This window comes from Bacillus sp. TE9106W (assembly GCF_054062215.1).
Genome location: NZ_JBSSFA010000012.1, coordinates 56856 through 112941 on the forward strand (window position 1 = coordinate 56856; position 56086 = coordinate 112941).

Annotated in this window: 65 protein-coding genes, 3 pseudogenes and 1 riboswitch; of the genes and pseudogenes, 28 read left to right on the plus strand and 40 right to left on the minus strand. The window is 34.7% G+C overall.

Annotation, left to right across the window (positions count from 1 at the left end; all coding sequences use genetic code 11):
• Positions 1-77 precede the first annotated feature (77 nt).
• Positions 78-557, minus strand: coding sequence for an antimutator 8-oxo-(dGTP/GTP)ase (mutTA, locus tag ACVWY7_RS19960; protein WP_000276388.1), 480 nt, complete (start codon positions 555-557; stop codon positions 78-80).
• Positions 558-641: 84 nt separating this feature from the next.
• Entirely contained in the window at positions 642-959 is a 318-nt protein-coding gene (locus ACVWY7_RS19965) for a hypothetical protein (protein ID WP_000435791.1), read from the minus strand.
• An 84-nt stretch (positions 960-1043) separates the two neighbouring features.
• Between ACVWY7_RS19965 and ytzI the strand changes: the two genes are divergently transcribed.
• The 5 genes and pseudogenes from ytzI to ACVWY7_RS19990 all read left to right on the plus strand — a co-directional run bounded on the left by ytzI (position 1044) and on the right by ACVWY7_RS19990 (position 3798).
• Positions 1044-1193, plus strand: coding sequence for a YtzI protein (ytzI, locus tag ACVWY7_RS19970; RefSeq protein ID WP_000472797.1), 150 nt, complete (start codon positions 1044-1046; stop codon positions 1191-1193).
• 1 nt (position 1194) lies between these two features.
• The gene (locus ACVWY7_RS19975; RefSeq protein WP_000944448.1) at positions 1195-1425 is read left to right on the plus strand and encodes a DUF3953 domain-containing protein; all 231 of its coding nucleotides are present in this window, start codon (positions 1195-1197) and stop codon (positions 1423-1425) included.
• Between the two features lie 14 nt (positions 1426-1439).
• Positions 1440-1670, plus strand: coding sequence for a YczI family protein (locus tag ACVWY7_RS19980; protein ID WP_000911977.1), 231 nt, complete (start codon positions 1440-1442; stop codon positions 1668-1670).
• Positions 1671-1988: 318 nt separating this feature from the next.
• A pseudogene (locus ACVWY7_RS19985) lies at positions 1989-2219 on the plus strand (hypothetical protein).
• A gap of 224 nt (positions 2220-2443) precedes the next feature.
• A protein-coding gene (locus ACVWY7_RS19990; protein ID WP_456523941.1) for an IS3 family transposase occupies positions 2444-3798 on the plus strand; the annotation gives its coding sequence in 2 pieces (ribosomal slippage) (positions 2444-2897 and positions 2897-3798; 1356 coding nt in all).
• A 49-nt stretch (positions 3799-3847) separates the two neighbouring features.
• On the opposite strand, the gene ACVWY7_RS19995 is transcribed toward ACVWY7_RS19990, so the two are convergent.
• The 4 genes from ACVWY7_RS19995 to luxS form a co-directional block, all read right to left on the minus strand.
• Positions 3848-4162, minus strand: a complete 315-nt coding sequence (locus ACVWY7_RS19995; protein ID WP_000312451.1) for a DMT family transporter — start codon at positions 4160-4162, stop codon at positions 3848-3850.
• Between the two features lies 1 nt (position 4163).
• Complete coding sequence (locus ACVWY7_RS20000; RefSeq protein WP_000126253.1) at positions 4164-4859, minus strand: DMT family transporter; 696 nt, start codon at positions 4857-4859, stop codon at positions 4164-4166.
• Entirely contained in the window at positions 4856-5620 is a 765-nt protein-coding gene (locus ACVWY7_RS20005) for a MerR family transcriptional regulator (protein ID WP_000443118.1), read from the minus strand. Before ACVWY7_RS20005 ends, ACVWY7_RS20000 begins: the two co-directional genes overlap by 4 nt.
• 123 nt (positions 5621-5743) lie before the next feature.
• Positions 5744-6217 carry an S-ribosylhomocysteine lyase LuxS gene (luxS, locus tag ACVWY7_RS20010; RefSeq protein ID WP_001141369.1) on the minus strand — a complete coding sequence of 158 codons (474 nt, stop codon included), beginning with the start codon at positions 6215-6217 and terminating at the stop codon, positions 5744-5746.
• Between the two features lie 128 nt (positions 6218-6345).
• Between luxS and yidD the strand changes: the two genes are divergently transcribed.
• On the plus strand, positions 6346-6582 hold the full coding sequence (yidD, locus tag ACVWY7_RS20015; protein ID WP_000809330.1) for a membrane protein insertion efficiency factor YidD: 237 nt from the start codon (positions 6346-6348) through the stop codon (positions 6580-6582).
• Here the strand turns inward: yidD and ACVWY7_RS20020 are convergent.
• Positions 6579-7142: a beta-class carbonic anhydrase gene (locus ACVWY7_RS20020; protein ID WP_000838162.1), complete on the minus strand. Its 564-nt coding sequence runs from the start codon at positions 7140-7142 to the stop codon at positions 6579-6581. The two genes, yidD and ACVWY7_RS20020, sit on opposite strands and share 4 nt — an antisense overlap.
• A gap of 224 nt (positions 7143-7366) precedes the next feature.
• Here ACVWY7_RS20020 and cydA point away from each other — a divergent pair, with 224 nt between their 5' ends.
• Both cydA and cydB read left to right on the plus strand, forming a co-directional pair.
• Positions 7367-8716 (plus strand): cytochrome ubiquinol oxidase subunit I, encoded by a 1350-nt coding sequence (gene cydA, locus ACVWY7_RS20025; protein WP_001286160.1) that lies wholly within the window; start codon positions 7367-7369, stop codon positions 8714-8716.
• Positions 8706-9734: a cytochrome d ubiquinol oxidase subunit II gene (gene cydB / locus ACVWY7_RS20030; protein WP_000017662.1), complete on the plus strand. Its 1029-nt coding sequence runs from the start codon at positions 8706-8708 to the stop codon at positions 9732-9734. The genes cydA and cydB overlap by 11 nt, the downstream gene beginning before the upstream one ends.
• Positions 9735-9900: 166 nt before the next feature.
• Here the strand turns inward: cydB and ACVWY7_RS20035 are convergent, their stop codons facing one another.
• Together ACVWY7_RS20035 and ACVWY7_RS20040 are read right to left on the minus strand one after the other, a co-directional pair.
• Positions 9901-10134, minus strand: coding sequence for a spore germination protein (locus ACVWY7_RS20035; protein ID WP_033682702.1), 234 nt, complete (start codon positions 10132-10134; stop codon positions 9901-9903).
• Positions 10135-10218: 84 nt separating this feature from the next.
• A complete protein-coding gene (locus ACVWY7_RS20040) occupies positions 10219-11025 on the minus strand; it encodes an S-layer homology domain-containing protein (RefSeq protein ID WP_000523322.1) in 807 nt (268 codons plus the stop codon).
• Between the two features lie 708 nt (positions 11026-11733).
• On the opposite strand from ACVWY7_RS20040, the gene ACVWY7_RS20045 reads away from it, so the two are divergent.
• Positions 11734-12771 carry a YdcF family protein gene (locus ACVWY7_RS20045; protein ID WP_073522270.1) on the plus strand — a complete coding sequence of 346 codons (1038 nt, stop codon included), beginning with the start codon at positions 11734-11736 and terminating at the stop codon, positions 12769-12771.
• Between the two features lie 186 nt (positions 12772-12957).
• The gene (locus ACVWY7_RS20050; protein WP_000411239.1) at positions 12958-13830 is read left to right on the plus strand and encodes a YitT family protein; all 873 of its coding nucleotides are present in this window, start codon (positions 12958-12960) and stop codon (positions 13828-13830) included.
• A gap of 3 nt (positions 13831-13833) precedes the next feature.
• Here ACVWY7_RS20050 and ACVWY7_RS20055 read toward each other — a convergent pair whose 3' ends face one another.
• The 6 genes from ACVWY7_RS20055 to ACVWY7_RS20080 all read right to left on the minus strand — a co-directional run bounded on the left by ACVWY7_RS20055 (position 13834) and on the right by ACVWY7_RS20080 (position 16883).
• Positions 13834-14073 carry a hypothetical protein gene (locus tag ACVWY7_RS20055; RefSeq protein ID WP_429669314.1) on the minus strand — a complete coding sequence of 80 codons (240 nt, stop codon included), beginning with the start codon at positions 14071-14073 and terminating at the stop codon, positions 13834-13836.
• A complete protein-coding gene (locus ACVWY7_RS20060; RefSeq protein ID WP_000180098.1) occupies positions 14061-14279 on the minus strand; it encodes a hypothetical protein in 219 nt (72 codons plus the stop codon). Before ACVWY7_RS20060 ends, ACVWY7_RS20055 begins: the two co-directional genes overlap by 13 nt.
• A gap of 97 nt (positions 14280-14376) precedes the next feature.
• Positions 14377-15192: a DUF4247 domain-containing protein gene (locus ACVWY7_RS20065; protein WP_000071198.1), complete on the minus strand. Its 816-nt coding sequence runs from the start codon at positions 15190-15192 to the stop codon at positions 14377-14379.
• Positions 15193-15204: 12 nt separating this feature from the next.
• Positions 15205-15711, minus strand: coding sequence for a DUF4178 domain-containing protein (locus ACVWY7_RS20070; RefSeq protein ID WP_000051759.1), 507 nt, complete (start codon positions 15709-15711; stop codon positions 15205-15207).
• Between the two features lie 21 nt (positions 15712-15732).
• Positions 15733-16137 (minus strand): DUF350 domain-containing protein, encoded by a 405-nt coding sequence (locus ACVWY7_RS20075; RefSeq protein WP_000220324.1) that lies wholly within the window; start codon positions 16135-16137, stop codon positions 15733-15735.
• Between the two features lie 80 nt (positions 16138-16217).
• Complete coding sequence (locus ACVWY7_RS20080; RefSeq protein ID WP_000110287.1) at positions 16218-16883, minus strand: PspA/IM30 family protein; 666 nt, start codon at positions 16881-16883, stop codon at positions 16218-16220.
• 401 nt (positions 16884-17284) lie between these two features.
• On the opposite strand from ACVWY7_RS20080, the gene ACVWY7_RS20085 reads away from it, so the two are divergent.
• The 4 genes and pseudogenes from ACVWY7_RS20085 to ACVWY7_RS20100 form a co-directional block, all read left to right on the plus strand.
• Entirely contained in the window at positions 17285-17863 is a 579-nt protein-coding gene (locus tag ACVWY7_RS20085) for a lipoprotein BA_5634 family protein (RefSeq protein ID WP_000737486.1), read from the plus strand.
• Between the two features lie 109 nt (positions 17864-17972).
• Positions 17973-18110, plus strand: a complete 138-nt coding sequence (locus ACVWY7_RS20090; RefSeq protein ID WP_230459591.1) for an EndoU domain-containing protein — start codon at positions 17973-17975, stop codon at positions 18108-18110.
• Positions 18067-18468: a hypothetical protein gene (locus tag ACVWY7_RS20095; protein WP_000413492.1), complete on the plus strand. Its 402-nt coding sequence runs from the start codon at positions 18067-18069 to the stop codon at positions 18466-18468. The genes ACVWY7_RS20090 and ACVWY7_RS20095 overlap by 44 nt, the downstream gene beginning before the upstream one ends.
• 69 nt (positions 18469-18537) lie before the next feature.
• Positions 18538-18633, plus strand: a pseudogene (locus ACVWY7_RS20100) (YolD-like family protein); the annotation flags it as partial.
• A gap of 70 nt (positions 18634-18703) precedes the next feature.
• Here the strand turns inward: ACVWY7_RS20100 and ACVWY7_RS20105 are convergent.
• Genes ACVWY7_RS20105 through ACVWY7_RS20115 form a run of 3 tightly spaced genes read right to left on the minus strand, consistent with a single transcriptional unit; the run spans position 18704 to position 21100 of the window.
• Positions 18704-18874 carry a FeoB-associated Cys-rich membrane protein gene (locus ACVWY7_RS20105; protein ID WP_071736650.1) on the minus strand — a complete coding sequence of 57 codons (171 nt, stop codon included), beginning with the start codon at positions 18872-18874 and terminating at the stop codon, positions 18704-18706.
• A 13-nt stretch (positions 18875-18887) separates the two neighbouring features.
• Positions 18888-20876, minus strand: coding sequence for a ferrous iron transport protein B (feoB, locus tag ACVWY7_RS20110; RefSeq protein ID WP_071736651.1), 1989 nt, complete (start codon positions 20874-20876; stop codon positions 18888-18890).
• Positions 20873-21100 (minus strand): FeoA family protein, encoded by a 228-nt coding sequence (locus ACVWY7_RS20115; RefSeq protein ID WP_000060516.1) that lies wholly within the window; start codon positions 21098-21100, stop codon positions 20873-20875. The genes feoB and ACVWY7_RS20115 overlap by 4 nt, the downstream gene beginning before the upstream one ends.
• Positions 21101-21294: 194 nt before the next feature.
• A riboswitch (TPP riboswitch) is annotated at positions 21295-21396 on the plus strand.
• A gap of 86 nt (positions 21397-21482) precedes the next feature.
• On the opposite strand from ACVWY7_RS20115, the gene thiT reads away from it, so the two are divergent.
• The gene (thiT, locus tag ACVWY7_RS20120; RefSeq protein WP_001246605.1) at positions 21483-22151 is read left to right on the plus strand and encodes an energy-coupled thiamine transporter ThiT; all 669 of its coding nucleotides are present in this window, start codon (positions 21483-21485) and stop codon (positions 22149-22151) included.
• A gap of 207 nt (positions 22152-22358) precedes the next feature.
• Here thiT and ACVWY7_RS20125 read toward each other — a convergent pair whose 3' ends face one another.
• The 6 genes from ACVWY7_RS20125 to ACVWY7_RS20150 form a co-directional block, all read right to left on the minus strand.
• On the minus strand, positions 22359-24233 hold the full coding sequence (locus tag ACVWY7_RS20125; protein ID WP_073522274.1) for a sensor histidine kinase: 1875 nt from the start codon (positions 24231-24233) through the stop codon (positions 22359-22361).
• Complete coding sequence (locus tag ACVWY7_RS20130) at positions 24230-24919, minus strand: response regulator transcription factor (RefSeq protein ID WP_001097098.1); 690 nt, start codon at positions 24917-24919, stop codon at positions 24230-24232. Before ACVWY7_RS20130 ends, ACVWY7_RS20125 begins: the two co-directional genes overlap by 4 nt.
• 39 nt (positions 24920-24958) lie before the next feature.
• Positions 24959-25579 carry a class D sortase gene (locus tag ACVWY7_RS20135; protein WP_073522284.1) on the minus strand — a complete coding sequence of 207 codons (621 nt, stop codon included), beginning with the start codon at positions 25577-25579 and terminating at the stop codon, positions 24959-24961.
• An 89-nt stretch (positions 25580-25668) separates the two neighbouring features.
• Complete coding sequence (locus tag ACVWY7_RS20140; protein ID WP_073522285.1) at positions 25669-26106, minus strand: LPXTG cell wall anchor domain-containing protein; 438 nt, start codon at positions 26104-26106, stop codon at positions 25669-25671.
• A gap of 178 nt (positions 26107-26284) precedes the next feature.
• On the minus strand, positions 26285-26617 hold the full coding sequence (locus ACVWY7_RS20145) for a hypothetical protein (protein WP_456523942.1): 333 nt from the start codon (positions 26615-26617) through the stop codon (positions 26285-26287).
• 184 nt (positions 26618-26801) lie between these two features.
• Positions 26802-27017 (minus strand): hypothetical protein, encoded by a 216-nt coding sequence (locus ACVWY7_RS20150; RefSeq protein ID WP_002156638.1) that lies wholly within the window; start codon positions 27015-27017, stop codon positions 26802-26804.
• 160 nt (positions 27018-27177) lie between these two features.
• On the opposite strand from ACVWY7_RS20150, the gene hpt reads away from it, so the two are divergent.
• On the plus strand, positions 27178-27705 hold the full coding sequence (hpt, locus tag ACVWY7_RS20155) for a hypoxanthine phosphoribosyltransferase (RefSeq protein WP_073522289.1): 528 nt from the start codon (positions 27178-27180) through the stop codon (positions 27703-27705).
• A 258-nt stretch (positions 27706-27963) separates the two neighbouring features.
• Complete coding sequence (locus ACVWY7_RS20160; protein WP_000167908.1) at positions 27964-28866, plus strand: diacylglycerol/lipid kinase family protein; 903 nt, start codon at positions 27964-27966, stop codon at positions 28864-28866.
• Between the two features lie 39 nt (positions 28867-28905).
• Here the strand turns inward: ACVWY7_RS20160 and ACVWY7_RS20165 are convergent, their stop codons facing one another.
• Together ACVWY7_RS20165 and ACVWY7_RS20170 are read right to left on the minus strand one after the other, a co-directional pair.
• On the minus strand, positions 28906-29415 hold the full coding sequence (locus tag ACVWY7_RS20165) for a DUF2199 domain-containing protein (RefSeq protein ID WP_000830221.1): 510 nt from the start codon (positions 29413-29415) through the stop codon (positions 28906-28908).
• Positions 29416-29469: 54 nt separating this feature from the next.
• Positions 29470-29617 (minus strand): annotated as a pseudogene (locus ACVWY7_RS20170) (DUF7003 family protein); the annotation flags it as partial.
• 145 nt (positions 29618-29762) lie between these two features.
• On the opposite strand from ACVWY7_RS20170, the gene ACVWY7_RS20175 reads away from it, so the two are divergent.
• Positions 29763-30722 (plus strand): Rpn family recombination-promoting nuclease/putative transposase, encoded by a 960-nt coding sequence (locus ACVWY7_RS20175; protein ID WP_000483100.1) that lies wholly within the window; start codon positions 29763-29765, stop codon positions 30720-30722.
• Positions 30723-30870: 148 nt separating this feature from the next.
• Here the strand turns inward: ACVWY7_RS20175 and ACVWY7_RS20180 are convergent, their stop codons facing one another.
• The 6 genes from ACVWY7_RS20180 to ACVWY7_RS20205 form a co-directional block, all read right to left on the minus strand.
• Positions 30871-31050, minus strand: coding sequence for a hypothetical protein (locus ACVWY7_RS20180; RefSeq protein ID WP_000604845.1), 180 nt, complete (start codon positions 31048-31050; stop codon positions 30871-30873).
• A 75-nt stretch (positions 31051-31125) separates the two neighbouring features.
• Complete coding sequence (locus tag ACVWY7_RS20185; RefSeq protein WP_456523943.1) at positions 31126-31473, minus strand: YxeA family protein; 348 nt, start codon at positions 31471-31473, stop codon at positions 31126-31128.
• Between the two features lie 236 nt (positions 31474-31709).
• Positions 31710-32300 (minus strand): DedA family protein, encoded by a 591-nt coding sequence (locus ACVWY7_RS20190; RefSeq protein WP_000418907.1) that lies wholly within the window; start codon positions 32298-32300, stop codon positions 31710-31712.
• Entirely contained in the window at positions 32300-32878 is a 579-nt protein-coding gene (locus tag ACVWY7_RS20195; RefSeq protein ID WP_073522328.1) for a class I SAM-dependent methyltransferase, read from the minus strand. The genes ACVWY7_RS20190 and ACVWY7_RS20195 overlap by 1 nt, the downstream gene beginning before the upstream one ends.
• Before the next feature lie 142 nt (positions 32879-33020).
• Entirely contained in the window at positions 33021-34970 is a 1950-nt protein-coding gene (locus ACVWY7_RS20200; protein WP_144507828.1) for an ABC transporter permease, read from the minus strand.
• Positions 34957-35727 carry an ABC transporter ATP-binding protein gene (locus ACVWY7_RS20205; protein ID WP_000859653.1) on the minus strand — a complete coding sequence of 257 codons (771 nt, stop codon included), beginning with the start codon at positions 35725-35727 and terminating at the stop codon, positions 34957-34959. Before ACVWY7_RS20205 ends, ACVWY7_RS20200 begins: the two co-directional genes overlap by 14 nt.
• 306 nt (positions 35728-36033) lie before the next feature.
• Between ACVWY7_RS20205 and ACVWY7_RS20210 the strand changes: the two genes are divergently transcribed.
• The gene (locus ACVWY7_RS20210) at positions 36034-36906 is read left to right on the plus strand and encodes an AraC family transcriptional regulator (RefSeq protein WP_144507826.1); all 873 of its coding nucleotides are present in this window, start codon (positions 36034-36036) and stop codon (positions 36904-36906) included.
• Between the two features lie 40 nt (positions 36907-36946).
• On the opposite strand, the gene ACVWY7_RS20215 is transcribed toward ACVWY7_RS20210, so the two are convergent.
• The gene (locus ACVWY7_RS20215; RefSeq protein WP_000451347.1) at positions 36947-37657 is read right to left on the minus strand and encodes a MerR family DNA-binding transcriptional regulator; all 711 of its coding nucleotides are present in this window, start codon (positions 37655-37657) and stop codon (positions 36947-36949) included.
• A 150-nt stretch (positions 37658-37807) separates the two neighbouring features.
• Between ACVWY7_RS20215 and ACVWY7_RS20220 the strand changes: the two genes are divergently transcribed.
• The 7 genes from ACVWY7_RS20220 to ACVWY7_RS20250 all read left to right on the plus strand — a co-directional run bounded on the left by ACVWY7_RS20220 (position 37808) and on the right by ACVWY7_RS20250 (position 47513).
• A complete protein-coding gene (locus ACVWY7_RS20220; RefSeq protein WP_000411234.1) occupies positions 37808-38683 on the plus strand; it encodes an alpha/beta fold hydrolase in 876 nt (291 codons plus the stop codon).
• A 274-nt stretch (positions 38684-38957) separates the two neighbouring features.
• Positions 38958-39653 carry a response regulator transcription factor gene (locus ACVWY7_RS20225; RefSeq protein WP_000276737.1) on the plus strand — a complete coding sequence of 232 codons (696 nt, stop codon included), beginning with the start codon at positions 38958-38960 and terminating at the stop codon, positions 39651-39653.
• 2 nt (positions 39654-39655) lie between these two features.
• Positions 39656-40678 carry a sensor histidine kinase gene (locus tag ACVWY7_RS20230; RefSeq protein WP_000765347.1) on the plus strand — a complete coding sequence of 341 codons (1023 nt, stop codon included), beginning with the start codon at positions 39656-39658 and terminating at the stop codon, positions 40676-40678.
• A 94-nt stretch (positions 40679-40772) separates the two neighbouring features.
• The gene (locus ACVWY7_RS20235) at positions 40773-42746 is read left to right on the plus strand and encodes an FtsX-like permease family protein (protein ID WP_144507823.1); all 1974 of its coding nucleotides are present in this window, start codon (positions 40773-40775) and stop codon (positions 42744-42746) included.
• Between the two features lie 74 nt (positions 42747-42820).
• Entirely contained in the window at positions 42821-44776 is a 1956-nt protein-coding gene (locus ACVWY7_RS20240; RefSeq protein ID WP_144507822.1) for an ABC transporter permease, read from the plus strand.
• A 20-nt stretch (positions 44777-44796) separates the two neighbouring features.
• Entirely contained in the window at positions 44797-45549 is a 753-nt protein-coding gene (locus ACVWY7_RS20245) for an ABC transporter ATP-binding protein (RefSeq protein WP_000393254.1), read from the plus strand.
• Complete coding sequence (locus ACVWY7_RS20250; protein ID WP_073522344.1) at positions 45546-47513, plus strand: ABC transporter permease; 1968 nt, start codon at positions 45546-45548, stop codon at positions 47511-47513. Before ACVWY7_RS20245 ends, ACVWY7_RS20250 begins: the two co-directional genes overlap by 4 nt.
• Before the next feature lie 50 nt (positions 47514-47563).
• Here the strand turns inward: ACVWY7_RS20250 and ACVWY7_RS20255 are convergent, their stop codons facing one another.
• Positions 47564-47755 carry a YjcZ family sporulation protein gene (locus ACVWY7_RS20255; protein WP_001290399.1) on the minus strand — a complete coding sequence of 64 codons (192 nt, stop codon included), beginning with the start codon at positions 47753-47755 and terminating at the stop codon, positions 47564-47566.
• 269 nt (positions 47756-48024) lie between these two features.
• On the opposite strand from ACVWY7_RS20255, the gene ACVWY7_RS20260 reads away from it, so the two are divergent.
• Positions 48025-48618 carry a TetR/AcrR family transcriptional regulator gene (locus ACVWY7_RS20260; RefSeq protein WP_000132255.1) on the plus strand — a complete coding sequence of 198 codons (594 nt, stop codon included), beginning with the start codon at positions 48025-48027 and terminating at the stop codon, positions 48616-48618.
• Positions 48619-48667: 49 nt separating this feature from the next.
• A complete protein-coding gene (locus ACVWY7_RS20265) occupies positions 48668-49339 on the plus strand; it encodes a YqeB family protein (RefSeq protein WP_000753749.1) in 672 nt (223 codons plus the stop codon).
• Between the two features lie 84 nt (positions 49340-49423).
• On the opposite strand, the gene gntP is transcribed toward ACVWY7_RS20265, so the two are convergent.
• The 6 genes from gntP to ACVWY7_RS20295 are packed head-to-tail and all read right to left on the minus strand — an operon-like array spanning position 49424 to position 55469.
• The gene (gene gntP / locus ACVWY7_RS20270) at positions 49424-50749 is read right to left on the minus strand and encodes a gluconate permease GntP (protein WP_073522352.1); all 1326 of its coding nucleotides are present in this window, start codon (positions 50747-50749) and stop codon (positions 49424-49426) included.
• Between the two features lie 47 nt (positions 50750-50796).
• On the minus strand, positions 50797-51522 hold the full coding sequence (locus ACVWY7_RS20275; RefSeq protein ID WP_000539282.1) for a GntR family transcriptional regulator: 726 nt from the start codon (positions 51520-51522) through the stop codon (positions 50797-50799).
• Positions 51522-52538: a sugar kinase gene (locus ACVWY7_RS20280; protein ID WP_001227474.1), complete on the minus strand. Its 1017-nt coding sequence runs from the start codon at positions 52536-52538 to the stop codon at positions 51522-51524. Before ACVWY7_RS20280 ends, ACVWY7_RS20275 begins: the two co-directional genes overlap by 1 nt.
• Positions 52531-53286: a 2-dehydro-3-deoxy-phosphogluconate aldolase gene (gene dagF, locus ACVWY7_RS20285; protein WP_000181913.1), complete on the minus strand. Its 756-nt coding sequence runs from the start codon at positions 53284-53286 to the stop codon at positions 52531-52533. Before dagF ends, ACVWY7_RS20280 begins: the two co-directional genes overlap by 8 nt.
• Position 53287: 1 nt before the next feature.
• Complete coding sequence (locus ACVWY7_RS20290) at positions 53288-54391, minus strand: DgaE family pyridoxal phosphate-dependent ammonia lyase (protein WP_456523944.1); 1104 nt, start codon at positions 54389-54391, stop codon at positions 53288-53290.
• On the minus strand, positions 54369-55469 hold the full coding sequence (locus ACVWY7_RS20295) for an amidohydrolase/deacetylase family metallohydrolase (RefSeq protein ID WP_456523945.1): 1101 nt from the start codon (positions 55467-55469) through the stop codon (positions 54369-54371). The genes ACVWY7_RS20290 and ACVWY7_RS20295 overlap by 23 nt, the downstream gene beginning before the upstream one ends.
• Between the last annotated feature and the right edge of the window lie 617 nt (positions 55470-56086).

Consider the following 56086-nt stretch of genomic DNA (forward strand, 5'->3'; position numbering starts at 1 on the left):
AAAAATTGTATAATATATCCGAAATTACATAAAGATATATTTACATTTATTCTTATACAAAAAAGAAACCGGCCACTTTACTTCGTAAAACAGCCGATTTCTTCTATATGTTTCATCGTACGCGCCAATACATCGTCGCGCATTATAAAGCTAAATTTTCTATCTGTTTTAATGTTATCAGGAATGTTTTTTAATAAAACAGACCCTTTCGTTTCTTCGTAATGCGTATGTTGTTCTACCGCACTAATTGTTGCAAAATAAATGTTTTTAATGATTATTTTGTCTTTTCCAGATACTTTATATTGTCCTAAGTAAGTTAAATCAGAAACTATGCCGCCGGTTTCTTCATGAACCTCTCGAACTGCCGCTTCCTCCGGTGTTTCCCCTAGTTCTACTTTTCCACCTGGAAATTCAAGACCGCGACGTAAATGATGCGTTAATAACCATTGATCCCCGTACCGGCATACAACCCAAACATGCTTTGGCTCAGGAGAAAATGGATAACGTTCAAACGATAATTGTACAGTGTTGTGGTAATAATCTTTAAATTTGTACATGCCATTACTCCCCTATTGATGGTTACAAGTTTTTCCTACCACAAATTGTAGCATATTCTCGCTTTTCTGCATAATATTATCCAATTATAATCCATTGATTATTCCCATTTGCGCGACTAATTCTTTCGTCTCATGATTTCCTAAATCGTAAATCATTTTATATGCTTTTTGTAGTTGTTCATCATATCGGTCATTATTTGAATCGTGATGATATTCAACAAATGGAACGTGGGAGCGTACAAATGAACCTAAATCCTCTACATATGCTTGATCGAAGTACTCTCTTAATTCCGTAATTTCCTCATCATTTGCGGAAATCTCAAAATTATACGTATCCGCTGTCTTCACTTGTGAAATTTGACCGTTTCCTATTGATATATAATATATTTTTTTCTGCTCCATGTAACACCCTTCTTTCATCCTTTTAATTTCTATTGTTTTCATCAATTACAAAATTATGTAAAATAAAGAAAAGGAGGGAGTTTTATGTTTAAAATATTAATTATCGGTATTATCATCGTCCTAGTCATATTAGTACTCTCTGTCATGACGATTAATAAAGGCTACGCCTATAAACATTCTGTTGATAAACTAGAAGATAACCCTTACTCAAAAAATAATAAGGAGGACTCATAGTATGCTTCGTATACTTCGCATCGCAATCGCACTCACTGTGATAATTGCGTCGGTAATTGGGCTCTATACAGGTCAAAATAACTTTCTACCACTTTCACAATTTCTATTAGGAACTTTAATGTTTCTCATTGCAATTGAACAAATAAAGAAAAAAGATTCAGGGACAGGATTTATTTGTATTGCTGCTGGAACTTTCAGTTGGATTGTTCTCATCAGTAGCTATATACATTAAAAGGGGGGACATGCATGCTAAAAGGACTGCGGATTACTTTATCACTTATTGCTTTATCTATAGCAGCCTATAGTTTTATCAGTAACAACAAAGAACTTATGCCTTACCTATTCATTTTCTTAGGATTAATGGCTTTCACTATAGGACTAGGAGAAATAAAACAAGACAGAAAATCTAGTGGCATACTTGCTTTTCTCGCTGGATCTGGTGCTTTATTTCTTAGCTTCTCAGAACTATTCCGATAAATAGTCTATTTAAAAGGAGGTTATATAACGCTAACCGGATTACGGATTGTTTTAGGACTTCTCACGCTTCTCATAGTCTCGCTTTGCACTTATGCTCTTATTACCGATAATTTCACACTTCTCCCCTACACGCAATTCATCCTTAGTTGTAGCTTTATTCTTCTAGGAATTAACGAATTGCAATCCGGACGAAAATCAATGAGTATTCCGTTTTTTTTCGTTTCTAGTCTTATATTCTTCTTTTTAATATCGAGCTACTTTCGCTACATATAGAATGAAACTCCAATCAATTTAGCATTATTTTCTTTCTACTAAGGAGTGCTAAAGTGCATAACCATCGTTTTTATTACTTTAATTCTATGTTTATACAGCACCTTTACAATGAACTTTCAAATCTTTTCACCTATCATTTTGTTCCTCTTTAGTTTATATGGCATTTTAGTAGGAATTGAGACGATTCAAAAACAATAAAAACAAATTGGAGCCATTAGCATCGGTTTAAGTCTTTTTACGATTGTTTTTGTTATTCCATTTATAATGTTCTTTTAAAGGAGGATTATATGTTTAAAAACATTCGAATTATAATAGCTACTATCGCTCTTATTCTCACCCTATTTAGCTTCTTCGCAAATATCTCTATGCTTTTACCATACGTTTTTATCCTTTTTAGTATTATGTTTATCCTTTTTGGAATCGATGAAATAAAAGAGCGGCAAAATGAACTGCACCCCAATTGTTAGACACAGTCTAACAATTGGAGGTGCAGTTTTTCTATGGCTAAATTTACAGCTGATGAGAAAATACAAATCGTTTTACGTTATTTGCACGGAAATGAAAGTTATCGAGAAATCGGTAAAGCAATCGGTATAAGCAGCACAATCATTTTGAATTGGGTAAACCAATATAAACAGAATGGTGTGGAAGCTTTTCTAAAACGGTGTACAAATTACACACAACAATTTAAACTAGACGTACTAAACTTTATGATTGAAAACGGTATGTCCTTATTTGAGACGGCAGCTATCTTTAACATTCCTGCCCCTTCAACGATTTCTGTTTGGAGAAAACAACTCAAAACACAAGGAATTGATGCCCTTCAATCTAAGAAAAAGAGGCGTCCATCCATGAAAAAAGATTCAAATAAACAATTAAAACAAGCGTTAGCTGAAGGGTCAGTTGAGGCACTTGAAGCACGTATTAAACAGCTTGAAATGGAAAATGAGTACTTAAAAAAGTTGAATGCCTTAGTTCAAAACAAGGAAAAATTACGAAACAAGACAAAGCGCAAGTAGTCTATGAATTAAGGCATAAATATTCGGTGAAGGCACTCGTGAAGCTAGCTACTATTCCACGAAGCACGTATTATGATTTAGTAAAGAAAATGCATCGTCCAGATGTAGATGCCGATTTGAAAGCCGAGATTAAAGCGATTTATGAGGAAAATGAAGGTCGTTATGGTTACCGTCGCATTCGTGATGAATTAACGAATCGTGGTCAGAAAGTGAATCACAAGAAGGTTCAACGCATTATGAAAGAACTTGGATTAAAGTGTGTTGTGCATATGAAGAAATATAAATCCTATAAAGGAAAAGTTGGTAGAATTGCACCAAATATTTTAGAGCGTAATTTCTACACAGATGCCCCGAATCAAAAATGGGTAACGGACATCACAGAGTTTAAATTGTTTGGAGAGAAACTGTATGTATCACCTGTATTAGACTTGTATAATGGTGAAATTATTACCTATACAATTGGTTCTAGACCAACGTATTCACTTGTTTCAGAGATGTTAAAGAAAGCATTAGAACGTTTACCTGAAGCCCACCAGCTACTAATGCATTCGGATCAAGGATGGTATTATCAAATGGGACAGTACGTCCGTACACTTAAATCAAGGGGTATCGTACAGAGTATGTCTCGAAAAGGAAACTGTTACGACAATGCAGTAATAGAGAATTTCTTTTGGATTATGAAGTCGGAATTCCTCTACATGAAAGAATTTGAAAGTGTAGAACATTTTAAAATAGAATTAGAAAAATATATAGATTATTATAATACGAAACGGATTAAGGCAAAATTAAAAATGAGTCCGGTACAATACCGAACTCACTTTTATCAAGCTGCCTAATGAAATAACTGTGTCTAACTTTTAGGGATCACTTCAGTTTTGCTCTTCTTTAACTCACCATTTTCAATCCAATAATCGTCCCCATAATCCCAACGATACAAACAATCCGAAAAGCATTTTTCGGTTCTTGAAAAAATAAAATACCGACAACCGCTGCCCCGAGTGTCCCAATTCCAGTCCAAACTGCATATGCAATTGATAATTGAATTTCTTGAAGCGCCATCGTTAAAAATTGAAAACTAATAATAAATCCACCTATTAAAATAATATTATTCGTCCAATTATTATCTTTCGCTACTTTTTTTATACCAATTACACCGACAACTTCAAAGAGCCCGGCTATAATTAAATACATCCACGCCATTTTATTTCACCTCTCCCTTGTCGCCACTAAATTTCAATCCGATAATAAATAATGCTAATAAACAAACAAGGAAAATTTTAATAAACGAGAATGGCTCTTTAAAATATAAAATATCTACTACTATCGTTCCTACTGTACCAATTCCAGTAAATACTGCATATGCCGTTCCAATTGGAATTCTTTTAGTTGCTTCAATTAATAGATGAAAACTCACTAAAATTGCAATAAGTGTCAAAATACTCATCGAATTTGTTTTTAATCCTGTTGCCCAATATATTTCGATTAAGCCTCCAAATACTAAATATAGCCACGCTCTATTTGTACTAATCTCTTTTTTCTTGTTCACTTCTTCTTTTATCTCTTGTCGTGTTTCTTGTTTTGAAGAACTACGTTTCTTTTTCGGAAAAAGAATGTAAGACATCGCCCATATAAAATGAATCATAAGTATCGATGTCCAAACATTTACAATCGTATTAACAGTTTCATTTTGATAAAAGCCGATGTGTTTATTTAAAATCCATTCTTTCATATGAAGGATATAAGATCCACTTGGTAACTCTTGGGCTGGTACAAGCCCTATTACAAAAATAAATAGTAGCTGTGCAAGAATGAAAATGCCCGCATGTTTATAAAAGTATCGCCGCTCTAATCGTGCATGCTCCTTTCCATACAGCTTCTCTTTTTGCATAGCTGTCATTTATCTTCCTCCTTTTTCAAATAATACTCTACCATTTCATCTATATACTTCATTGTTACCGAATCAAGTCCATATACTTTTGCAATCTCTCCCTCTTCAGGTCTAATTAATTCCCAATACTTATTTATTAATTGTTCATCTTCTTGGAACACATGCATAGAAAAAGTCACTACTTTCCCCGCTAATTGTTGAACTTCTGGTGAATCTACTGGTTCATTTATACGCTCGCGAATTTCTCTTAATACTTGCAGCCACTCTTGCGTTCTTTTATCGTTTTCTTCAAATGTTGGTAACCCCTGAATAATCTGCTGCTCTTCCTCATTAAAATACCTTTTCCAAAATTTCTCCCTCTGATTAATTCCCTGTACGGATTTTATAAATAACATTAGATCTTCTGTTCTAAGCTCTCCTGTTAATTCAATGGAATGAAATGTTGTATATAGTAGCTTTTCTAAATCCTGTAACCTTTTTACTTCCCATTGTATCGTTTGAATTTCATTTTGAATCGCACTTTTCCATCTTTCTTCTTCTGAAATCCCCTTTTTTTCTTTTAATACTTCTTTTATTTCTGAAAGCTTAAAACCAAGCTTTTTAAAAGTTGTAATTTGCTGCAATGTAATTACATCATCTTTTGAATAGTAGCGATATCCTGAATCAGCAACATAAGACGGTTTTAACAATCCAATTTCCTCATAATATCTAAGTGTTCTCGTCGTTACATTCGTTTCTTTTGAAATTTCACCAATGCTATACCTCTCCATCATTTCCTCCCTTTACTTTATTTACCTCTACTATAAACTTTGACGTATACGGTAAAGTCAATACTCTTCATACATACATTTCTACAAATAAAAAAACTGCCCTTTCACAGGCAGTTTTTCTTCCTATCCAAACACTTTCTCAAGTTCATCTTTATCTTGGCTTAACCAGAAGTTCATTAAGCGTTTTGCTCCTTCTAAATCGTGAAGTTTCGCTTGACCACATTGTGTTTCATTTGCAGCTGGAATTTCTGTAATTTGAACCGCATCTTTTAATGTTAATTCTAATAAATCAATGATTTCTCGAACTGTCGGTGTTCCGCTTACTACAAGGTAGTATCCTGTTTGGCAGCCCATTGGTGAAATATCGATAATATCAAAATGCGGATAACGATCAATATATTTACGTAAATTAAATGCTAATAAATGTTCTAACGTATGAATAACATCTGGTTTCATTGCTTGTTTATTCGGTTGGCAAAAACGAATATCAAATTTATTTACAATACCGTCACTACCTACATTGTGAACTCCGCAATGCCTTACATAAGGTGCCTTTACAATCGTATGATCTAATTCAAAGCTTTCTACTGATGGCATACAACATCTCTCCCGCTTTTAATTTAATTCCGTTATATCCAATATGATATAACGGAAATGCACATTAGTAAAGTATTATGTACAGTCGTGCTATAATACTTTAAGAATATGCCGAAAAGGAGACCATTATGAAACAGATTTTTATTGGGATTATACGCTTTTATCAAAAGTTCATTTCTCCGATGACACCGCCAACCTGCCGTTTTTATCCGACTTGTTCTCATTACGGATTAGAGGCGTTTCAAAAGCATGGCGCATTCAAAGGCTTTTGGCTTACTTGTAAGCGTATATTAAAATGTCACCCTTTCCACCCAGGAGGATTTGATCCTGTCCCAGATAAAAAGGATGACAAAGTAAATTCTTAATTGTCGTAACCATTCACAACTAAATCTAATTTTCCTGTATCAGGATCGATAACAAGACCGTGAACAGGTACTTCTTCCGGAAGTAACGGGTGGTTGCGAAGTACTGATACGCTATGTTCTACACTTTCTTCCACACTAGAGAAACCGCGTAAGAATCGTTCTAAATCGATTCCAGAATAACGAAGCATATCTAATTTCTCTTCTGTTATACCGCGCTCTTTCATTTTCTCAATTGTACTGCTCGCTTGAATTTTTGCCATGCCACAATCGTGGTGACCAACTACACATACTTCATCAGCGCCGAGTTCATATACAGCGACTAAAATACTACGCATAATACTTCCAAACGGATGTGAAATAACAGCACCTGCTACTTTAATAATTTTCACATCGCCGTTACGCATATTCATCGCTTTCGGCAATAGTTCAACAAGTCTTGTATCCATACAAGAAATAATTACCATCTTTTTGTTTGGAAATTTCCCCGCTACAAACTCTTCATACTTTTTCTCTTCAACAAATTTCTCATTGTATTGCAAAATCTCTTCTAATGACTTCATAGTAAAAGGCCCTCTTTTCTCTCATTTACACTACATGAATAGTGTACCAAAATATGAAAAACTCAAAAAGGATATCGCTTTATAGTAAAAATAAGATATTTTCAGATAATCGACATAATTCTTTCAAAATATACACACAGCTTTGTAACAAGTCTCACATACTATAATCCTATTTTCACTATAAACTAATTGTAGATAATGTAAAAAAGGAGTGAATATTTATTATGTCCGACGTTCTGTTACTGAGTCGTTTTCAATTTGCAATTACTATTTTTTATCACTTTTTATTTGTACCTTTGACAATCGGACTTGTCATTTTAGTAGCATGTATGGAAACTCAATACGCCCGCACATTGAATCCAACATACCGCAAAATGGCAAATTTCTGGGGTAAATTATTTACAATTAACTTCGTAATGGGGATTATAACCGGGATTACGATGGAATTCCAATTTGGAACAAACTGGTCTGAGTACTCCAAATATATGGGAGATATTTTCGGATCCCCTCTCGCAATCGAAGCACTCGTTGCCTTCTTCTTAGAATCTACTTTCATGGGAATATGGTTATTCGGTAAAGACAAAATTTCACCAAAGTTCCGTGCCTTCTGTATGTGGATGGTTGCACTTGGAACAAATATTTCCGCCCTTTGGATTATTACAGCAAACGGCTTTATGCAAAACCCAGTTGGCTACGTCGTGCGTAACGGCCGCGCTGAATTAAATGATTTCTGGGCACTCGTTACGAATCCATACGCTTGGAATATGTTCTTCCATACTGTAATTGGTTGTTATATTGTTGGTGCTTTCTTCGTTATGGCAATTAGTGCCTATCACTTATTACGTAAAAATGAAGTTGAGTTCTTCAAAAAATCATTTAAGTTTGGTTTACTGTTAGGCTTATTCGCCGCAACAATTACACCGTTTATAGGACATCAATCTGGTGTATCAGCAGCTAAATATCAACCAGCTAAAGGTGCTGCGATGGAAGCTGTTTGGGAAACTGGAAAAGGACAAGGCTTCTCGATTGTTCAAATTCCTGATGTAAAAAACGAAAAGAATTTTGAATTCCTTACGATTCCGAAACTAGGAAGTTTCTTCTATACAAATTCATTTGATGGAGAAATTGTTGGTTTAAAAGATATTCCGAAAGAAGATCGCCCAAATGTTAACCTCGTGTACTATAGCTTCCGCTTAATGGTTGCACTTGGTATGTTCTTTATGGCATTAACTTGGTACGGTTTCTACTTAAACCGAAAAGGAAAACTGGAAAACTCAAAACGTTACTTAAAAATTACAATATGGTCTGTTTTACTACCATATATCGCAATTAACGCTGGTTGGATTGTTGCCGAAGTAGGTCGTCAACCATGGACAGTTTATAAACTAATGCGTACAGCAGAATCTGTATCACCTATATCTGTCCCGCAAATTTGGTTCTCTTTAATTAGTTTAATCTTGTTCTACACTTTACTTTTAATCGCAGACGTATATTTAATGCTGAAGTTCGCGAAAAAAGGACCAGCAGCATTAGAAGAACCTGCTACTAAGGGAGGCGTGGCTCATGTCTCATGATATGCTTGCAATCATCTGGTTTGGTCTATGGGGCGTGATTTGGACAGTTTACTTCATTCTTGATGGGTATGCACTTGGTAACGGAATGATTTTTCCTTTCGTTACGAAAGATCGACAAGAACGAAATCAATTACAAGAAGCAATTGGCCCGTTCTGGGGCGGTAATGAAGTGTGGTTAATTACAGCTGGTGGTGCAACATTTGCTGCCTTCCCAGTCACTTATGCAAATATGTTTAGTTATTTATATACACCGTTATTCTTAGTATTACTTGCACTATTTGCTCGGGCTGCTGGACTGGAATTCATGCATAAAGATGATTCACCAATTTGGCAAAAAACTTGTAAATGGGCATTTGCAATTGGTAGTTTCTTAATTGCTTTCCTATTCGGTGTTACATTTGCTAATCTTTATTACGGACTGCAAATCGGAAAAAATGGCTATGAAGGAAATTTACTTAGCTTACTAAATCATTACGGTATTTTAGGAGGATTGTTCTTCACTGCTATATTCGTCGTATCCGGTGCCCTTTGGGTTATGATTAAAACGACTGGTGAAGTATCCGACCGTGCTTATAAAATCGCAAGACCATTTTCAATGGCAGCTGCTATCATTTTAGCTATTTTCTATGTAGCAACTGCAAATCGTACAAATTTATTCCAAAACTTCACAGAGTACCCGGTACTATTCATTCTTCCAGTACTTGCAATGTTAATGAGTGTACTCGCGCTTATTATGGTGTACAAACATAAAATCGGTCTTGCATTCACATTCGTTTGCTTAACAATCGCAATGTTTATGACAACTGGCTTTGCGGGTATGTTCCCAAGAATGTTACCATCTCGTATTAATGATGCTTATAGTACAACGTTATACAACGCAGCTGGTAGTCAATTAAACTTAAAAATTATGTTCTTCGTTGCAATGGTTATGGTACCAATTGTTATTGGATATCAACTTTGGAGTTACAGTATCTTTAAAAATAAAATTCATAAAGACTCTGCTAAAGGGTACCACTAAAATGAAAAAAGACACTTCGTTTGAAGTGTCTTTTTTATACGTATGATTTTCGATAGGATGTTATATTTCTAATCTAACAACTATAATACAGAAGAATCATTAACAGCTCACAGCTAGATTGTAGCACAAGGTAAGTTCATCATTTTATGCAACTTTGCATATTTCTCTATAAAGTAAATTGTATTCCTTGATCATTGACATCGCTATCCCCTACATCTGATGTACTAATCCCACTAAATGTTTGTACTTTTTTTCCTGTATTCGATGATCCCGATCCATTATAAGCTTTCGTTTTTTCAATCGGCTGCACGTTATATTTATCTCCTAAATTAATCGTTCCGTTACAATTTTCAATAATAACACCTTCCACAACTGATGGCATTTTGTCACCCACTTTCATTTCCTTACTTTCATTTTATGAAAAGTGCCTAAAAAAATAGCATGTTTCCATAAGAAAAAAGCACTCAAACTGAGTGCTTTTTTCTTATTTACCTTTTTTCTTTTTCTCACAAGCAATTCCATCGCCATCACGGTCTAAATGCTTACCATAATAAGGACTATCTCTTGTAATATCATAATATCCCGCATCGTTTGCTTCTTTACAGTTAGCAAAACGTTTCGGATCTGGTTTTACTTCTGGTTTCGGTTGTGGCTGTGGTTGTTTTGCTCCTGGTCTTTCTTCAAATGGTAACGTTGCATTATATAAGAACTGAACGTATTGTTCACGACTTACATGCATTTTAGGTGCGAATGTACCATCACCAGTTCCAGCCGTAATATAATTTGATTTAATTGCAGTAATCGCAGGATTCGCCCATCCATTTCTATCTACATCCGGGAAATTATGATCCCCTCTAATTTGCAATTGGAATCCTCTTGTCAAAATTTGTGCCATTTCTTCACGAGTTAACGAATCTTTCGGTCTAAATTTTCCTGTGTTATCTCCAACGAATACACCCATCTCTGTTAAAGCAAGAATCTCTTTCTTAAACAGAGTTGAACGATCCGTAATATCTTTATATGGATTGTTATACTGTTCTTTTACTGTCGGTTTTAAATGACGGAACATAAGAGCGGCAACTTGCTCACGCGTTACATCATCACCAAATCCAAAAAGTCCATTTCCGTATCCAGCAACAACGTTTTTATTTGCTAAATCCATAATTGCTTTATAAGACCAATGATTGTTTGGAACATCTTTAAACTCTGCGCTTGCTTGCGCTGTTCCAATTGAAGTAACTGCTGTAGTTGCAACAATTGCACCTGTTACAATTAATTTTTTTAATCCCATACTTAAGTCTCCTTCTCTTTACCATAATAACCATTTAACAATATAACAAATTATTTAAATGTATATTGTCATATTTTGTCGAACACAAAAAAGAATCCAAAGGATTCTTTTTTGCTAAGCATGAATGGCAAGTCTGGAGACAGTTGACTTCTTCAAAAATTTATTAGGGGTAATATTTTGAAAAAGAAAGCCTTTCATATGTAGGTTAACACCGCTGGAATATATAGTAAATTGATAATATTTATACGGAAGATTGCTAATGTTTAGTATAGATAGTTTCCACTATGCAAACAGTAAAAACTGTCTATACTAAACAATAAAAAGGCGCCTTCAGAGAAGGTGCCTTTCATAAACAAACACTATAAAACAGAATTATTTATTTTTATACGATTGTTAGATACAAAAAGTAGAGGGAAATGTTTGTATTAAATTCTGCTTTATATAGTCTGCCTACCACTTATATTTTAATCCTCTTCACTTGAAAATAAATCTAATATGCATAATTACATACAAAAAAGAAAAGACACTCCATAGAGTGCCTCTTCAACCATTTTACTTTTAATATATCGCTTTGAATATATTGTAACATATGTATCCATATATTTTATTGAGAAAATTCAAAATCCTTTTTCTTTCATTTTCAATTATAAAATCATGTAATATAAAAGGTATGTCAAATTCTTATACAAGTCGAGGTGTACTATATTTATGCTGTATTTCGGAATTATCCCTCTTATACTGTTTATTATTTTTCTTATCTCCTATTTAAAAGATCCACGAAAAATAATAAACGGCTTTTTATTTAATACCTTTATCTGTTTTTTCCTTCTTTTTTGTGTAATTATATCTGTGAATTCAAGTAGTGATATCTTACGCTATAGTATCATTTTACCTATTTTAGCACTTATCATTATGATTCCTTTTGGCATTATTGCCTTAATGTTTGGGTTATTTCTTAATGCTAGAATTTTAATGAAGCGCGAAGGACGACGGTTCACTAACTGTTTAACACTCCTTGCTGCTTTAGGGATATTATTCTTTATGTTACTTCCTATTATAAATCCAGCAAGTTTGGTCTCATCACATTTAGAGCCTATTTTTGCAGGTATTTCCCTTATAACTGTATATTTCTTTATACACTTATCTAACTTTTTAAGCGCTTATTTTCTATATCAATTCAACAGACCAAGACGTAATCAAGATTTCATCATCGTTCTTGGAAGTGGCTTAATTAATGATAAAGTACCACCTTTACTTGCAAGTCGTATTCATAAAGCAATCGACTTTTACTGGAAACAAGCAGCTGTGAATACACCACCAACAATTATATTTTCTGGTGGCCAAGGTCCAGATGAAGGCCTTCCTGAAGCAGAAGCGATGCAAAAGTATGCTGTTGAAAAAGGAATTCCGCTTGAACATACAGTGCAAGAAAATCGCTCTGTAAACACATATCAAAATATGTTGTTCTCTAAAGAAATTATGGATTCTTTAAAACCTGAAGGTAAGTATAGAAGTATCTTTACAACAAACAACTTCCATCTTTTCCGCGCCGGTATATACGCAAAGCAGGCCGGTCTTAATAGCCAAGGAATCGGATCAAAAACTGCTTTTTATTATTGGCCTAACGCGATGATTCGTGAATATGTTGCGATTGTCGTAATGGGGCGTAAACGTCATATGAAGTTTTGCGGAGTTATTTTAGGATTCGCTTTATTTGTATCAGTACTTAGTTTTATATTTTCTTAATAGCATCCCATCCTTTGAAAGGATGGGATTTCTTATACTTATTTCAAAAATATTTTAAAGATAATATGGTGATAATATTCCCTGCATACATCCTTTAAAGAGAATTTTTTCAAATTAAATGTTAAAATGGTAATTAGGTGTGAATTACGTAACAAATAAGAAACTAGTTTGAAACGAGGAAATTACATGGAGAAAATTATCAAAAACAAGCCCAATAAGCTAAAAATTGCTTCAAAAGCTTTGATGATTATTATTGGGGCATTTATTACAGCGTACGGATTAGAAGCAGTATTAATTCCAAATAACGTATCAGACGGTGGTGTAACTGGTTTAAGTATCGTTAGTTCAAGATTATTTGGATTGCCATTAGGAGCTCTAATCGCAATTATTAACATTCCTTTCGTTTGGTTAGGATATAAGCAAATCGGTAAAAGCTTTGCAATTTATTCTATTATTGGGATTGCTTCATTAGCAATAGGTACCGTTGTCATGCACGGAATACCAGCTATTATTGAAGGGGATACATTATTAGTTACAGTTGTTGGTGGTATCATTATCGGTTTTGGTATGGGACTAGCATTACGTAACGGCGGGGCATTAGATGGAATCGATATGCTAGCTGTATTGCTTTCTCGTAAGTTACCATTTGGAACGAGTGACCTTATTTTATTCTTAAACATGTTCGTATTTATTTTCGTATCTACAGTATTCGGTCTTCAGGGAGCTATCCTTTCGGCAATTGCGTACTTTATCGCTTCGAAAGTGATTCATATCGTTGAAGTCGGTTTAAGTGGTTCGAAAGCATTTAAAATTATTACAAAAGAGCCTGAATTAATGGTAGAAACAATTCGCGATCGTTTAGGCCGAAGTGCAACATATAACGAAGTGTACGGTGGTTATTCAAGAGAGAAATTCAAAGAAATTTCTTGTGTAATTAACCGTTTAGAAGAAAGTAAAATGAAAGAACTTATTAATGAAATCGATCCACACGCTTTTATTACAGTTTATGATGTAGCGGAAGTAAAAGGTGGTAACTTTAAGAAACGTGATATTCATTAATCGTTATGAAAAACGAGGGTGTGCCAATATGTTGGCATACCCTCTTCTTTTACCATTGTCAGTTTTTGTCGGTAAGTCGATATATTCTAATAATCGCTGATATATTTTGAGTTGTGGTCGATATATTTCGATAATCGCTGATATATTTTGAGTTGTGATTGATATATTCCAATAATCGCTGATATATTTTGAGTTGTGGTCGATATATTCCAATAATCGTTGATATATTTTTACTCGCCCCATCTCCCCCCGCTTTTAATCCATGCTACGTATTTTTGAAAAGCCGGTACTTCTTGTTGAAAACGAAGCGGAACATATAGAAAAAGAGTACATGTACATAATATCCATAGAATACCTACTACAAAGTGGAATTTCATCGTTGTGCTAATAAACAAACTTAAGAATAAGACGAGGAACATAATTACACTAAATCTTTTATACATAGTCATACTAATCCCTCCTTATAACTTAATTGTACCAGTTACAAAGAATTAATTTCCACAATAAAAAGACCGAAAAGCGAATTCCACTTTTCGGCCTCTATACCTATCTTCTCTTCGTAATTTTCCCTGAACCACCGACCCTCGTTTTCGGAGGCGATGTATTCCTTGGCGGCGTTTTAATAGATGATTTCGGCTTCACATCTGATCCGCTTGAACCACCTGGATTTTTCGTAATTTTCCCTTTGCTTCCAGTAGAAGGCGGAGGCGTACTACTTCCTTTTTTCGTAATACTTCCTGTATCTCCTACAGAAGGTTTCGAATCTACATTATCGCCTCGCTTAATGATAGATCCTTTCCCTTCCTTCGTAATTGGAGGCGGGGTTTTCTTTTCTTCTTTCGTAGGTGGTCTTTCTGGAATAACTGGTTTATGATTTTGTCTGTCATTATATCCGCGATAATCACCGTATGATGATTTTCGTGAACCGAATATATCGTTTAAAATACTCCCCATAATATATCCTTGCAGGAAGGATGGTTGGTAATTTTGACGGACAAATTCTTCATTGCTTACTTCAATTAACGTATCAGATGGTTTCTCTTTATCCTTTTGCAAATTATACATTTTATCAGAATAAACGAGGAACATTTGATTTTCATCTTCTTTAGATGCTTGCTTCGGTTCTCTTTCATTAATGAGTTCCTTCGCTACTTCAGGAACTGACCGATTGGCGGCCCTATACACGTAAGATTCTTGTTTACCTTCTTTTGCGACAGATTCAAGCGGATAACGGTCTTGAATCGACTTTGTCTGTCCGCCTTGGCAACCTGATAAGGCATATCCAGCAACAACAAGTAATATAACGATAGCAAGTATAGGGATCACGAACGATTTAATCATGGTAAACAATCGGTTTGACATGATTACGCCCCCTTACGTTGCTCTTATAATTTGTACATCAGCAGGAATAATTGCTTCTCCCTCATACATCATTGTGCGACCATTTTGCCATTCAATACGCAATAATTTTCGATTATCTGATTGGAATTCCCATACATACTGTTCTTCTGAAGCAGAGAATGGTGTTTTCCCCATCACAACAACACGTCCGTTATATTGCTCTTCCATATGGTACTCTGTATCATCCATCTCAATTGTGGTCGGAATTTCATCAATCGAATCTAAACGACCATCAATTGGTGTATATAATTTATAATACGTATTTTCACGGTCTTCAATTTTTAAATAACGAATATCTTTCCCGTCTTGTAGTGTTAAAACAATTTCTTTACGAGAATGCATACTCGTTTTCCCAATTAATTCGTACATGACTAATGAAACTTCAACCATATCGCCAGGAGCTAACGTTAACAAACTTTTCTCTGGTTTCGGCGGTTCTGGGCTTTTCATTATATTTTTAATTCGTTTAAATAAACTCATGATCTACCCCTCCTTCTCTCTTTATAAACAAGCACCTAAAATAAGTGCACCAACAATATGTAATGATCCGGCCAACATCGCGTGTGCAACACTGCCTTCTTTCGTACCTTCTTCTAAATCTAAGCCAGCCATTTTCTTTAACACAAATTCGATAAACATTTCTACTACTAATAAAATAACGAAAGAAACTGCTGATGCAAGTAGCGCTTGCCATAAGTCATTTGCTTTCGTAATCGATTGAGATAAAATGTACCCTTGCGCCAATAATTTCATGACGAAACGAGTTGTTACAGCTGTATTCCCATTTTTAATTTCTTTTAAGTCATTGTATTTAGTAAAAATTGAATCAACCCACATAATTGCAAATAAAAGTACTGCACTCGCTCCAGTCCATACAAGCATGGCTAATACATTTGTCCATGTCATTGCAAAACCTCCTCTAAAAAATAATAGAAAACCGACATGAATTTATTTAGACATGTCGGTTCATTTGTCTCTATTTTATATTATTTCTCATACTGCTTCATAATACGAGCTAATTCATCATCAACAGCAGAATTTTTGTTTAAGCTTGCGAATTCATCATCTAATGACTTTTCTTTTTTGTACACTTCACCGCTTGCTTCTGCTTCAGCCTCTAATTGAAGAGCTTTCTCTTCCATACGGCTTAAACCAGCTTTCGCTGAGTTTGAATCAAATCCAGACATCGCCTGATTAATATTCTTTTGTGCTTTCGCCGCATTTACACGTGCTACAAGTGTCTCACGTTTATTTTTCAGCTCTGTTAATTGCTTACGCATTTCTTCTAGCTTCAGGCGAAGATTGTCAGCAGCGGCTTTGTTTTGTTCATAGCTTGCTTTATACTCATTCATCTTTTGCTCTGCATTTTGTTTTTCTTCTAGTGCACGGCGCGCAAGATCTAAGTTACTAGCTTGAACAGCCATATGAGCTTGCTCTTCACGTTTTTTCACAAGTGCTTCTTGCTCTTCAAATAAGATTTTGAATTTCTTCTCTAGTGCAATTTGAGCTGCTACACTTTTCTCAGCTTCTTGTACATCCGCTTGCATATCGCGTAAATATTGATCCGTCATCTTAACTGGATCTTCCGCTTTTTCAATTAATGAATACACATTTGACATTGTTAAATCTCGTAATCGTTTAAATACAGACATCTAAATTCCTCCTATAATATACCTCATATTTCAAATTCACTACTTGGAAAAATAAAAAATCTCCCTTAACAGTAAAGAATGGTCATTTTTACAGCTATGTGTTTATTATAACAAAACGAAGATGTACTTACATGTTATTTCCAAAATACATCCAATATAATATGACATTCTAGATACAATATTGTATTTCTAATATATTCTCATTATTTCTCTTTGAAATTAACTTACTTTTGTGCACTTTCACTAAATTACATTATTGTAATGTTACTGTAAGCTAACTCGATAGTTACGTTTCCTTATTTCTTATACACTAATACTAGAAGCAACAAACAAGCTTCTCATCATTTCAGAACGAATACAAAAATGTATTTACTATAAAACAGATAAAAGGAGAAATCACCATGAAAAAATTAGTAGGAATCGGGTTAGCAGCAGCAATTTCATTCGGAGCATTATCAGGTTGTTCTTTATTAGGAGAAAAAGCAAACGGATTTGTACTGTACGGAACAGAAGAACAAGTAACACAAATTGCAGATAAAAATAAAAAAGAAGTGAAAGAAAAAGACTTCTATAAAATGAAAATGACAACATTAGACGGTAAAAAAGTTCTTGTCATGGATAAGAAAACTGGTGAAGAACTTGTGAAGAAAGAGTTACTTAGCAAAGTGGATGCAAAAGACGACACGAAGCCACTTGATAAATTACCAGCTGTAACAACAGAACAAGGTGTATTATTCGCAAAAGAAAAAGTAGAAAATGCTACACTTGATGGGGCAAAATTAAAATACGAAGGCAATACAATTATCGGAAGTGGCCGTACATATACAGATATGTATGCCATTGTTGATGACGCAACTTACAGCAATGTAAAAGGTGATGAAAAATCTGTTGGGGTATTAAAATTTGATAAAGACCCAAGTAAAGAATTTCCTGGAAAGAATGATGTAGAATCATCACAACTTGTAAAAATTAAGAAGTAAAACAAAAAAGCTTCGCGAATGAAGTGCACCCCAATTGTTAGACACATAATTAACAATTGGAGGTGCATTTTTCCCTAAGGATTGGAATAGAGTCCAGGTAGTCGATTCTATTAAAGAAGCATATACCAATCGTGTTCAAATCGCTCCAAATAAATACGTAGGGCAAACTTCTTCTGGATTTAAGGTTGAGATGATTATTGAAAATGGAGAAATTACCACTGCTTATCCAAAATATACGAGAAGATAGTGAGGTTGTATTAATGAATTATTCACATGAATTTTGGCGTGACCCATTTGGTGGACTAAGAATTCGTTTACCAAAAGAAATTGCTATTGTATCTGACTTTATAGAAAATCTAGATGAAGATGAAGCGGATGAATACATAGAAGTTTTAGACCATGTCGTAGAGGGAAAGTACCCTAGTTATGAACTAGAATACAATGCTGCTGCTGTATTTATTGAACCTAAATATACAAGCGCGATTAATTATTACATTAGCCCACCAAATAATCAATGTAAATTAGAAACTTCAGAATTTAGGAGATTACTTTTGCTTTGGAGAAATAAAGTGATGACAGAAGGACGAGATATTGAAGTAGATTAAAAAGACTGCCTGTAATGAAGTGCACTCCAATTGTTAGACACATAATTAACAATTGGAGGTGCATTTTTTATGGTTAAATTTTCTTCAAAAGATAAAATACAAGCAGTAAAACGATATCTAGAAGGTACTAAAGGTGGAAAAACCATTGCTAATTCTATAGGAGTTCAATCCTTAGTAGTTGCTTAATATATTTTTCTAACTTTTTGGGTTCAATTCAAATTCGCAAAGCTTTTTTCTATTTATTATGAGCAATTTTCTCCGTATCCGGACTACAAGTTTGCGACTGACATGACTTATTCAAAGAACATGCGGCGCATTTTCCTTTTTTACTTCTCTTTACAAAATGAACTAACGTATATGCTGCATAACCAAAAATGATAGCTCCAATTATAATATTGACCATCATTATACATCTCCTTCTAGAATCCGAGTAAGGATCCAACTTGGTATATAATAAGCGTTAATACATAAGCAACTACGAGCGGATAAACGACTGAGAAAATCGTCCATTTCGCTGATCCAGTTTCACGTTTAATAACGGCTACTGTCGCTAAACACGGAACATATAATAAAATAAAGAACATAAATGCATAAGCTGATAACGCAGTATAATGTGCTCCCATTACATTGCCAAGCACATCTTCTTTCACCGCATAAATAATTGCCATTGTAGAAACGACAACTTCCTTCGCTAAAAATCCTGTTAAAAGGGACGCTGCAGCTTGCCACGTTCCAAATCCAAGCGGTGCAAATAATGGTGCGATAAATCCGCCAATCATGGCTAAATAACTGTCTCCCATATCAACACCAAATCCTGATGGACCTGCATAATTTAATAGCCAAATGACAACAGAACCACCGAAGATAAAGGTACCTGCTTTACGAACAAATCCTTTCCCTTTCTCCCACGTACTTAGCCATAACGTTTTCGCTTGTGGCACGCGGTAAGGTGGTAGTTCAATAACGAAGATAGATTTTTCCGCTTTTAAAATAGTAAGAGACATAATTTTTGTAACTAATAACGCAAGAACAATCCCTGCAACGTATAAAGAAAACACAACCGTTGCCTGACTATGAGGGAAGAATACGCCCGCAAATAACGCATATACAGGTAAACGTGCCGAACAAGACATAAATGGTGTTACAAGAACTGTAAGTAAACGTTCTTTGTCTTGTTCAATCGTTCTCGCTGCCATAATACCTGGAACGTTACATCCGAAACCGATAATCATGGGAATGAACGCTTTTCCGTTCAAACCAAAAAATTCCATAATTCTATCCATAACAACTGCAATTCGCGCCATATATCCTGAGTCTTCTAATAATGAAATGAAAAAGAATAGTGCAAAGATTTGTGGAACGAATACTAATACAGCACCAACACCGGCAATAATACCTTCTGTAACGAGTGCTTGAATAAAATTAGAAGCTCCGATACTTGTAAGTCCAGCTGTCACCCAATCCGTAAGCTGTCCAGCAAAAAATTCATCTAACATATCCGATAAAGGTGTCCCAATCCACGTAAACGTAACCTGAAAAATAAAAAACATAACTGCTAAAAAGATTGGAAGTCCTAAAATTTTATGTGTAATTAATCTATCCATTTTTTCTGAAAAAGGAATTTTCCCTTCTTTCTCATGCTTCATAACATTTGTTTTTAATTTTTCAATATACGCTTCACGAGTTTTGTATATATGCTCTTCCAACGTACAATCAAGTTTTTCTTCTAAGCGAGATCGAATGGCTTTGAGTTCCTTATAGATTGGTAATACCTTCATTTCTTTTTCTACTACTTCGTTATTACTTAAAAATTGAAGCGCTAACCATCTCGGATGCTCATAATTCGCTTTCTCTAAAAGAGAAATTACTTCTCCAATTCCTTCATCCATTTGTACACCATATGAAATAATGAATGGCTTTTTCTCTTTTTTGTCATTTTCTTTAAGAGTTGCAAGTAATTCTTCACAACCTTTTCCGCTTCTTGCAACGACAGGAACAACTGTTACACCTAATAGTTCTGATAATCGTTTGACATCAATTACAATACCTCTTTGCTTCGCCACATCAACCATATTTAACCCAATTGAAACTGGCTTACCAAATTCAAGTAATTGCAACGTTAAATGCATATTCCGTTCAAATTGCGAAGAATCCACAATATTTAACATATGCTGAAATTCTTCTGTTAATAGAAAATTTGTTACAACACCTTCATCACGTGAAACTGGATTCAAATCATACACACCTGGTAAATCAATTAATGTTCCTTGCTTATCTTTTAATTTACCAACCTTCTTTTCTACTGTTACACCGCTCCAGTTTCCTACGTATTCATAAGAGCCAGTAAGTGCATTAAATAATGAGGTTTTCCCTGTATTCGGATTCCCTAGCAAAGCTACCTTATTCACACTAATTCCACCTTTATCATTTTCGCGTCACAATGACGAATACTAATTAACTGTCCACGACACTCCAATGTACAAGGACCTTTGAACATCGCTTTCTGCTTCATACGAAGTTCGCTTCCTTCAGAAAGACCAAAAGCAGCTAGCCTTCTCTTTAATAAATAATCTAAAGACCGCATACTTTTTACTAACACTTTCTCACCGATTTTAATATCTACTAAGCTCATAACCTTCCCCCTCCGAAGAGAATGATAATTATTTTCAAAAGAATTATAGCACACTCTATTTCTTTGGCACTATCCCCTTTGACTTCATATTTATTAACATTTTTCTACAATTTTATTTCAATCATTGTCATAATGGATTCGTTTGCCATTCTCACCCATTTCGCTTACAATAAACAATAACAAATAAAGAATTTCGTTATCACAGGGGGAGCCATGCCGCTGAGAGGGAACACTTCGTTCCGACCCTTCGAACCTGTTAGTTAATGCTAACGCAGGGATTGTGCAAACGTCCGAAATACATACCTCTTTTTTATTTACGTATTTCGTATCCTCCTATGATATCTATTCTTTTTTGTACAACTTGGATTTAGGGGGAGACAACATGCGTAACACCAATTTACAAGCGATGATCGAATCTGCTATTCTTGCAGCCTTCGCCATGGTCATCGACATTTTACCATTATCAATCAGCCTTCCAACAGGCGGTTCCATTTCATTTGCTATGATTCCTATTTTTATTATCGCATACCGCTGGGGCTTCAAAATGGCTTTCTTAGGAGGCTTAATTTGGGGATTATTACAAATTGTCGTAGGCGATGCCATTATCGTCACGCCACTTCAAGTACTCATTGAATACTTCGTTGCTTTCGCATTCATTGGATTTGCTGGTTTATTCTATCGTCCAATTCAAAAGGCACTTTTAACATCCAATGAAAATAACTTAGAACAATCCAATTTAGGTAGTCGCAAAGACAAACCTTCTTCCAAACAAAACGAAGGAAAAAAAGTTCTTGGTTACATTATTGTTGCTACATTTATCGGTAGCTTTGCTCGCTACTTCTGTCACTTTATTGCCGGTATTATTTTCTGGGGACAATATGCACCGAAAGGTCAATCAGCTGTGCTTTATTCATTAATCGTAAACGGCAGTACAATGCTCGGTTCTTTTATTTTATGTACAGTTTTACTTATATTTTTATTCCTTACTTCACCACGCTTATTCAAGAGCATCAATGCTTATCAAATAAATGCAAACAAAAAGGGCGCTTAATAAGCGCTCTTTTTTCATATCGTAATATCAATTAAAAAAACAATAAATGCGCAAAAGAAAATAAATACCATTATACTTAGCCAATTGCTATGCACGGTTCATCGACTCCTTACATAACCTCATTTTCTAAACAAATTATACTGATTAAAAATAAAGATTAGGTAAAGATAATATGAAAATAAATTAAAAAAGCGTAGATAATATGATCTACGCTTTTTTCGGTAAATAGAAATAAAATAACACACCATCTTCTGTATTTTCTGCCCCATATTCAGCATCATGTAGTTCTAAAATATTCTTTGAAATGGCAAGCCCAAGACCTGTTCCTCCTTGCGAACGCTGGCGAGCTGCATCCACGCGATAAAAACGATCCCAAATTTTATCTAATTGTTCTTCTTCAATGTGAGTACCTTTATTTTCAATACATACTTTTATACGATTTTTTTCATCTATTGTAGAAATAATAATATCTTCTTTATTTGGTGTATAACGTATCGCATTCGTAATGAAGTTCACGATGACTTGTTCAATCCGGCCTTGATTTGCTACTACTTCAAATAGACCTATATGTTTATGAACACGAAGTTCTTTTTTCTCTATTTCTACAGAAAGGTGTTCACATATATCTTCAATTACTGTATCAATATAAAATGAATCCTTTTTCATTTTATATGTGCCTGACTCAAATTTAGCTAACTCCAGCATATCCAAAATTAACGTATCCATTTTGTCTACTTCCCGTTCCATCGCTTGAAAATAGTACTCTTTTTTATGCTCGGCTACTCCATCTTTTAAAATAGAAATACAGCTTTTCATAATACTCAGCGGTGTTTTTAGTTCATGTGAAACACCGGAAATAAATTCTTTCCGCGTCTTTTCTAACTTTCTTTCCTTTTCAATATCTTGTTCTAGTTGTCCAATATGGGAATTTAATTTGTTAGAGAGTGTATTAATATTTTTCGATAAATCACCAATTTCATCTTTTGAAGTAATCGGTATTTGTTCTGTGAAATCTAAATGCGCTATTTTCTTTGTCGTATCATTTATTTTTAATAACGGTTTTGCAATTTGTTTTGAATAATAAAATGCAGCGAGAAAAATAAGAACGACTACAAATGCAATGATGTAAATGTAGTAATCTTGCACCATTTGTACAGCTTCATCTACAGGCTGTAAAGAAGCCATCGCATATATATAAGTTACTGATCCATCTTTTTCTTTTATTGGCTTGATTAATAATTTATATTTAATATCATTTTTTTCATAGTCCATTGTTTGTGTTGCATATTGTATGTGCTTGCTCTCTTTCAATAATAAATCCGTTTGAAATTCTTTTATGTTATCTAAAAAGATGCTATTTTTATAAATTGGATTTATAGGACCTGTTACATCCGGAAGCTGAACTTTCGTAATCTTTCCAAACATATCGAAATCTGAATTTTGAACGACCCTCTTCTTTTCCAAATCACTCAAATTTCCAGCAATATTTTTTCTTTCCTGAACGATAATGTCTTGAGCGACTTTTGGCCCATCCTCGCTTATCTTACGTTCTTTTTCAAGTAATTTCTTACTTAACGGTTTATTAGCCCAACTTAAGTTCTGTTCTGGTAATTGTAAATATAATGTGATAAAACTGCCATTTCTTTGCAGTCCGCTAAGATACACTTCTTGCCCTACAAAACTAGATAGTGCTCCCTTTTCAATCTCATCTACATTCATGAGATAGTTCAAAGGAATATAGATCATTTTGGGTCCATATTTCTTCTCTGCCCTTTTTTCTAAAACAACCTCAAAATAGAAGTCGTTCGCATGTTTTAAATTCCCGTTCTGATCTAATGTCGTAATCCACGTATTATTTTCTCTTAAAAAGTCTTGCTCCAGTCGCTTAATTTCTTCCACATTTCCTGCATAGTTTAAATAATTCTTCTCAAAGGAATTTAAATTCACTTTAATATCTTCCACTTTTCGATTCGCGTAATATTGTTTAAAAAATATCGTTTGTCCAATAAAAATCGTCGCTAAAATTAACATACATAGCGCTGTTGTGAGGGTAAATAATTTTAGTACAATCCCTTTTCTCATACATTCCCCTCAAATTTATAACCTGTTCGTACTACAGTTGTAATGTACTTTGCTTTCTCTCCTAATTTATTTCTTAAATTACGAATATGACTATTAACCGTTCGATCATCGCCTGCAAATTCGTATCCCCAAATTCTTGAAATGAGTTGCTCTCGCGTTAAGACAATTCCTTGATTTTTCATAAAATACGCTAATATTTCAAATTCTGTATGTGTTAAATTAATGTCTGTTTTATTTACCGTAACAGTACGCGATGGAAAATGAACATGAATACCATGGATTGATAATATATCATCTTCATTCTCTAAAAGTTGCTTTGTCACTTTTCTACTCTCTAACAACCGTTTCGCTCTTGCTAATAAAATTGGTGGGCTATATGGCTTCGTCACATAGTCATCCGCCCCAAGTTCAAATCCAAGTAACGTATCATCTTCATCTACACGTGCCGTCAACATAATAATAGGAACTTCGGATGTTTTACGGATTCTTCGGCAAACAGACCATCCATCGAGTTCCGGCAACATAATATCAAGAATAACTAAATCAACCTCTTCTTCTTCAAATACAACTAAAGCCTCTTTCCCGTCCCTCGCTTCAAACACTACATATTGCTCACTTAAAAAATAGTCTTTTAATATTTCACGTAATATATCTTCATCTTCCACAATTAAAATGTTTTTTGCCATAACTTATGTATCCCCCTCCCGCTTTTCGAAACTACAATTTCATTTTGAATAACTACCAGTTAACTTCGCCTCGATAATATATCTATCTGGCGCATCCCCTATATAATCAAATGGGTAACAAGTCGTCAGTGTTAGTATCGGTTCTTCTTTTTTTATAATAACAGTACGATCATCCGCATGGGTAATCCATATTTTTTGAATTTCATATGTGTACGTTTTATTATCATACTCTAAAACAAGAGTGTCTTTTTCTTTCAACTGTCCTAATTCTGTAAAGACAGTATCCCTATGCCCACTTAGTACAGTATGTCCTCCTCCAGATGGCGTTGTCGTTACATCACTAACGAACATTCCAACTCCTTTTTTCAAAGTTGCATCATCCGCTCCCCAATATATAGAAAACTTCTTCTTTAATTTCGGTATATTTAACATCGCTACCTTTTCTCCTTCTTTATGTTCTGTTTGAGAAGAAGGCACTTGAGAAGTTACCAGTGTTTCATAAGGAAGTTGATTATGTTGTATATTTTTAAAGCTCTTTATTTCCTCATTCGTTAATTCTTGCGCAGAACTTTTTCCTTTATACCATTCCACAGCGTAATAGGATCCCATAAGTAGTCCTATAGCCATCAATATGATACCGATATAATTGAGTAACTTCATTCTTCATCCCTCCATGCCAAAAATGGTAGGAATAACCTACCATTTTTAATATATGAAATTATCCCATTCTTTATAGGGCAATATTGTAATTACGCCTTAACTTTATTGCGACGTTTCAAACCAAATAATGTACCGATTGCTACAAGACATGCACTTAATCCCATCATTGCTACATTATTAGATGCTGTATTTGGTAATTTTTCACCTTTTACTATTTCCTTTATCTGCATCTCACTATTTGCTCCAACTTTTACTATTGCATCTTTTTTAGCTTCATTATTCTTTTCTTGTACTTTTATAGCTTCCTCTTTTTTAGCCATATCACTTTTTTCTTGTGCTTGCACCGCTTGTTTTTTCTCTTCATCACTCTTTTGCTGTATCTTAATTGCTTCTTCTTTTTTAGCTTTATCTTGTTGCAGTTGCGTTGCTTCTTCCTTCGTTACTGTTCCAGTATCCGCACTTGCTACTGAAGAATATCCCACTGTTAAAAGTGCTATTGCACAGATCGGTAATAGTTTCTTTTTCATTTTATTTCTCTCCTTTTATACGTTTTACATCACTTCGCATCGGATGTATCACTAGAATAAACAAGAGATGTAAATATGAGATGCAGATGAAATATATTTTATTTGAAGATTTCATTGTAAAAAAATAAAAAAACATCGCAATATATACGATGTTTTTTCGGGTGTGTGTCTCAATTATTTACATGTTACTTTCGCGTGATTTAGAAGTAGAACGGGCCGGAGCGATAACTAATTGTTTCGGCTCAGTTTTCTTTAAGTGATTTTTGACGTTACACTTACGACGTTGAACAACCCACGCTTTAATAGGGTTTGTCAAAATAACCTTTTGCTCTTCGTTAGGGGTCTCTTCTTCAAACCTACAACTATCGCTCCACTTACTCCATTTCATTGTAAATTTAGAAGAAGAATGATCGTCTTCTCGATCAAACAAGTGCAAAAAATCCATTTCGCCAGCCAGCATTACGGTGTTGCTAGTTGCTAAAAAAGAAAAGGTCGTCCAACGTTTCTCCATGCCCTCCTACTCCTTTTTCACATATAGAGTGCCTAAAACTTAATTTACCTAAAATATGCTTGCCTTTTACCTTACACCCATAGTTTATCCAAAACACTACTATGCAACTATCGATTTCCCTTACAACTACCTTACATTTTTGTAAGAAACAAAAAAACCTTCACTATGCCTATGTGAAGGTCTCTTATTTCTTATCTATATGGTCTTTCATATCATCAAGTCCAGCTTCTTGCAGCTGTGACATCATACCATGGGAAATTGCGCCTAATACTAAAGTCATTCCAATTAGTGAAATACGAATCGCTGGTACATCAATTATATAAGCCAACAATCCAAGAACAATTGTTAATAGTAATGCTTTTATAAATGTTACAGTTGTGTACTGTTTCTTCTTCATTATAATCACCCTTTATGGAAGCGTTTTCTTAATATAATTAGTATATCATATCATCAGATGATTTTGTTCGTATTTTGTAAAAAATTACTATCTCCTTTGACTTTTTCCTTTCTATCCTTTACAGTCGAAATGTTCACAAGTTTTACACTGTAGGAGGACTCCAATGAATATTGAAATAAAAGACACTTTAATTTCTGAAAAACAATTACAAGAAAAAGTAAAAGAACTAGCACTTCAAATCGAACATGATTTTGAGGGAGAAGAAATCGTAGTAATCGCTGTATTAAAAGGATCTTTCGTATTCGCTGCTGATTTAATTCGTCACATTAAAAACGATGTAACAATCGACTTTATTTCTGCATCTAGCTACGGAAATCAAACAGAAACAACTGGAAAAGTAAAACTATTAAAAGATATCGATGTAAACATTACTGGCAAAAACGTAATTGTCGTAGAAGACATTATCGATTCTGGTTTAACACTTCACTTCTTAAAAGATCACTTCTTTATGCATAAACCAAAAGCGTTAAAATTCTGTACGCTACTTGATAAACCTGAGCGTCGTAAAGTGGACTTAAAAGCTGAATATGTTGGCTTCCAAATTCCAGACGAATTTATCGTTGGCTACGGTATCGACTGTGCAGAAAAATATCGTAACTTACCATTTATCGCTTCAGTTGTAACGGAATAATCGTATAACTTAAAAAATCGATAGTACATGAAATTTATATCGGCGATTTTCAAAATATATCGACCGTATCTTAAATTATATCGGCGATTTTTCAAATATATCGACTGTAACTCAAATTATATCGGCGATTTTTTGAATATATCGACTTACCGACAATAACCGACAATCTTAGCACCCTATTAATTAGGAAGAAGCTGTTCTGAAATACATCGGAACAGCTCCTTCTTTCCATTACAAAAAAACAGGGAGAGATGAAAAATGACAAAGACAAAATTTGAAAAAGTACTCCTCATCGTAAATCCAAAAGCTGGACAAGGCGACTTACATACAAATTTAACGAAAATCGTACCACCTCTTGCCGCAGCTTTTCCTGACTTACATATCCTTCATACGAAAAAGCAAGGTGATGCAACAAAATATTGCCAAGAGTTTGCTAGTAAAGTAGATTTAATTATCGTCTTTGGTGGTGACGGCACTGTATTTGAATGCACAAACGGCTTAGCACCTCTTGAAACTAGACCTACACTTGCAATCATTCCAGGCGGAACTTGCAATGACTTCTCTCGCACACTAGGCGTTCCGCAAAACATTGCAGAAGCAGCAAAACTTATCACAAAAGAACACGTAAAACCAGTTGACGTTGCAAAAGCAAACGGACAATATTTCTTAAACTTCTGGGGGATTGGTCTCGTATCTGAAGTATCAAACAATATCGATGCAGAAGAGAAAGCAAAGCTTGGTAAAATCGGTTACTACTTAAGCACCATTCGAACTGTCAAAAATGCTGAAACATTCCCAGTTAAAATCACTTATGACGGACAAGTATATGAAGACGAAGCTGTTCTTGTCATGGTTGGAAACGGTGAATATCTTGGCGGCATCCCGTCCTTTATTCCGAACGTAAAATGTGACGACGGAACACTTGATATTTTCGTAGTCAAATCAACAGGTATTCAAGCATTTAAAGATTATATCGGAAAGAAACTATTTGAAGACTCAAATGAAAATGACATCTTCCATGTAAAAGCGAAATCCATTCATATTGAAACAGAGGACGAAAAAGAAGTAGATACAGATGGAGAAAGTTCCCTTCACACACCTTGTCAAATCGAATTGTTGCAAGGGCACTTTACGATGATTTATAATCCTGCGGTTGTATAAGAAAAAACGAGCGATATCACTCGTTTTTTCTCTTCTAATCTAGTTGTGTCCTTGGATCATTTCCTCTATTTCTTTAACTCTCTCTAAAGTAATTCCATTTCTTTGTTCAATTGCTAAAGGATGCTCGGTTGGCTCTAATTCAACATACGGTGCCATTCCTATTTCTCTTATATGTATATTTGTTTTTAAATTTAATGTTTCTGGATAAACTGGTATTTCTACAGATAACCAGCCAAAATAAGGATCACTCTTTTCTCTGCCTCTCTCATCCCACTTTTCTAATACTTCATCATAACTTTCTTTACTAAGTGATACCCACACAGTCCATATGAAATTTTCATGGCAATTAATAATAGGAAGCTCTAAACAACCTCTAATAAAGTAATGTTCACCGTCCATTACACAAAGATCTGATGTTAAATGGAAGCGACCCTCTCTTTCATGAGGCGCTACCTCGTAATAATAATATGGTGCTTCACTTCCGTAGCATAAAGGTAGTGCAAAACGATTCATTTGTACTTTTTCTCCGGATTTTCTTCTTCTTTTCATTTATTATTCTTTCTCCTATCTTTTTCAGTCACAATCAAACTCCACCCAATTTTTCTAGTGCGTATTAGCATCCTTTTTTCACAATAATACTTGGATCTTTCTTCTCTATTGCAGCGGCTACTGATTGGAAGAATTCATTTTCACTTACTTTTTCATCTTCAACACGTTTCCATTCTTCGGTTTCATAAGCTATTTTCCAATTTCACTAGAGTATAACATAACCATGCTTGCCTGTGACATTCTAATAATACTTCTAAAAAATAGAAGAATAGCTTGTTTGCATACTCTAGTTATTTTTAGATAAAATGAAGAAAAGAAGCACCTTCATATAAGGGAGAGGACATACTTTGTTCAACCAACAATTAGTGAATTTACGCATTGATTTTGCATTTAAACAATTGTTTGGTACGAATGGTAGTGAAGATATTCTCATTGCCTTTTTAAACGCGATGTTACAAGAGTCTTTAGAGTCACCTATTGCTTCTCTACAATTAGAAGATCCACATTTACACCGAGAACACGCAAATGATAAATTATCAATTCTAGACATTTCAGCAACATTAGGCACAGGGACAAAAGTAAATGTAGAAATACAGCTTAATAATAATCACGATATGATGAAACGCAGTTTATATTATTGGGGAAAATTATATACATCTCAGTTACAAAAAGGGATGCCCTACAGTGCACTTCGTAAAACCATCACCATTAATTTATTGAACTTCATAATGTTTTTAGATCACAAAGAATTTCATACAAAGGGTACATTATGGAATACACAACAACAGAAACTCTTGAGTGACGACATAGAAATCCACATTATAGAAATTCCAAAATTAACAGAACAATGGCATGAAGAAAAAGTAAATCCGTGGAAAGACCCATTTGCTCGTTGGCTTTTATTGCTTTCAGCAAATGAGGATGAGCACTTAACTAAACTATTGGAGGATATTGCTATGAACCAAGACCCTATTTTACAAAAAGCAATAAACAAGTGGGAACGTATGAGTCAAGATTCCTCTTTCCGACAAGCCTATGAGGCAAGGGAGAAAGTTTTAATGGATGAAGCAGCAAAATTCGCCCATGCAGAGACAGAAGGTATGAAAAGAGGTATGAAAAGAGGCATGGAAAAGGGCTTAGAAAAAGGTATAGAACAAGGTATAGAAAAAGGGCGAAAAGAAGGAGTTCAACAGGGAAAAATCCAAATGATTAAAAGTATGTATGATCTTGGCATACCACTTGAAACGATTGCTAAGGCAAGTAAATTGAGTGTGCCTGAGGTTGAATATATTTTAGGACATAAATAGCAATAAAAAAGAGCTTGAATTGTTTCAAGCTCTTTTTCATCAACTTCTTGGCATACTCCGCATTTTTTTATAGCATTGAAATTCCCCAACATTTCCTTCAAAAGAAAAATCCAGCACCATGCAAAGTGATTCGGCGGACTTACTTGAACTAAAATATTACATTACATTTCGAACAAAAAGGAGCAGAATTCCCTTTTCTAATTTTCGCATCACATTTTGGACAATATACGTATCGTTCTTCTATCTTTTGTCGTTCTATCATATGTAAAGATACTACCCTCATACTGCACATAATCCCAATTAATATAAGACTAACAACGAGTATCATACCTCTCACTCCTCCCATTTAAATTTTACCATAAAATAACAAACCCGATTCTCTCATCGAGAATCGGGTTTATATTTACAATCCTAACTTTGCCTTTGCACCGTCAGGAATTTTATCTATCGTTACTTGCACTTTATCATGTAAAAAATTCCCCCTTGTAAGTACATGCCAGTAGGAACCCTTTTGTAATTTATCTACTCCATCAATTGTTACTTCTTTTTCTTTTCCATCCTTATCGTAAGCTTTCACCGTGTATTCACGGCCTTTATTTCCGCCTAATTCTTTTCCATCATTATCAATAATTGCGTAATGATTCTCTATATCAAGAAATGGGTTCATTCGATCAATTGCAGCGCTCCCATTTAATAAATATGCCGCTCCTGCCACAATAACAAGTACTGCTCCAAAAATAAACCTTTTCATCTATATTCCGCCTTTCATTATGTTTTTATTTATGACATTTCTAAGTATAGGAAACATTTCTTAATAAAAACTCGTACAGTTTCTTAACTTTTTCTTAATGTAGAGGACATGTGAGATCACATCCAGGTACATGAAATTATATCGACGTTTCGACAAGGAATATCGACTTACCGACAAAAACTAACAGTAGAAACAACAAAAAAGGCTGTCCAAAATGTATTTTGGAACAGCCTCCTCTATTTACTAACTACCGCATTTCTTTTTACATAAAACAAACTGCCAATTAAAACGACAATTACGCCAAAATATACGCCATACTCTATCGCAACTGCTACAATCCTTTCAATATGTTGTCCGAATAAAGAACCGAGCACGAAATAAACGAGTGTCCAAACAAACCCTGTCGTATAGGAATACAAAGCATATATCCGAAATGACATATTATTCATCCCAACTAAATACGGTACGATATGTCTTACAACTGGTATGAAGTAACTTGTGACTAATGCATAATGGCCATACTTCTCTACCATTTGTTGAGATTTCAAAAGATAATTCGCCTTTTTCTTTTTCATTAGCTTATCAAGTACTTTTGTACCAAATATTTTTCCTAATATATAGCCTAAAGAAAGTCCAGACACAACGCCTAAATACGTTAATAAAAACGCAGGAATAACATTTAATATACCTAATGAAGATACAAATCCTCCGCTCATAACAATCATTTCATCTGGAATTGGCATACCGATAATACCCAACCATAAACAGAAAAATAACGCCCAATAACCATACTGCTCAATATAGGATAATAATTCATGCAATTCCATTATGCATATACTCTCCTTAGCTCTTTTTTACAGCTAAAGACGTACGCTGGCGGAAAATTGAGCCACACTTTTTCTAATGTAATTTGAGGAAAGAAATACTGTATAAACCCTTTTTTCACAAGTGAATATTGAAATGTAATAAATTCCCCATTCTCATGTATCGCTTCCATTACATTGTTTAAAATGCGCTTTGAAACTTCTTCTGGCAAAGAAGTGAAAGGTAACCCTGATAAGACGTAATCAACGCATTCTATATTAAACTCTTCCATATACTTCTTTATATTTTCAGCTGAACCGTGCACAACAATGACGTTCTGCTCATCTTTAAACTTTCTCTTTAACTCTTTGCAAAACACTTCATTAATTTCAATAAGAAGAAATATTGTGTCCTTCTTCTTTCTCTTCATAATTTCTTTCGTAAAGACTCCTGTACCAGGCCCTAACTCTACAATGCATTTTGCTTTATTAAAATCAATTACATCTACCATTTTCTTTGCTAATATTTTTGAACTTGGCGCAACTGCACCAGTATGTTTCGGATGTTTCATAAATTCGTGTAAGAATGTTATGAGCTGCATGTAAACTTCTCCCCATTCGTTCAATAGTTTTTAACTTGTGTCTAAGTATAACTATCGTTTCTTAACAAAAATTGAGGAGAATTCTTAAGATTTTCTGAAGAATAAAAAACAGCTATCGCCTATAGCGATAGCTGCCCCTTTATTACTTCGCACTCACAATCTTATAATAAGAACGCACTGTTAAGAAGTAATATCCAATATAAATGACACCGTATACTCCAATACTAATTAGAAGTGGGATCATGATTTCATACGGTAATATGTTTCCTAAACCCTTTAATGCAAACAAGCTGTGTAAAATTCCTATTACTAACGGGATCGCAAAGATAAAGCTTACTTGTTTTGCGATAGCTTTCTTCATCTCTTGCTTCGTTACACCGACTTTATGAAGAACAACGTAACGATCACGGTCAGCGCTTGCCTCTGTAAGCTGCTTGAAGTAAATGATTGAACCTGTCGCTAATAGGAATACTAATCCTAAAAATAGTCCGATGAACATCATTAAACCTGTCGTTTCAAGTCCCATTTGGAATCCTGTATAGAAATCATGAAATGGTTTTAAAATTTCTGATTCACCAGCTGGCATAACACTTGCTAATTTCGCTGTTAACTCTTTACTATTTCGCTCACCTTTTACATCAATATTTTTTACAGTGCGCGTTTCGTTTACTTGTTTCGCCTGCTCATATGTTTGATCTGGAACGATTACAAATAGTTCATTTAAGTTTGTAACACTTCTACTATTTACACCTTTAATCTTTAACTCTTTCGATTCATTTCCAACAGGGAATACAGCTGTATTTCCTGTGTAAAGAGGACCAAAATCAAGTTTTTCAATATATAGGCTATCATATACAAAAGCTTCATTCGCACTTAAATTTACAGGGTCTATATCTAAATGTTTCGCGATTGTATTAAAGTTTGATTGAGAAATAAGCTGGTACTGCTTCGTAACATTATAGTGTGTGTTCAGAACTTGATCCGCTCTTTCACCTTTAAATGTTCCTTTCACAGGAATCATTTCAAGTTCTGATTCATATGTCACTGGATGATTCTTCTTTTCTCCAGCAAGTATTTCATTTACTTTTTTATCTAATGCTTCATCTTTTTTCTCATAAGAATAACTATACGGCGAAGCCACTTTTGATTGCGTAAATGTGTTGTAATACATCGTAACAGACGTACCAACCGCTGTTAATGTTACTGCACTTAAAATCGCAATTGTCGCAAGTGATTTCGCATTTCCTTTAATACGATATAGTAATTGCGATGTCGTTACCATATTCATACCGTTATAAAACGCTGACTTATTATTTCTTGCACGTTTCAATATAAATACTGTGAAGAACATGAACAATAAATAAGTTCCTGCTACTGTTGCTAATAAAATGTATAATGCAACGACCATAAAGTCTGCATACATAACTGCTTTCATGTACATTAACGCTAAGAAATAACCTGAACCGATTAAGAAAACTGAAATTAATGCCATAATAACAGAGCCCTTCGGCATTGCTTCTCCTTCACGTTCTGCACGGAAAAGTTCAATTAGCTTGAATCGATAAATTAGACGATATCCTTGAAGTGATGTATATAAAATAATCACAAAGAAAATAATTGCTGTATCAACAATTGCAGCCATTGGTACTTCAAAATGTACATTTAATTTTAATCCCATCATGCTTACTAGTAGCTCAAGGAATAGTTTTGAAAGGACGCTACCAATCGCAATCCCGATAATTAAAGACATTAATCCCATTAACATATTTTCATAAAAGAGCATTTTACCAATCTGTCTTTTACGAATACCTAATAAAGAATATAACCCAACTTCTTTTTTACGTTTTCTTGTAAAGAAACCGTTCGAATATATAATAAACACCGCTACGAAAATAATAAGCATCACACTGGAAACTTGGAATGCCCCGCTAATTTTTTTAGAAGCTTCCGCTGCTTTTTCCATTTGTGAATTATATTGCAGTGCTTTAAATGTAAAGTAAATAACGATACTAAAAATCATAGATGCAAAATATACAAAGTAGTCTTTAAAGTTCCGCTGTATGTTGCGGAGGGCAATGCTAGATAAGGTCATCAGCCATACCTCCAGAAATAGAAGACATTACGTCAACGACTTGTTGGAAGAACTGTTTACGCGTTAACTCGCCGCGGTGCAATTCTTTATATAACTCACCATCTTTAATGAAAATAACTCGCTTACAGTAACTTGCTGCAAATGCATCGTGCGTTACCATTAAGATTGTTGAGTTATCATACTCATTTAACGACTTCATACTTTCAAGTAAATCTGTTGCTGATTTAGAATCAAGCGCTCCGGTTGGCTCGTCCCCAAAAATCATACTTGGATTTGTAACGATTGCACGTGATGCCGCGCAGCGCTGCTTCTGTCCGCCTGATACTTGATATGGGAACTGACTTAAAATATGATCGATACCGAACTTTTTCGAGATTTCAAGAACGCGGCGATCAATTTCATTTGCCTTTACTTTCGATAACGCAAGAGGTAACGCAATGTTCTCTTTTACAGTTAACGTATCTAATAAGTTATAATCTTGGAAGATGAAACCTAAATGATCGCGGCGGAATAACGCTAACTTATCATCATTCATTTTCACGATATCTTTTCCATCAATTAAAATTTCACCGTTCGTCGCATTATCAATTGTAGAAAGAACGTTTAGTAAAGTCGTCTTACCCGAACCAGAAGGTCCCATAATTCCAACGAACTCACCTTCTTTTACTTGTAAGTTAATACCTTTTAACGCTGCAAATTTATTACCACCCGTGTCATATACTTTTTCAATATTTTTTGCTTCTAACACTGTTTTCATCTCGACATCCCTCATTTCATCTATTCTCTATTTTCACTATATACATTCTCTACTCTTGCCACTATCGATGTTTCTTACACAAACATGACAGTTATGTAAGGCGCATAAGTAAAGACATAAAAATTTAACCTACTGAATCAAAGTACTTTGTTACTATAACATTGGGATATCATGCCATCCATTCATTCTCCTTACAGGAACATTACAATTTTGTAAGGTTAAAAATATACCCTACAAAGTTGTGCATGAAATGTCGGATGGAGTTATTTCATTCCTGCTATTCTATTTAACAAGGAGGTTATGGTTATGGATTCACTTAAAAACATGAATGCGGCAATGCAGTATATTGAAGACAACCTTACACGTGAAATTGATTTTAAGGAAGTCGCAAAAATAGCTTTCTGCTCCGAATATCATTTCAAAAGAATGTTTTCTTTCCTAGCTGGCATATCACTATCAGAATATATTCGCTGTAGACGTCTTACTCTCGCTGCTTTTGAACTAAAAAATAGCGATGCGAAAGTTATTGATATCGCTATAAAATATGGCTACAATTCACCAGATTCATTCTCTCGTGCGTTTCAAAACTTGCATGGCATTACACCTTCAGAAGCCCGAAATAGTAGTCATTCTTTAAAAGCTTATTCACCCATGACCTTCCAATTATCCATTCAAGGAGGACATGAAATGAACTATCGAATTGAAGAAAAAGACTCATTTCAAATTATAGGTATTACAAAACGAGTACCTATCGTTTTTAACGGTGTAAATGAAGAAATTGCTTCTATGTGGAAAAGTTTAAACCCAGAGGCTATTCAAACATTAAAATCACTTTCAAACATTGAACCTACTGGAATCATTAGTGCTTCTACTAACTTTTCTGAAGGAAGAATGGAGGAAAAAGGCGAACTCGATCACTACATTGGAGTAGCTAGGGCGGGAGAGTGCCCAGAACAATTCGCGCAACTTGAAGTCGCGGCTTCAACATGGGCTATATTTGAAGCAGTCGGTCCATTTCCTGAAACATTACAAAATGTATGGGGACGTATTTATTCCGAATGGTTTCCTTCCTCAAACTATGAACTAGCGGAAGGACCGGAAATATTGTGGAATGAACAGAAAGATATATCCTCTCCAAACTTTAAAAGTGAAATTTGGGTACCGGTTTTGAAGAAATGATAACAAAAGAAAAAGAGCTAAGCATCGCGCTTAGCTCTTTTTACATGTTTATCTCCTCATAAAATTGTATGTACTTCATCGATTCTCCGATTCCTTTCAATTGAAGTAATAGTTGGTTGTTCAAATTTTCTAAAGCCAACTGAAAGGAACGTTCAATTTTGTCATAATTTGATGTTTCTAAATCATCTAGCAAGCTTTTCATATTTTCTATATAATACACGGTTTTTCTCAAACTACTTATAACCAGTATTTTACGCAGTTCAGATATAGGAAACATTCTATAACCGTTTTCTTTATTTCTTTCTGAGTGAATTAACCCTTCATGTTCCCAATGACGGATAGCCGAAGTATTTACGCCTGCTATTTTTGCAACCTCTCCAATACTCATATGTTCATTTAACTTCATATTTTTATATTTAGTAAAATCAGCATTCCGAATCATGTTAAGTATTTCTTCCACTCGTTTTTTCTCCACCTGAATATTGAATTGCTGCTCATTAATTAACCAAAGTGCTTCTTCCAACTCTACGTTTTTAATCATTCTCATAACTTTATAAACAATAGGTATATCATATCCTTTTAATAATGCTCTAATGGTAATAAATGCTTGAAAGTGTATCGATGTATAAAACCGGTGATTGCTTTCCGTTCTTGGTACAACAGGAATAAGATTTTGTTCTTCATATCTTCTCAAAGTTGTTGTGCTAACATTTAAGACATTTGCAATTTGTTTAGGGCTATATGTCTCCATTTATTAACTCCTTTTTAAAGTAAAACCTTCAAGTGCTACATTAACATATTTCAAATAAAATCCTTATATATACGGGGGAGGAAATCATAAATCCGGAAGATTGCATGAATGTTATATGATTTTAGTATAAACAATTTAGGAGTGATAGAAATGGAGAAAATCATAAAACTTACGGATGAATCAGAATTAAAGGTTGGCTTGGTTGGAAATCCAAAATTTAAAACATTTATGCTCCCAGTTGCTAAAGAATCAGTATATGGACAAGATGCTGAAACCTTAAAGTTGTGGGGAGTAGATCCTGAATTCGGAAAACATTTTATTGATGGCCTCACGGATAAGTTTCAGATTTTATATTTTGATTACGAAGGTCATCGTTTGCAACATCCAAGTCCAGAGAATCTCACACCTGAAAATATAATAAAAGACCTCTTAACAATTGCAGATAAAATGAATATTAATAAGTTTAGCTATTATGGTTATTCTTGGTTAGCTTTAGTGGGGTTACAATTAGCCATTCGAACAGACAGACTAGAAAGCCTAATCATGGGTGGTTTTCCGCCAATAGATGGTCCATATAAAGAAATGATGGTAGTGACAAATAAAACATACGAGCAAGCTATGAATAATCACGATTCTCCTGTTATTAATCAAGAACATATTAGTCCTGAAAAAATTGAATGGGATAACATACAGATAAAGATTGACACGAATCAAACTAAACAGTTTGTTACAATGTACGAGAATTTGATGGAGTTTGATGATCAAGATATCCAACATAAACTAATCATTCCGAGATTAGCGTTTTCTGGGGAAAAAGACACTATTGTTTACGGTAAAAACTTTGGCAATGTAGTAGTTGATATTATTGGTATACTTCAAAAAAACAAACAAAAGTTAGAACACCTTGGATGGGATATAGAAATCTTAAGAGGAAACGATATGGATCACACTAAAGCTATGCAGCCTATAACAGTTCTGTCATTGATCAAGCCTTGGTTAATTAAAAATTTGAATATAACTTATTAAATATGGTAATTCGAATACTCTAAAAACAAAGCTGCTCTTCCCTAAAAGGAAAAGCAGCTTTTATTTACATCTTTAGTCCTTTTTTTATAAGTGACATCGGAATATCCCATCGTTAGCCCTACTGCACCGATAATAGTGAATTATATATCCGCCCTTTTTAATTTTCACACTTTTACCCTATACTGTTTATTAGCTTATCTTTCAACATAATGAAAAGACTTGAAACACATGATACACTATATCTACAATTGTTTTTTTTAGGAGGAATATACATATGTACAAAATTTTAATCGTTGAAGACGATCCAAATATTTCATCATTACTACAATCTCACATTCAAAAATACGGCTATGAAGCTGTTGTTGCAGAGAATTTCGATGATATTATGGAATCGTTTAACGCAGTGAAACCACATCTTGTTTTACTTGATGTAAACTTACCGAAATTCGATGGGTTCTACTGGTGCCGCCAAATTCGTCATGAATCTACTTGTCCTATTATTTTCATTTCAGCTCGTGCTGGTGAGATGGAACAAATTATGGCGATTGAAAGCGGTGCGGATGATTATATTACAAAACCGTTCCACTACGACGTTGTAATGGCGAAAATTAAAGGTCAATTACGCCGTATTTACGGTGATTATGCGCCAAATATTTCTGAACGTATCGTTGAAGTAGAAGGTTTAAAACTATTCCCAGAACGTCCTGAAATTCACTTCGGATCTGAGCAAGTTCTTTTAACGAAGAAAGAAGCTATTTTAGCAGAAATGTTATTATCTAAATTCCCTCGTACAGCGAGCCGTGAAGATTTACTAGCTGCCCTTTGGGATGACGAGAGCTTCGTTGAAGAAAACACATTAAACGTAAACATTACGCGTCTTCGTAAAAAGTTCAATGAGCTTGGTATTGAAAATGCTATTGAAACAGTGCGCGGACTTGGGTATCGTTTTAACGCAACTTGGAGTGAATAAGCATGAAGCTATTTTTACGTGATCATTTTGCATTTTTTCTACTGTACGTATTAAACTTCGGTATCATTTTCGTTCTTTATGATGCAGTAGATGGATTTCAAAATAATAAATTTTACTTCGTTGTTTTAAGCTTATACTTATTTATTTGTTTCCTCGCTTACCGTTACGTTCGCAATCGTAGAATGTACCATAGATTAAGTGAACAACCAGAAAAAATGGAAGATGCGTTTATTGAAAGAGCAACTGCTCCGATGCCTCACGGTGTAAATGAACTCGTGCGCACGCAGTATCGTCTCTTCCAAAAAGAACTACAATCGTATGAAGTAAAACAACAAGAACATCAATTATTCATTAACCACTGGGTGCATCAAATGAAAACGCCCGTTTCTGTTATGCAACTTATGGTGCTCGAAATGGAAGATGAACATTTAATTCCGAAATTCAAAAAAGAATTAGAACGTCTAAACCAAGGGCTTGATATGGCTTTATACATGGCAAGGTTAAATAACTTCCATGAAGACTTCCATGTTGAGACGATTTCATTAAAAGATACGGTAACGAAAAATATTAATGGATTAAAAGAACTATTTATCCGAAACGGAGTCTTCCCTGTTTTAGAAGTTCATTCTGATTTAAAGGTTGCTTCTGATGCGAAATGGCTAAAATTTATCATCTATCAGTTAATGACAAATGCCGTTCGTTACTCTGGTGAGCGCGGAAAGAAAGTATTCTTATCCGCTTATCGAAACGGAAAAGATATTATTTTAGAAGTTCGTGATGAAGGTGTTGGTATTCCGCAAGAAGATATTCGACGAGTATTCGAACCGTTTTACACTGGGAAAAATGGTCGTACATTCGGAGAATCTACTGGTATGGGACTTTATATCGTAAGTAAGATTTGTGATTATTTAGGTCACTCTGTCAAACTAGATTCTGAAGTTGGTAAAGGAACGACGATTAAAATCATCTTCCACAACGCTGCAAATAATCAATTAGAACATGCGGAGAAGGTGACCGAAGCATGATCGTGACATATGCAAGCAAAATGTATGAGAACTCACTCTCATACATTTTTTGCAATAAAACTACTTCTATATCTTCTAATCGGAGGTATAATTTATGACCTTTTGGCAATTTGCATTTAAAAACGTCACGCGCAACTCGAGAGCTTATTTTGCTTACTTTGTAAGTAGTTCTTTTTCGATTGCCGTTTTCTTTTCATTTGCTGTTTACTTATTCCATCCGAAATTACAAAAATTTGGAATGGTCTCTGAAATTTCAGGATTAATGATATTTTCAGAAGTAGTAATTGTATTTTTCTCTTTCTTCTTTTTACTATATTCCATTGGTACTTTTTTAAAAGTTAGAAAAAAACAATTCGGCGTTTTAACCGTGTTAGGAATATCGAGAAAACAATTACATCGTCTTGTTTTTATGGAGAATATGTTAATCGGTATTTTATCTATCTTTTTCGGTATGCAGTTTGGACTTGTCTTCTCGCAATTTTTCTTATTAGTGACAGCAAAAATTACGCGCGTACCAGGCATATATTTATACTTGCCTATTAATGCGTTTATTTTAACGACAATCGTCTTCCTTAGTCTTTTTATCGTTGTATCTACATTGACACCGATGCTCATTCGTACAAAAAAAGCGGTACACCTTTTAAAAATAAATAGTAAAAAACGAAAAGAGAGAAAACCGTCCATACTTATTTCTTTATTTGGTGCGATTTGTTTATTTGGTGGCTATGCGTTAGCTGGAAATCCTAAATATTTCGTATCAGTAAGCCCACAAATAGGTGTTATATATATGGTTTCAAGTATTTTCGTCATTCCAACGCTCGTTACAATCGGTACATATTTCTTCTTTTCACAAATTAGTTTCTTACTTATTTATATTTTAAAGAAAAGAAGAAAGTTTTATATGAAACGGATTAATATGCTTTGGATTTCTGATTTAGCAAACCGCATCCGAACGAATATTAATATGCTGTTTATTGTAGCAATGCTATCTACTATCGCTTTCACAATGATTACGTTTCTATATGGGTTCGGAAAATTTATTAAGCTAGACGTTAATCGAACTTCGCCTTTCCCAATTTCTTATTTTTCTTATGATGCGAATCCTTTTGTTACAGAGCATTTAAATTGGCTTGAGCAACAATTACAAAAAGAGCATTTTCCTTATGACAAAATAACAGCTGATATATATGAAACACCGCTAGAAGAAGATACAGGTATAGCTATTTATAATGACGTATATGCAATTAAGCAAAGTGACTACAACAAACTTGCGGATTCTTTACGAATGAAACAACTATTTATGAATGATAACGAGGCATATGTTTTAACAGGGACGTCTTATATCACTATATTCAACGAATTTGAGCAAAGCTACAAAAGAGATTACATTACACTCTCTAGTACAAATACGAAATTAAAAGTTAAAGGCTATGAACATATCAATGCAATTCCATCTGATTTTTCATATCAAACGATAGTTTTGCCTGATATTATCGTGAACAACTTACCTAACACAGTAAAGCATATATCGGCGTACAATTACAAAATTCAAAACTGGGAACAGACGTATAAAATCGCTAATACTTTTATAGAAAAAGTGCAAAAAGATCGAAATAAATCTCAGTATGAAGGACCTCTTATTCGCTCCTTTGAATCAGCAGGATCGTTATACAGAATAACATCTGGTAGTGCTGCATACTTCCTAATCGGGACATTTTTAGGAGTTATTTTCTTCATTGGAGCTGGTAGCGTTCTTTACTTTAGAATGTATACCGATTTGACGAACGAACAAGAGAAATATATAACGATTTCTAAAATCGGTGTAACAGGTGCAGAGATGAAACGATCTGCAACCATTCAACTTAGTATTTTATTTTTCGTTCCGTACATTATGGCATCCATTCATACAATGTTCGCAACGAAAATGCTACAAGATGTAATTGGCTTATCGTTGTTCAAAGAAGTTTCAGCCGTTCTTATTATTTTTGGATTCGTTGAAATCGTATTTTTCTTATTCATTCGTTCACTTTATATGCAAAAGCTATCACAATATACTAATACACATTAAAAAGGTTATTACATGAAAAAGGCGGGATCTCTTCCCTCCTTTTTCATGCTCATTATATTAGGAGGTTTAGGTGAATGACATTTTGGCAGTTTGCATTTAAAAACGTCTCGCGGAACGCCAGAGCTTATTTCGCCTATTTTGTAAGCAGCGCGTTTTCTATTGCAATTTTTTTCTCATTTGCAGTTTACTTATTTCATCCTAAATTGCATATGACCGACGTAAATTATGCTCTGAACATATTAATGACAATTTCAGAAGTTGTCATTGTATTCTTTTCATTTTTCTTTTTACTATATTCAATCGGTACTTTCTTAAAAGTACGAAAAAAGCAATTTGGGATTTTAACAGTACTTGGCATCTCTCAAAAACAATTAAAACGACTCATATTTATAGAAAATATGTTAATTGGTGTTCTTTCTATATTTTTTGGCATTCAACTTGGACTTGTCTTTTCACAGTTCTTTTTATTAGTTACCGCCAAAATTACACATGTACCTGGTTTATATTTATATTGGCCTACAAGCGCCATTATTTTAACTATCATCATCTTTCTCGGACTCTTTATTCTCGTATCATCTTTTACACCGATGCTCATTCGTACGAGAAAAGCTGTACGTCTTTTAAAAGAAGGAACAAAACAAAAAGAAAGAAAAGCATCTGTGCTCATCTCTCTATTTGGTGCGATATGTTTAATATCAGGATATGCGTTAGCCGCAAATCCATTATACTTTCTATCACTAGGTGACATCATTGGGCTTTTATATGCCATCTCTAGTATATTTGTCATCCCATCGCTTATTGCAGCTGGGACATATTTTTTCTTCTCACAAATTAGCTTTTTACTCATTCGTATATTAAAAGCGCGAAGAACGTTTTATATGAAACGCATTAATATGCTTTGGATTTCTGATTTAGCATCACGTATTCGGACAAACATTAACATGCTTTTTATTGTAGCAATGCTATCAACACTCGCTTTTACAATGATTACATTCTTATACGGTTTTGGGAAATTTACAAAGTTTGATGCGATAAGGGAAAACCCTTTTCCTTTTACATATTTATCACATACTGAAAATACGTTAGCGGATGAGCATTTAAACTGGTTAGAGCAAAAGTTTAATGAAGAACACTTTACTTATACAAAATTTAAAACGGATATATATGAAGTATCTTCGGCTGAAGATAACACGCAGCTCTATTATGCAATTAAACAAAGTGACTATAATGTACTTGCTAAAGCATTAAATTGGGAAAAACTCACGGTGAATAAGAATGAATCTTATATTCTTATGAAAGACTTAGATGATCAAGTTATTGGAACACTTCATAATAAAGAACAGAAAAATACTCTTACACTTACTCAAAACAATTTACAACTACAAGTGAAAGAATATAAAAGTTATAGCCCATTCCCAAACAGCTTAATATACCAATTACTCATACTATCTGATGAAAATGTAGAAGCCTTATCGACCGTTTCCAAGCAAATGAGTGTATATAACTTCAAAGTTACAGATTGGGAAAAAGCACATAATATCGGTTCATCGTTTATAACAAAAATCCATAACGACAATGCAGCAATTCAAGCAGAGCACCCGCCTTTCCATGCAAGTGAAGCGAGCGATTCTCTATATAAAACAAAACTAAATGTCGCTTCATTTTTCTTAATTGGTACTTTCTTAGGTGTTATTTTCTTTATCGGAGCTGGCAGTGTTCTTTACTTCCGGATGTATACAGATTTAACAAATGAGCAAGAAAAATATATAACGATTACGAAAATTGGCTTAACGGAAACTGAAATGAAACGTTCAGCGACAATTCAGCTTGCGATTCTTTTCTTCGTGCCTTACATTATGGCATCCATCCATACGATGTTCGCGACAAAGATGTTACAAGAAGTTTTACATCTCTCGTTCTTCGCTGAGATTACAGTCGTACTGTTGATTTTTGGAACAGTTGAAATTTTATTTTTCCTTTTAATTCGTTCCTTTTATATGCAAAAATTATCACAACACATTAAGTTTTAGAAAATAGAAAGGTGATTACTATGGAAGAAGTATTACACATAAAAAACGTCTCAAAAGTGTATGAGGGAAAAGTCCCTCATACCGCTTTAAAAAATATAAATTTACACGTAGATAAAGGCGAATTCGTTGCGATTATGGGGCCATCTGGAAGTGGTAAATCTACGTTTTTAAATGTTATTTCTACAATTGATTCTCCTACTTCTGGGGAAGTCGTTATTAACGGCAAAAAGCCACACACATTTCGTAGAGAAAAATTAGCTGTTTTCCGTCGTCAAGAGTTAGGGTTTGTTTTCCAAAACTTTAACTTACTCGATACATTAACGATCGGAGAAAATATCGTATTACCTTTAACGTTAGACAATGTTCCTTTAAAAGAGATGGACAAAAAGCTCGATAGCATCTCAACAAAACTAGGAATCGATCATATTTTAAATAAACGTATTTTTGAAGTTTCAGGAGGACAAGCACAGCGTACCGCAGTAGCACGTGCTGTTATTCATCATCCTTCCCTTCTACTTGCCGATGAACCAACAGGAAACTTAGATTCAAAAGCGGCAATTGACGTAATGGAGCTATTTACGAAATTAAACAAAGAAGAAGATGCAACGATTTTAATGGTTACGCACGATCCGTTTGCAGCAAGTTATTGTAATCGCGTCATTTTCATTAAAGATGGGGAGCTTTACAATGAACTGCACCGAGGATTGTATCGTGAGAAGTTTTATCAAGAAATATTAGATGTTTTAGCATTATTAGGAGGAAGACGTGGATGACATTTTGGCAATTTGCATTTAAAAATGTCTCGCGTAATTCGAAAGCATATTTCGCTTATTTTGTAAGTAGTGCGTTTTCTATCATGGTTTTCTTTTCATTTACTGTATACGCGTATCATCCACGCTTACAAATTATGAATAAATTACACGAACAAGATCCGCTCATGAACTTAACCGGAATGGCACAGTTTGTTATCGTTTTGTTCTCGCTCTTCTTTCTCTTATATTCTATTGGGACATTTTTAAATGTACGGAAGCAACAATTTGGCGTTTTAACTGTTCTCGGTATATCTCAAAAACAATTAAAACGTCTTTTGTTTACTGAAAATATGATCATTGGAATGCTTGCTATCTTTGCAGGTATTCAAGGCGGTCTCGTGTTCTCTAACTTTTTCTTACTCGTTACTTCTAAATTAACAAACGCAAAAGGCCTCTATTTATATTGGCCTACAGAAGCAATTATCGTTACAACAATAACTTTTATTATTTTATTTCTAATCGTATCTACGTTTACACCGGTGTTCATTCGTACTCGTAAAACAACTCGATTACTTAAAAATAATAAAAAGGAAAAAAGACCATCTATACTCATTTCAGTATTTGCTTTAATTTGTTTAGGGCTATGCTATTATATCGCTGGTTATCCGCAAGGCTACATAACAGAAAAAAATGCGAAAAGTGGATCTGTATTCTTAATTATGCTATCTATTTTACCGCTCGTAGTAGTCGGAACATATTTATTCTTTTCACAAACATTTCTTCTTTTCATCTATATTTTAAAGAAACGAAGAAAGTTTTATTTGAAACAAATAAATATGTTATGGATTTCAGATTTAGTTTCTCGTACCCGTAGTAATATTAATGTACTCTTTATCGTTTCTATGCTATCTGCACTTGCATTTACAATTATTATCGGGTTATTTGCTGCAAACAACCATACGAAAGCATCCGTACTAGAACGATATCCAATACCCTTTACCTATACATCAGAAGGTGTTAATTCATTTGAACAAAAGCATGTTACTACGATTGAAACTGAACTTACAAATGCTAATTTTCAATATAACAAATATAAGTTTACCATTTTAAAAGATACAGCTTCAAAAGAGTCAATTGCCATTATGAAAATGAGTGATTATAACGCAATCGCAAAGCAATTAAACCGACCAGAAATCACTCTTGATTCTACACAAGTTTATAGTATTTCTCGCTATTCACCAGCACTACTAAATCTCGTGTCTAACCCATTTGCGAAGCAGGACAAAATTACACTTGATTCTAATAAAAAAGAATTTCAAATTAAAGGTTTTATTAATAAAGGAATCGTGCCACTCTTTACATTACCTCATTTAATTGTGATGCAAGATGAAGTAATTGAAAATATGATTCCTCATATTGAAACAATTACAGTGTATAATTACTTCGTAGAAAATTGGGAAAATGCAATTATCCCAACAAAAAACATATTAAAAAGCTTAGATCACGATTCAGAAACCTTGTATGAAGCACATAAGGGTGAAAAAAATTTCAGCCAGCCATTTCATATTGATACAGCTACTGATGAACTCATTCACAGTAAGGAAAATGCAGTCGCTCGATTCTTTATTTGGGCATTTCTCGGCTTTATCTTCTTTATCGGTGCGGCTAGTGTTTTATACTTCCGTATGTATAACGACTTAACAAATGAAAAACAAAAATACATTACGATTACAAAGCTTGGTTTAACAGAATCAGAAATGTTTCGTTCTGCAACGATTCAATTAGGAATTTTATTTTTCGTTCCTTACATCGTTGCTGGTATTCACACATTATTTGCGGTTAAGTTTTTACAAAGCATGCTCGCTTTTTCTTTACTAAAAGAGTTATTAATTGTACTCACCTTTTTCGGGATTATCGAGATTATTTTCTTCTTCTTAATCCGTTCTCTGTACATTAATAAATTATCACAACACATAAAAATATGAATAAAATGGCCTTGTGCAATACGCACAAGGCCATTTTCAATAGTTTTTAATTAGCAGCAATATCCACCGTAGCCGCCAGCATAACCGCCGTAACCACCATAACCACAAGAACCGCCACCGCCGAAGCAGCTAGCACCGATGATGATTAATAAAATAAACAATACGATTAGAAGCGCAAAACCGCCGCCGCACCCATGTCTGCGGTTACAATCATCATGTCTGTGTTCACACTTTTCGCTCATTACTCTATTCCTCCTTTAGTATCATTCATAACAAGTTCACCTTGCTCTAAATGAGGGGATTCCATTTATAGTATGTTTTCAGGGCGAATAGGAAGCTTGGCTTACTTAAAAACGGGCTTGTTTTGGCAATTAGGCTTCATCAAAAAAGGATTAATCTTATCAAGACGTAAACATAGAGCATTTGACATAGTATTCATTTCTTATTAAAATTTATTTGAACGACCAATCAGTTTTTTGATTGCTTATTTAAATTATAGGAGTTGAATAGCGTGACTGATTCTTTTATTGCAGAGGCTAGGCGTGAACAAATTATTCTTGCATGTATTGATACATTAGAAGAAGTTGGATATAACAACTTAAGCTTAACGAAGGTAGCAAAAAAAGCTAAGATTAGCACTGGACTTATTTCTTATCATTTTAACGATAAACTTTATCTTATGAATCGCACATTACAATTTTTAGTTAATAAACAACATGAATTTATTAGCAATCGAGTACTATTAGCCCAATCTGAAATAAACAAACTAGAGGCTTTTATTGAAGCACATTTGGCTTATCAAGAAACTCATTACAAAAATAACATTGCCTTAATTGAAATTGTCTTTAATGCAAGAAATGAAGAGAACATTCCTTATTACAGAATCGAAGACGACGAAGAAGATGATGCTCTTAGAACGATGTTATTAGATATTTTGAAGACTGGTCAACAAAATGGAGTGTTTTCTAACTCTTTCCGAATTGACACATTGGCTTCATTTATTTTAGGAGCAATCGAAGAAAGAATGCTGAAGGCGAATTCATCGATATCTATAGAAAATTACTCAGATGAGCTCATAAAAATGGTGAAGAAACTCATTTTTTAAACATGCCCTGATCTTGAAAAAATATATATTAAGAAAGGATAAACTACAAATGAAAAAGACATCTGCCATTGGATTAGGTTTTTTAGAAAAATTACTTGCTATAGTAAGTCCAATCCTTTTAGGCGTTATTGGATATTTTTCACCTAAATTAATAGAGATTATAAAAAAGATTCCTCTCTTTTCTGATTCAAAAATTATAGAACTTTTAAATTCTATTAACCCTTTTTGGCTTCCAATTATCCTCATGTTAATTGGCGCTATTGCAGGAATTTTATTTTCTTTAATTATTTATAGTGACGCTTTAAAAATGAACATTACTTCGGAAAGCATTCACGTGAATAAGGATGATCAAAAGAAGGAAATTACCAGGTCAAATGTAAAAGCCGTTTTTGTAGATAAGCGTCAAGTGGTTATCATTGATCAAAAAGACCGAGAATGGTTACGTGAAACATCTGACATTAACCCAAGCAAAATTAAAGATATTTTCTTGCTGCACGGTTTCCCATGGGTGGAACAAGATCCTTATAAACAGGACTATAGTCTATGGAAATTAGAGGATGAACGATTTAGTAAAAATGTAAATACTATTTTGTATGAAAGACGAAATGCCATCCGAGATGGCAACTTGAAAAAAAAGAAGCATTTACGTAAAGATTTAAATGAGTTAGGAGTCTTTGTCAAAGACGATGGAGAAGATCAGTATGTCCGTTCCATTAAGTAATAGAAAGCACAAAAAACGAATAAAACCTACAGAGAAATTACATTTCCTCTGTGGGCTTTATTCGTTTAAATCGACTCTTCTCTCCTAAATAAACATATTCAACACAAGAGCAAAACCGAATGCAATAAATGATAACAATGTCTCCAGCACCGTCCACGTTTTAAACGTTTCTTTTACTGTCAAACCTAAATATTCTTTTACAAGCCAAAACCCTGCATCATTTACGTGAGAAAACATTAATGAGCCTGCACCGGTTGCAATAACGAGCAACTCTAAATTCACACCAGACATGTGCTGAATAACTGGTGAAACAATTCCTGCTGCTGTCGTTAATGCTACTGTCGCTGAACCTGTTGCAATTCGAATTAACCCAGCTACCATGAAAGCTAATACGATTGGTGATAACGATATATGTTCTGCCATTTGCGCAATCGCTGTTCCAACACCACTTTCAATTAATATTTGTTTAAATCCACCGCCTGCACCGATAATTAAAATAATGGAACCGACCGGTAATAAACTTTCGTCTGTTAATTTTTTAATCATCTTTTTATTAATTCCTTGTCTTATTCCAAGTAAATAAAATGCTGCGAAACATGAAATAAGTAAAGCGATTACTGGACTTCCTATAAACACAAAAAATTCAGTCATCTTTTTCGGTAATGAAATATATGGTGCAACGACTGATAAAATCATCAATACAACTGGTAATAAAATAATAAAGAATGAAACTTTACGACTCGGTAAATCAGTTGATACAGTCGTAACTCGAATAAGCTCTGGTTCATTTTCAGGTATAACTCTTTTATGTATCCACTTTGCAAATATCGGTCCTGCGATAATGGCTGTTGGTAGCGCGATAAGTAATGAATATAAAAGTACCTTTCCTAAGTTCGCGTTATAAATACCGATTGCTGTCATCGCACCTGGATGCGGAGGCACTAGCCCGTGAACAATAGATAATCCAGCAATGACAGGTAACGCAATTAATAATATATTTTGCTTCGTCGTTTTTCGAATGGAAATAACGAGTGGTAATAAAATGACAATCCCCACTTCAAAAAAGACTGGAATCCCTATAACAAATCCTGCAAATAACATAGCCCACGGTAGTTTCTTCACACCGAAAAATCGAATAAAGAAATCTGCCACTTGCATGCCGGACCCTGAATCGGACATCATTTTCCCTAAAATTGTTCCGAGAGCTAAAATACCAACTAAATGCCCTAGTACACTACCAACACCAGTTTCATAGGCAGTCACTATCTTCGTTACATTTAGTCCAGACATGATAGCTAAAAATAAACTCGCAACTGTTAAACTAATAAATGCATGCCATTTCCACCATGATACACCTAAAATGACAATTGCAATTGCAATTAATGTGACGATTAATAAGTATATATCCATCTCCCATTCCCCTTACTTTATAAAAAAAGAGGGAAAATCCCCTCTTTTTATACGTCATAATTCACTACATAATGCTGCATTTCTGTATTGTAGTAGCCTTCACTATATTCAATTACTTCGCCAACTTCATCGTAAGAATAACGCATACGTTTTAATAGCGCTGTCCCCTCTTTTTCACCTAACGCTTCTGCAACGAAACTAGGCGCCAATCCAACAGCGAATTCATCTCTGAAGTTTTCTAAATGTATACCTCGGTCCTCGACTAAATCGTAAAGCGATTGTAAATCAAAATCCGATAAGTCTGTACTTGCCATTTTCGCTGAGAAATAGTGCGTATAATGAATATACGGTGCATCATTTAACGTATATAAACGTTCAATACGAAAACTCTCTTTACCGAATAATCGAAATGGCACTGTTCCTTCTTCATTCTGAACGATTTCTGCTTTTAGCAATTTCTTCTGTACTTTATATCCTTCTTCCACTAACACTTCAGTAAATTTCTTACCCTTTGACAGTTTTGTCGCAGACGTGTTACGGATGACTTTCGTTCCTTTACCGCTTTTCTTTTCTAAATACCCTTCTTGAGCGAGTTCTTTAATCGCATTTCGCACTGTAATTTTGCTCACTTTGAACTCTTCTTCTAACTGTGGTTCGGAAGGAATATTTGTATGAATCGCATATACACCATGCAATATTCGATCACGAATAATATTTTTTATTTGTAAATATAATGGTCCTTTTTTCCTCGTTACGTTCACCGTTACACCCACTACCTTTCTACATCACCTACTGATGCCGTCATTGCCCGAAGTATCTCCTTCTCTGATGACATTGGCGTATCACCGACGATTGTATGTGCAAGCATTCCAGCTGCTGACGCAAATGAAACAGCTTTCTCTGGTGCAAACTCTTCTATCTCGCCATGAATAATCCCGCTCGTATAAGCATCTCCAGCACCTATTCTATCATATACAGAAAACGTAAGTGTTTTTGCAAAAGTGAACGCACCATCTTTACATATAAATCCGCGAAGCGAGTGTGTATTATCGCTATTAATAGAGCGATGTGTACCAGCGATTGTAGCGATACTATACGTTTCAGCTACCTTTGGAATAAGATCAACAAGCTGCGCCTCTTGCTCCGTCTCTTCTGTTTTCATTCCTAGAACGAACATCGCATCTTTTTCATTCATCATTACAATATCAGCTAGCCCTAACATTTCTTCATAATGCGGTTTCGCCTGCTCATATCCGTCTTCTTCCCAAAGTGACGGACGATAATTGCAATCAAAAACGACAGTGCCTCCGTTTTCTTTAACAGCTTTCGCTAAAGATTTCATATGATGGCGCACCGTATCATTCATCGCAAGTGAAATCCCGCAAAAATGAACGATATCAATTTCCTTTGCAATTTCTTCAAATTGATACATCTCTTCACATGCCATATTGAAACTACTTTCTAATCGATTTGAATATGTAACGCGGCTTGCACGTGCACCAAATCCATTTTCTAAAAAGTACATGCCGACATATTTACCGCCTCTTGAAACGAGCGAGGTTTGCACACCTAACTTTTGAATGTAAGATAATGCCGCATCCCCAACCGAATTTTCCGGTAAAGTTGAAATAAGAAGCCCTTCATGCCCTAGATGAGAAAGCGCAGCTGCAACGTTCACACCTGTACCAGAAAATGAGTATTTTAATGTATTTGCTTGCGACAACAATTCATATCCTGGTACTTGCAGGCGCATCATTACTTCGCCGAATGCTGCAATTTTCTTACGCATATTGATCAACTAACTTCTTCACGACTGCTAATAATTCACGAACATCTTCTGTTTTCGTATTGCCAGTTTCTTTATCAATAATAGAAGAGTACACGTGCGGAATAACTTGCTCTACATTTGCTTCAAGCGCAATACGTACAATTGTTTCAAAGTTTTCTTTATCAATTCCGCCTGTTGGCTCTAATGCGAATCCTTCTTCTGCACAAGCTTTCGCGACTGCGCGATATTCTTCTTCGTGAGCTAGCCCTTTCATTGGGAAGTACTTCAATGAATTTCCGCCCATATCACGTACAAGTGCGATCGCTGTTTTAATTGGAACGATTGCTTTTTCTTCTCCAGCTGCACTAATTGGACCAGTAGAAATATTTACGTACCCTACTTTTCCTGTTGGTGATACTAAACTATTAATCCAGCTATCTTTTCCGCCGAGATTTGCACGCGTTGCTCCAACTGAAGGGAACACTTGGTTAATATGGCTACCAGGATAATGCTTCGCAATTTCAGCTACAACTGCTGCTTGGCGATTATCTCCTGCTCCTAGTCCAATTGATACAGCATCATCAATTTCTTTTCCGTATGCTTTCATCGCTGTAACAGCTTCTTCTACTGTTGGATAATCTTTTGATAATACACCTACTACTACATAACCTTCTGCTGCTTCAAAAATATCTTTTGCATTTTCTATATTGTTTGCCAATACATTTAATGCTACGCGGCCTTTATAAAAACGTTTTTGAATGTTTGTCATTTTAGTTTCCCCCTACAATTTCTCTCAATTTTTCTTCAATCACATGTATGTCATCACCTTGAAGTGGACGTGGATCGATATCAAAGAATCCTTGTCTTACTCCGTAATCACGTGTGTAAATTGCGCTTTCCCCTTCGCGTAATGCAGTCACAACATCTTTTGCTGATTTATTTAACTCTTCCTCGTTAATATGAATACGTGCTCTAAAAATTGCTCTTCCCGCTTCATCTTGAACGATCGTTACATTTACACCGCTTAATTCTTTTAGCGGCATAAGTACTTGTAACAACTCTTTTTCTTGCTCACTCTTATCTTCTTTTACTCCGTACTCATCAAGCGCTTGAAGTAAGCCAAATGTTGTTTCTTTCCCAACCTTCATACTTCTTCCGATGCAATGTAATTGCACTTTCAGCCACTCAATATATTTTCGTTTCCCGCCAACAATACCAGAAGTAGGTCCTTCAATCGCCTTTGAACCGCTATAAATGGCAAGGTCTGCATACTTCACATATTTTTGAATGTCTTCTTCAGCTGCCGCATCGACGATAAGCGGGATGTTATTTCGCTGCGCTACTTCCCATGCTTCTTCAACAGAAATCATATTTTTTTGCACGGCATGATGGGATTTCACATATAGAATCGCTGCTGTATTTTCACCAATCGCATCTTCAATATGCTCTGCTTTCCCTTCATTTGCGTAGCCAACTTCTACAAGTTTACCGCCACCTAAATAAATCATCGTTTCAACTGGAGCACCGTACTGAACGTTATGACCTTTTAACATAATCACTTCGTTTTTCGCGATGACCTCTTGATGAAGTCTTTCACTTTTACGACGATTTCCTTCTGTCACAATTGCTGCGATAGAAAGCGCAATTCCACTCGATGCTGAATTCACAACGACCGCTGCCTCTGAATCTAGAATTCTCGCAATATGGTCTCCTGCTTTATCTACTAAATCAGCAATTTCCACATAATTTTGTCCACCATGCTTCATTGCATCCATAACTGTATCTGTCGGAGCGGATACACCTAAAATACTCATTCTACCGCTCGCATTAATTACTCTTTTTAATCCATACTTAGCATTCAATGAATGACCCATTGACTACAACCCCTTTCGTATCAATTCTTCTTTCAGCAATGCGCTGATCCCCTTCTGAATCTATTAACGTAACCTTCTCATCTTTCACCGTAAATAAAGTTAAGTTTGCAATATCTCCTTCTTGAATGCGGCCAAGCTCAGGTTTCTTAAGCCATTCTGCCGCATGTTTCGTAACCGCATCAATCACTTCTTCTAGCGGATAACCTAAGTAAAGGAATTTCGAAAGAACGTGAGCCATACTATACACTGGACCGTGTATACGATTCTTCCGGTAAATATCTGTACTAATTGTATGAAAAGCAATATCGTGACGCTTTGCTGCCTCTGCTACTTTAAAAGAAAAACTAGCATTACCATGCCCAACATCTAAATGCACACCGCGATTCACTGCATCTAGTAACACAGGTAACGGTTTGCCTTCTTCATCAAATAAATTATTTTCTTTCCCGTTTAAATAATGTGTAATGACATCATTTTTTTCTAAAAGAGGTACAACTTCCTCAATGCGAGGAGGCGCTGAACCGATATGTACCATAATCGGTAATGATGTTTCGCGAGATAAAGAACGCGCTACATGAAGCGGTTCAATTCCACTATCACAAACGACACTTTTACTCATTCTCGCTTTTAACCCAACGATTACATCTTTATATTTTTCTACTGCTTCTATTACTTTCTCTTTATCGATCCATTCCATATTGGATAATTCATCAATTCGTTTCAAACCGATGCGAGAAATATTTAAAAAGGCAAATAAATTCGTTTTCGCCTGCTCTCTACTTTTTACTAAATCTGCAATGCGATCAGCACCGCAGCTACCTGCATCAACAATTGTCGTTACCCCTTGCTTAACGCCAATTTCATCCACCTCATCGCCATACGGATCAAACTCTGAAAAAGCATGAACGTGCAAATCAATCCAACCACTCGATACGTAAGTACCTGAGTAATCAAGAACCTTTCCACCCTCACCAGCACCAGCTTTCGTCACCTGTGCGATTTTATTATTTTCAATTACAATGTCAATCTCTTCCCCGTTCACACGTCTCACATTACGTAGTACGAATCGTTCTGTCATTGTACTTCCACCCTTTTCTATAAGAAGCCATAAGAATACGCTTACATTAAAGTTTCATTTTTTATATCTCTTTCACACGTTTAGCGTAACATAAAAAAAGAGAGAAGTAAATATAACGTTATAATGTTTAATTTGTATTGTTTTCTTCACTAAAGATGGCCAAATTCAGGGGGGAATTTCTAATATAACTACTTAGGGCGCTGGTGCTGGAGCCGTTATAACTCTTGCATCTACGGCATTCATTTTTATTAAGTTTTTAGAGAGAACAACTTAATAAAAATTGCAGAAATAGAAAATAAAAGCTACAAGTTAGAATCTTTTAATTCATTACCTGATAAAGAATTATACTTCTTGAAGCTTATAAACTTAATTTAAAACAAGCAAAAAATACGATAAAAAAGTGATCAGCAAAAAGTATCTTCTTTACCTAATAGTCTTCCTCTTATAAATAAAAAATCGACTTTTTATAGCAATATATTAAGTTTATATTATTTCTTTTTCTTTGCAGTTTTCACTGATACTTCTACTACTTTTTCCCCACTTGTACAACAACTTTAAGAATAACACCCATAATTTACAATTTCTCTTTTCTATTGTTTCTTTTTATTTTTAATTCA

Bases quoted from the DNA above. Each gene is read 5' to 3' on its own strand.
- mutTA (WP_000276388.1), bottom strand. From the start codon at position 557: ATGTACAAATTTAAAGATTATTACCACAACACTGTACAATTATCGTTT.
- ACVWY7_RS19965 (WP_000435791.1), bottom strand. From the start codon at position 959: ATGGAGCAGAAAAAAATATATTATATATCAATAGGAAACGGTCAAATT.
- ytzI (WP_000472797.1), top strand. From the start codon at position 1,044: ATGTTTAAAATATTAATTATCGGTATTATCATCGTCCTAGTCATATTA.
- ACVWY7_RS19975 (WP_000944448.1), top strand. From the start codon at position 1,195: ATGCTTCGTATACTTCGCATCGCAATCGCACTCACTGTGATAATTGCG.
- ACVWY7_RS19980 (WP_000911977.1), top strand. From the start codon at position 1,440: ATGCTAAAAGGACTGCGGATTACTTTATCACTTATTGCTTTATCTATA.
- ACVWY7_RS19995 (WP_000312451.1), bottom strand. From the start codon at position 4,162: ATGGCGTGGATGTATTTAATTATAGCCGGGCTCTTTGAAGTTGTCGGT.
- ACVWY7_RS20000 (WP_000126253.1), bottom strand. From the start codon at position 4,859: ATGACAGCTATGCAAAAAGAGAAGCTGTATGGAAAGGAGCATGCACGA.
- ACVWY7_RS20005 (WP_000443118.1), bottom strand. From the start codon at position 5,620: ATGGAGAGGTATAGCATTGGTGAAATTTCAAAAGAAACGAATGTAACG.
- luxS (WP_001141369.1), bottom strand. From the start codon at position 6,217: ATGCCATCAGTAGAAAGCTTTGAATTAGATCATACGATTGTAAAGGCA.
- yidD (WP_000809330.1), top strand. From the start codon at position 6,346: ATGAAACAGATTTTTATTGGGATTATACGCTTTTATCAAAAGTTCATT.
- ACVWY7_RS20020 (WP_000838162.1), bottom strand. From the start codon at position 7,142: ATGAAGTCATTAGAAGAGATTTTGCAATACAATGAGAAATTTGTTGAA.
- cydA (WP_001286160.1), top strand. From the start codon at position 7,367: ATGTCCGACGTTCTGTTACTGAGTCGTTTTCAATTTGCAATTACTATT.
- cydB (WP_000017662.1), top strand. From the start codon at position 8,706: ATGTCTCATGATATGCTTGCAATCATCTGGTTTGGTCTATGGGGCGTG.
- ACVWY7_RS20035 (WP_033682702.1), bottom strand. From the start codon at position 10,134: ATGAAAGTGGGTGACAAAATGCCATCAGTTGTGGAAGGTGTTATTATT.
- ACVWY7_RS20040 (WP_000523322.1), bottom strand. From the start codon at position 11,025: ATGGGATTAAAAAAATTAATTGTAACAGGTGCAATTGTTGCAACTACA.
- ACVWY7_RS20045 (WP_073522270.1), top strand. From the start codon at position 11,734: ATGCTGTATTTCGGAATTATCCCTCTTATACTGTTTATTATTTTTCTT.
- ACVWY7_RS20050 (WP_000411239.1), top strand. From the start codon at position 12,958: ATGGAGAAAATTATCAAAAACAAGCCCAATAAGCTAAAAATTGCTTCA.
- ACVWY7_RS20055 (WP_429669314.1), bottom strand. From the start codon at position 14,073: ATGGGGCGAGTAAAAATATATCAACGATTATTGGAATATATCGACCAC.
- ACVWY7_RS20060 (WP_000180098.1), bottom strand. From the start codon at position 14,279: ATGACTATGTATAAAAGATTTAGTGTAATTATGTTCCTCGTCTTATTC.
- ACVWY7_RS20065 (WP_000071198.1), bottom strand. From the start codon at position 15,192: ATGTCAAACCGATTGTTTACCATGATTAAATCGTTCGTGATCCCTATA.
- ACVWY7_RS20070 (WP_000051759.1), bottom strand. From the start codon at position 15,711: ATGAGTTTATTTAAACGAATTAAAAATATAATGAAAAGCCCAGAACCG.
- ACVWY7_RS20075 (WP_000220324.1), bottom strand. From the start codon at position 16,137: ATGACATGGACAAATGTATTAGCCATGCTTGTATGGACTGGAGCGAGT.
- ACVWY7_RS20080 (WP_000110287.1), bottom strand. From the start codon at position 16,883: ATGTCTGTATTTAAACGATTACGAGATTTAACAATGTCAAATGTGTAT.
- ACVWY7_RS20085 (WP_000737486.1), top strand. From the start codon at position 17,285: ATGAAAAAATTAGTAGGAATCGGGTTAGCAGCAGCAATTTCATTCGGA.
- ACVWY7_RS20095 (WP_000413492.1), top strand. From the start codon at position 18,067: ATGGAGAAATTACCACTGCTTATCCAAAATATACGAGAAGATAGTGAG.
- ACVWY7_RS20105 (WP_071736650.1), bottom strand. From the start codon at position 18,874: ATGATGGTCAATATTATAATTGGAGCTATCATTTTTGGTTATGCAGCA.
- ACVWY7_RS20115 (WP_000060516.1), bottom strand. From the start codon at position 21,100: ATGAGCTTAGTAGATATTAAAATCGGTGAGAAAGTGTTAGTAAAAAGT.
- thiT (WP_001246605.1), top strand. From the start codon at position 21,483: ATGCGTAACACCAATTTACAAGCGATGATCGAATCTGCTATTCTTGCA.
- ACVWY7_RS20125 (WP_073522274.1), bottom strand. From the start codon at position 24,233: ATGAGAAAAGGGATTGTACTAAAATTATTTACCCTCACAACAGCGCTA.
- ACVWY7_RS20130 (WP_001097098.1), bottom strand. From the start codon at position 24,919: ATGGCAAAAAACATTTTAATTGTGGAAGATGAAGATATATTACGTGAA.
- ACVWY7_RS20135 (WP_073522284.1), bottom strand. From the start codon at position 25,579: ATGAAGTTACTCAATTATATCGGTATCATATTGATGGCTATAGGACTA.
- ACVWY7_RS20140 (WP_073522285.1), bottom strand. From the start codon at position 26,106: ATGAAAAAGAAACTATTACCGATCTGTGCAATAGCACTTTTAACAGTG.
- ACVWY7_RS20145 (WP_456523942.1), bottom strand. From the start codon at position 26,617: ATGGAGAAACGTTGGACGACCTTTTCTTTTTTAGCAACTAGCAACACC.
- hpt (WP_073522289.1), top strand. From the start codon at position 27,178: ATGAATATTGAAATAAAAGACACTTTAATTTCTGAAAAACAATTACAA.
- ACVWY7_RS20160 (WP_000167908.1), top strand. From the start codon at position 27,964: ATGACAAAGACAAAATTTGAAAAAGTACTCCTCATCGTAAATCCAAAA.
- ACVWY7_RS20165 (WP_000830221.1), bottom strand. From the start codon at position 29,415: ATGAAAAGAAGAAGAAAATCCGGAGAAAAAGTACAAATGAATCGTTTT.
- ACVWY7_RS20180 (WP_000604845.1), bottom strand. From the start codon at position 31,050: ATGATACTCGTTGTTAGTCTTATATTAATTGGGATTATGTGCAGTATG.
- ACVWY7_RS20185 (WP_456523943.1), bottom strand. From the start codon at position 31,473: ATGAAAAGGTTTATTTTTGGAGCAGTACTTGTTATTGTGGCAGGAGCG.
- ACVWY7_RS20190 (WP_000418907.1), bottom strand. From the start codon at position 32,300: ATGGAATTGCATGAATTATTATCCTATATTGAGCAGTATGGTTATTGG.
- ACVWY7_RS20195 (WP_073522328.1), bottom strand. From the start codon at position 32,878: ATGCAGCTCATAACATTCTTACACGAATTTATGAAACATCCGAAACAT.
- ACVWY7_RS20200 (WP_144507828.1), bottom strand. From the start codon at position 34,970: ATGACCTTATCTAGCATTGCCCTCCGCAACATACAGCGGAACTTTAAA.
- ACVWY7_RS20205 (WP_000859653.1), bottom strand. From the start codon at position 35,727: ATGAAAACAGTGTTAGAAGCAAAAAATATTGAAAAAGTATATGACACG.
- ACVWY7_RS20210 (WP_144507826.1), top strand. From the start codon at position 36,034: ATGGATTCACTTAAAAACATGAATGCGGCAATGCAGTATATTGAAGAC.
- ACVWY7_RS20215 (WP_000451347.1), bottom strand. From the start codon at position 37,657: ATGGAGACATATAGCCCTAAACAAATTGCAAATGTCTTAAATGTTAGC.
- ACVWY7_RS20220 (WP_000411234.1), top strand. From the start codon at position 37,808: ATGGAGAAAATCATAAAACTTACGGATGAATCAGAATTAAAGGTTGGC.
- ACVWY7_RS20225 (WP_000276737.1), top strand. From the start codon at position 38,958: ATGTACAAAATTTTAATCGTTGAAGACGATCCAAATATTTCATCATTA.
- ACVWY7_RS20230 (WP_000765347.1), top strand. From the start codon at position 39,656: ATGAAGCTATTTTTACGTGATCATTTTGCATTTTTTCTACTGTACGTA.
- ACVWY7_RS20235 (WP_144507823.1), top strand. From the start codon at position 40,773: ATGACCTTTTGGCAATTTGCATTTAAAAACGTCACGCGCAACTCGAGA.
- ACVWY7_RS20240 (WP_144507822.1), top strand. From the start codon at position 42,821: ATGACATTTTGGCAGTTTGCATTTAAAAACGTCTCGCGGAACGCCAGA.
- ACVWY7_RS20245 (WP_000393254.1), top strand. From the start codon at position 44,797: ATGGAAGAAGTATTACACATAAAAAACGTCTCAAAAGTGTATGAGGGA.
- ACVWY7_RS20250 (WP_073522344.1), top strand. From the start codon at position 45,546: ATGACATTTTGGCAATTTGCATTTAAAAATGTCTCGCGTAATTCGAAA.
- ACVWY7_RS20255 (WP_001290399.1), bottom strand. From the start codon at position 47,755: ATGAGCGAAAAGTGTGAACACAGACATGATGATTGTAACCGCAGACAT.
- ACVWY7_RS20265 (WP_000753749.1), top strand. From the start codon at position 48,668: ATGAAAAAGACATCTGCCATTGGATTAGGTTTTTTAGAAAAATTACTT.
- gntP (WP_073522352.1), bottom strand. From the start codon at position 50,749: ATGGATATATACTTATTAATCGTCACATTAATTGCAATTGCAATTGTC.
- ACVWY7_RS20280 (WP_001227474.1), bottom strand. From the start codon at position 52,538: ATGCGTAAGAAAATTGCAGCATTCGGCGAAGTAATGATGCGCCTGCAA.
- dagF (WP_000181913.1), bottom strand. From the start codon at position 53,286: ATGACAAACATTCAAAAACGTTTTTATAAAGGCCGCGTAGCATTAAAT.
- ACVWY7_RS20290 (WP_456523944.1), bottom strand. From the start codon at position 54,391: ATGGGTCATTCATTGAATGCTAAGTATGGATTAAAAAGAGTAATTAAT.
- ACVWY7_RS20295 (WP_456523945.1), bottom strand. From the start codon at position 55,469: ATGACAGAACGATTCGTACTACGTAATGTGAGACGTGTGAACGGGGAA.